At 74.6% G+C, this 57,671-nt stretch carries 38 protein-coding genes, 1 tRNA gene and 1 pseudogene (2 of these 40 running past the window's edge); 17 read left to right on the top strand and 23 right to left on the bottom strand.

The window, feature by feature from the left end; all coding sequences use genetic code 11:
• Window positions 1-420: pseudogene (locus ACIRQY_RS29425) on the top strand (ABC transporter ATP-binding protein); its annotated part reaches 375 nt to the left of the window's first position; the annotation flags it as partial.
• A 176-nt stretch (window positions 421-596) separates the two neighbouring features.
• Entirely contained in the window at window positions 597-3,128 is a 2,532-nt protein-coding gene (locus ACIRQY_RS29420; protein ID WP_403930794.1) for an ABC transporter permease, read from the top strand.
• Between the two features lie 192 nt (window positions 3,129-3,320).
• On the opposite strand, the gene ACIRQY_RS29415 is transcribed toward ACIRQY_RS29420, so the two are convergent.
• A complete protein-coding gene (locus tag ACIRQY_RS29415) occupies window positions 3,321-3,653 on the bottom strand; it encodes a glyoxalase superfamily protein (RefSeq protein ID WP_351796769.1) in 333 nt (110 codons plus the stop codon).
• 283 nt (window positions 3,654-3,936) lie between these two features.
• Between ACIRQY_RS29415 and ACIRQY_RS29410 the strand changes: the two genes are divergently transcribed.
• Window positions 3,937-6,102 carry an ATP-binding protein gene (locus ACIRQY_RS29410; RefSeq protein WP_403930792.1) on the top strand — a complete coding sequence of 722 codons (2,166 nt, stop codon included), beginning with the start codon at window positions 3,937-3,939 and terminating at the stop codon, window positions 6,100-6,102.
• A gap of 81 nt (window positions 6,103-6,183) precedes the next feature.
• Here the strand turns inward: ACIRQY_RS29410 and ACIRQY_RS29405 are convergent, their stop codons facing one another.
• A complete protein-coding gene (locus ACIRQY_RS29405; RefSeq protein WP_403930790.1) occupies window positions 6,184-8,097 on the bottom strand; it encodes a hypothetical protein in 1,914 nt (637 codons plus the stop codon).
• 108 nt (window positions 8,098-8,205) lie between these two features.
• Between ACIRQY_RS29405 and ACIRQY_RS29400 the strand changes: the two genes are divergently transcribed.
• Window positions 8,206-10,431 (top strand): hypothetical protein, encoded by a 2,226-nt coding sequence (locus ACIRQY_RS29400; protein ID WP_403930788.1) that lies wholly within the window; start codon window positions 8,206-8,208, stop codon window positions 10,429-10,431.
• Between the two features lie 405 nt (window positions 10,432-10,836).
• Here ACIRQY_RS29400 and ACIRQY_RS29395 read toward each other — a convergent pair whose 3' ends face one another.
• Window positions 10,837-11,685, bottom strand: coding sequence for a glyoxalase (locus tag ACIRQY_RS29395; RefSeq protein ID WP_403930787.1), 849 nt, complete (start codon window positions 11,683-11,685; stop codon window positions 10,837-10,839).
• A 345-nt stretch (window positions 11,686-12,030) separates the two neighbouring features.
• Here ACIRQY_RS29395 and ACIRQY_RS29390 point away from each other — a divergent pair, with 345 nt between their 5' ends.
• Together ACIRQY_RS29390 and ACIRQY_RS29385 are read left to right on the top strand one after the other, a co-directional pair.
• The gene (locus ACIRQY_RS29390) at window positions 12,031-12,699 is read left to right on the top strand and encodes a DUF998 domain-containing protein (protein WP_403930785.1); all 669 of its coding nucleotides are present in this window, start codon (window positions 12,031-12,033) and stop codon (window positions 12,697-12,699) included.
• 249 nt (window positions 12,700-12,948) lie between these two features.
• Complete coding sequence (locus tag ACIRQY_RS29385; protein ID WP_403930784.1) at window positions 12,949-13,161, top strand: DUF4287 domain-containing protein; 213 nt, start codon at window positions 12,949-12,951, stop codon at window positions 13,159-13,161.
• A 592-nt stretch (window positions 13,162-13,753) separates the two neighbouring features.
• On the opposite strand, the gene ACIRQY_RS29380 is transcribed toward ACIRQY_RS29385, so the two are convergent.
• Window positions 13,754-13,826: transfer RNA gene (locus tag ACIRQY_RS29380), tRNA-Arg, on the bottom strand.
• A gap of 302 nt (window positions 13,827-14,128) precedes the next feature.
• Between ACIRQY_RS29380 and ACIRQY_RS29375 the strand changes: the two genes are divergently transcribed.
• The 8 genes from ACIRQY_RS29375 (at window position 14,129) to ACIRQY_RS29340 (ending at window position 24,299) form a co-directional block, all read left to right on the top strand.
• Window positions 14,129-15,739 (top strand): dynamin family protein, encoded by a 1,611-nt coding sequence (locus ACIRQY_RS29375; RefSeq protein WP_351792085.1) that lies wholly within the window; start codon window positions 14,129-14,131, stop codon window positions 15,737-15,739.
• A 4-nt stretch (window positions 15,740-15,743) separates the two neighbouring features.
• Window positions 15,744-18,044 carry a GTPase gene (locus ACIRQY_RS29370; RefSeq protein WP_403930783.1) on the top strand — a complete coding sequence of 767 codons (2,301 nt, stop codon included), beginning with the start codon at window positions 15,744-15,746 and terminating at the stop codon, window positions 18,042-18,044.
• A 449-nt stretch (window positions 18,045-18,493) separates the two neighbouring features.
• Complete coding sequence (locus ACIRQY_RS29365) at window positions 18,494-18,997, top strand: single-stranded DNA-binding protein (RefSeq protein ID WP_351792080.1); 504 nt, start codon at window positions 18,494-18,496, stop codon at window positions 18,995-18,997.
• 222 nt (window positions 18,998-19,219) lie between these two features.
• Window positions 19,220-20,689, top strand: coding sequence for an LAETG motif-containing sortase-dependent surface protein (locus ACIRQY_RS29360; protein WP_403930781.1), 1,470 nt, complete (start codon window positions 19,220-19,222; stop codon window positions 20,687-20,689).
• A 307-nt stretch (window positions 20,690-20,996) separates the two neighbouring features.
• Window positions 20,997-22,661, top strand: coding sequence for an energy-dependent translational throttle protein EttA (gene ettA / locus ACIRQY_RS29355; RefSeq protein ID WP_351792037.1), 1,665 nt, complete (start codon window positions 20,997-20,999; stop codon window positions 22,659-22,661).
• A gap of 5 nt (window positions 22,662-22,666) precedes the next feature.
• On the top strand, window positions 22,667-23,092 hold the full coding sequence (locus ACIRQY_RS29350; protein ID WP_351792034.1) for a thioesterase family protein: 426 nt from the start codon (window positions 22,667-22,669) through the stop codon (window positions 23,090-23,092).
• Window positions 23,089-23,763: a hypothetical protein gene (locus ACIRQY_RS29345; RefSeq protein WP_403930779.1), complete on the top strand. Its 675-nt coding sequence runs from the start codon at window positions 23,089-23,091 to the stop codon at window positions 23,761-23,763. The genes ACIRQY_RS29350 and ACIRQY_RS29345 overlap by 4 nt, the downstream gene beginning before the upstream one ends.
• Before the next feature lie 140 nt (window positions 23,764-23,903).
• Window positions 23,904-24,299, top strand: coding sequence for a GNAT family N-acetyltransferase (locus tag ACIRQY_RS29340; RefSeq protein WP_403930778.1), 396 nt, complete (start codon window positions 23,904-23,906; stop codon window positions 24,297-24,299).
• Window positions 24,300-24,334: 35 nt separating this feature from the next.
• On the opposite strand, the gene ACIRQY_RS29335 is transcribed toward ACIRQY_RS29340, so the two are convergent.
• The 18 genes from ACIRQY_RS29335 to ACIRQY_RS29250 form a co-directional block, all read right to left on the bottom strand.
• Window positions 24,335-25,306, bottom strand: coding sequence for an ABC transporter ATP-binding protein (locus tag ACIRQY_RS29335; protein ID WP_403930776.1), 972 nt, complete (start codon window positions 25,304-25,306; stop codon window positions 24,335-24,337).
• Window positions 25,303-28,128 (bottom strand): FtsX-like permease family protein, encoded by a 2,826-nt coding sequence (locus tag ACIRQY_RS29330; protein ID WP_403930813.1) that lies wholly within the window; start codon window positions 28,126-28,128, stop codon window positions 25,303-25,305. Before ACIRQY_RS29330 ends, ACIRQY_RS29335 begins: the two co-directional genes overlap by 4 nt.
• Before the next feature lie 311 nt (window positions 28,129-28,439).
• Entirely contained in the window at window positions 28,440-31,787 is a 3,348-nt protein-coding gene (locus ACIRQY_RS29325; protein WP_403930774.1) for an FtsX-like permease family protein, read from the bottom strand.
• 226 nt (window positions 31,788-32,013) lie between these two features.
• Window positions 32,014-32,418 (bottom strand): globin, encoded by a 405-nt coding sequence (locus tag ACIRQY_RS29320; protein ID WP_351792017.1) that lies wholly within the window; start codon window positions 32,416-32,418, stop codon window positions 32,014-32,016.
• Between the two features lie 119 nt (window positions 32,419-32,537).
• Window positions 32,538-34,268: an FHA domain-containing protein gene (locus ACIRQY_RS29315; protein WP_403930772.1), complete on the bottom strand. Its 1,731-nt coding sequence runs from the start codon at window positions 34,266-34,268 to the stop codon at window positions 32,538-32,540.
• 41 nt (window positions 34,269-34,309) lie between these two features.
• Window positions 34,310-35,641: a VWA domain-containing protein gene (locus ACIRQY_RS29310; protein WP_403930770.1), complete on the bottom strand. Its 1,332-nt coding sequence runs from the start codon at window positions 35,639-35,641 to the stop codon at window positions 34,310-34,312.
• Window positions 35,642-35,703: 62 nt separating this feature from the next.
• Window positions 35,704-37,011, bottom strand: a complete 1,308-nt coding sequence (locus ACIRQY_RS29305; protein WP_403930769.1) for a PP2C family serine/threonine-protein phosphatase — start codon at window positions 37,009-37,011, stop codon at window positions 35,704-35,706.
• A gap of 2 nt (window positions 37,012-37,013) precedes the next feature.
• Window positions 37,014-39,545, bottom strand: coding sequence for a tetratricopeptide repeat protein (locus ACIRQY_RS29300; RefSeq protein ID WP_403930811.1), 2,532 nt, complete (start codon window positions 39,543-39,545; stop codon window positions 37,014-37,016).
• A gap of 62 nt (window positions 39,546-39,607) precedes the next feature.
• Window positions 39,608-40,882 (bottom strand): hypothetical protein, encoded by a 1,275-nt coding sequence (locus tag ACIRQY_RS29295; RefSeq protein WP_403930767.1) that lies wholly within the window; start codon window positions 40,880-40,882, stop codon window positions 39,608-39,610.
• A 70-nt stretch (window positions 40,883-40,952) separates the two neighbouring features.
• Entirely contained in the window at window positions 40,953-41,990 is a 1,038-nt protein-coding gene (locus ACIRQY_RS29290) for a glutamate ABC transporter substrate-binding protein (RefSeq protein WP_403930765.1), read from the bottom strand.
• Between the two features lie 11 nt (window positions 41,991-42,001).
• Entirely contained in the window at window positions 42,002-43,435 is a 1,434-nt protein-coding gene (locus tag ACIRQY_RS29285) for a hypothetical protein (RefSeq protein ID WP_351792000.1), read from the bottom strand.
• Between the two features lie 412 nt (window positions 43,436-43,847).
• Entirely contained in the window at window positions 43,848-44,831 is a 984-nt protein-coding gene (locus ACIRQY_RS29280) for an N-acetylglucosamine kinase (protein ID WP_403930810.1), read from the bottom strand.
• Window positions 44,828-46,093: a 6-phospho-beta-glucosidase gene (locus ACIRQY_RS29275; protein WP_351791997.1), complete on the bottom strand. Its 1,266-nt coding sequence runs from the start codon at window positions 46,091-46,093 to the stop codon at window positions 44,828-44,830. Before ACIRQY_RS29275 ends, ACIRQY_RS29280 begins: the two co-directional genes overlap by 4 nt.
• Window positions 46,094-46,101: 8 nt before the next feature.
• Window positions 46,102-46,989 carry a carbohydrate ABC transporter permease gene (locus ACIRQY_RS29270; protein WP_351791994.1) on the bottom strand — a complete coding sequence of 296 codons (888 nt, stop codon included), beginning with the start codon at window positions 46,987-46,989 and terminating at the stop codon, window positions 46,102-46,104.
• Between the two features lie 3 nt (window positions 46,990-46,992).
• Window positions 46,993-47,991: a carbohydrate ABC transporter permease gene (locus ACIRQY_RS29265; RefSeq protein WP_403930763.1), complete on the bottom strand. Its 999-nt coding sequence runs from the start codon at window positions 47,989-47,991 to the stop codon at window positions 46,993-46,995.
• A gap of 13 nt (window positions 47,992-48,004) precedes the next feature.
• Window positions 48,005-49,351, bottom strand: a complete 1,347-nt coding sequence (locus tag ACIRQY_RS29260) for an ABC transporter substrate-binding protein (RefSeq protein ID WP_351791992.1) — start codon at window positions 49,349-49,351, stop codon at window positions 48,005-48,007.
• 65 nt (window positions 49,352-49,416) lie between these two features.
• Window positions 49,417-50,631, bottom strand: a complete 1,215-nt coding sequence (locus tag ACIRQY_RS29255) for an ROK family transcriptional regulator (protein ID WP_403930761.1) — start codon at window positions 50,629-50,631, stop codon at window positions 49,417-49,419.
• A gap of 432 nt (window positions 50,632-51,063) precedes the next feature.
• Complete coding sequence (locus ACIRQY_RS29250; protein ID WP_403930759.1) at window positions 51,064-52,143, bottom strand: mechanosensitive ion channel family protein; 1,080 nt, start codon at window positions 52,141-52,143, stop codon at window positions 51,064-51,066.
• A gap of 240 nt (window positions 52,144-52,383) precedes the next feature.
• Here ACIRQY_RS29250 and ACIRQY_RS29245 point away from each other — a divergent pair, with 240 nt between their 5' ends.
• A complete protein-coding gene (locus tag ACIRQY_RS29245) occupies window positions 52,384-52,947 on the top strand; it encodes an HNH endonuclease (protein WP_351791984.1) in 564 nt (187 codons plus the stop codon).
• Window positions 52,948-53,133: 186 nt separating this feature from the next.
• Here the strand turns inward: ACIRQY_RS29245 and ACIRQY_RS29240 are convergent, their stop codons facing one another.
• On the bottom strand, window positions 53,134-56,400 hold the full coding sequence (locus ACIRQY_RS29240; protein WP_403930757.1) for a beta-N-acetylglucosaminidase domain-containing protein: 3,267 nt from the start codon (window positions 56,398-56,400) through the stop codon (window positions 53,134-53,136).
• Window positions 56,401-56,591: 191 nt separating this feature from the next.
• Here ACIRQY_RS29240 and ACIRQY_RS29235 point away from each other — a divergent pair, with 191 nt between their 5' ends.
• Together ACIRQY_RS29235 and malQ are read left to right on the top strand one after the other, a co-directional pair.
• Window positions 56,592-56,831: a hypothetical protein gene (locus ACIRQY_RS29235; RefSeq protein ID WP_403930756.1), complete on the top strand. Its 240-nt coding sequence runs from the start codon at window positions 56,592-56,594 to the stop codon at window positions 56,829-56,831.
• Between the two features lies 1 nt (window position 56,832).
• Window positions 56,833-57,671, top strand: the beginning of a protein-coding gene (gene malQ / locus ACIRQY_RS29230; RefSeq protein ID WP_403930754.1) for a 4-alpha-glucanotransferase. It continues 1,303 nt past the right edge of the window; 839 of the gene's 2,142 nt are visible here — the first part of the coding sequence; it begins with the start codon at window positions 56,833-56,835; the stop codon falls past the right edge of the window.

The following is a 57,671-nucleotide window of genomic DNA, read 5'->3' as shown; positions in this document are numbered from 1 at the left end:
CAGCGGCTCGCGGGCGTACGGCAGGACCGGCGGCGGGCCCAGCAGCTCCTCACCGAGGTGGGGCTCGCGGATCACGGCGGCAGGCGCCCCGGGCAGCTGTCGGGCGGTCAGCAGCAGCGGGTGGCCATCGCCCGCGCGCTGATCACGGACCCGGAGGTGGTGTTCGCGGACGAGCCGACCGGCGCCCTGGACACCCGGTCAGCCCGGGAGGTCCTGGGGCTGCTGCGGCGCGCGGTCGACACGATGGGCGCCACGGTCGTCATGGTCACCCACGACCCGGTGGCCGCGTCCCACGCGGACCGGGTGCTGTTCCTGGCCGACGGGACCCTGGTGGGCACCCTGTGGCGGCCCGACCCGCAGACGGTGGCCGAGCGGATGAACAGGCTGACGGGAGGGGCGGAAGACTTTGCTGGTGCGGCTGGCATAGGCGGCATAGATGGCATAGATGGCGTGCGTGGGGCGGCTGATGCGTGGTCCACCGTGCTCACGGGCGGCTCGGGCACCACGGCTGCGACGGGCACCACCGGCACCACCGGCATCACCAGCACCAGCACCATCGGCACCGACGCCGCTCAGGGCCGCGCGGGGGCCGTCGCGTGACGAACGGTCTCGCGCGGGCCTCCGTGCGCTTCAGGCCCGCGTCCTTCGTGGGCAGCCTCGTCGCCCTGTTCCTCGCGGCGGTCGTCATCACCGCCTGCGGCACCCTGCTCCAGACCGGGGTCACCGCCCACGCGCCGACCGTGCGCTACGCCGGGTCCCCGGTGGTCGTCTCCGGCGACCCGTACGTCCGGATCACGTTCCAGGAGGCCGGAGAGCACCAGGCGCAGCTGAGCCCGCTGCCCGAGCGCGCCCGGGTGGCCACGGCCCTCACCGCCGAGATCGCCGCTCGGCCCGGTGTCGCCGGGGCCGTACCCGACCTGTCCTTCCCCGTCCTGACGACGGGAGGTCCCGACGCGCCGCCCGCCCTCACCGGACGGAACTTCTCGGCCACCGCCCTCATCGCGGGGAACCCGCCCCCGGGCCGCGCCCCCGGAGCCGGGGAGGTCGTCCTCGAAGCGGGCGCCGCACGGTCGGCGGGTCTTGAGCCCGGCGACAAGGTGTCGCTGAACACCCCCGGTGGCAGCGGGAGTTACGTGGTCGCCGGGCTGCTTGCCGCACCGGCCGAAGGGCCCAGCGCCTGGTTCGCGGACCCGGTGGCCGAGAAGCTGTCCGGACACCCCGGGACGGTCGACGCCATCGCCGTGACCGCCCGGGACGGCGTGTCCACGGCCGCCCTCGCGGAGCAGGTGCGCCGGGCCGTGGACGGCCGCGCCGAGGTCGCCACCGGTGACGCGCGCGGCGCCGTGGAGGTGCCGGCGCTCGCCGGGGCCGAGGAGGTGCTGACCGGCCTCGGCGGCTCCTTCGGCGGCATCGCCGCCCTGACCGCCGTCTTCGTCGTCGTCGGCACGATCGCGCTGGCCACCGGACAGCGGGCCCGGGAGTTCGCCGTGCTGCGGGCGATCGGCGCGACGCCCCGGCAGATCCGCCGCACCATCGCCACCGAAGCGCTGTTCGTCGCCCCCGTCGCGGCTGCCCTGGGCGTCCTGCCCGGCGTGGCGCTGGCCCGCTGGTGGTTCGGCGAACTCGTCGACCGGGGGGCCGTACCTCCGCAGGTCTCCCTGGACGTCGGCGTCCTGCCGATGGCCGTCGCGGTGGGGGTCTGCGCGCTCGCCGCCCTCGCGGCCGGGTGGACGGCCGCCCGTCGCCCCGCCCGGCTGCGCCCCGGACAGGCCCTGGGGGAAGCCGTCGTGGAGCCCGCCCGGCCCGGCGCCGTACGGATTGTGCTGGGACTCGGAGCCCTCACGGGCGGCACCGCGCTCGCCGTACTGGCAGCCCGGCTCGGCGGCGCGGACGCGGCCAACACCGCCCTCGGCGTTATCATGTGCTTCCTGCTCGGCGTCGCCCTGCTCGGCCCGCTCCTCGCCCGGCTGTGCGCGAGCGTCCTCGGGCTGCCCCTGAAGGCGGGCGCCGCCGGGGCGTCCGGTTCGCTGGCCGCCGACAACACCCGCGCCCAGGCCCGCCGTCTGGCCTCGGCCATCACCCCGATCATCATGGTCACCGCCTTCTGCGGCACGCTGCTCCTCATCCAGAGCAGCCTCGACCACGCCTCGGCCGGGAACGTCCGGGACGCGGTCGTCGCCGACCACGTGCTCGGCTCGACCGGCCCCGGCCTGCCCACCGGCACCGCCGAACGGGCCGCCCGCACACCGGGCGTGGCCGCCGCGACCGGGGTGCTCCGCACCGGAGCGGTCTACCGCGCGGACGACACGCTCTCCTCCGTGACGGTCCTGGGCGTCTCCGGCGACCCGCGCGTCCTGCCGAGGGTGCTGGACCTCGGGGTGCGGAGCGGTTCGCTGAGCGGCCTGCGGGCGGCGGACACCGTCGCCCTCGACACCGTGGTCGCCGGGGACCTGGGGGTACGCACGGGGGACCGGGTCGCGCTGTGGCTGGGCGACGGCACCGAGGTCCGGCCCACCGTGGTCGCCACCTACGCGCGGGGCCTCGGCGTGGGCCAGGCCGTGATGCCCCGCGCCGCGCTCGCCGCGCATGTGACGACCGCCCTGGACAGCCAGGTGCTCGTCGCGGCGGCCCCCGGCGCCGACCCGGAGGAGACGGCCCGCAGGCTGGGCGCGCTCGCCCCGGGGGCGACCGTCACCGACGCGGCCGGATACGGGGCCCAGGCCGACCGCGCGCGGGAACTCAACGCCTGGGCCAACACGGTCATGGCCGCCGTGCTCGGCGGGTTCGCCGCCGTCGCCGCCGCCAACACCCTGGTGATGACGGTCCTCGACCGCCGCCGCGAGATCGGCCTCCTGCGCCTCTCCGGCACCACCCGGCGCCAGGTGCGGGACATGATGGGCTGGGAGGCGCTCCTCGTCGCCGTGTCCGGCCTCCTCGTCGGCGGAGCCATCGCCTGGACCACCCTCGTCCCCATCGCCCGGGGCGTCACGGGAGCCGCCCCGTACGTCCCGCCGACCACGGTGGTCCTCTTGGTCGTCGGCACTCTCCTCCTCACCCTCACCGCCACGGGCCTGCCCACCCTGTCCCTGCTCCGGGTCCGCCCGATCGAAGCGGGCAACGGCCGGTAGCCGAGAACGCACGCGGGGCCCGACGGGGCCGCGACGGGGGCCGTACGGCCAAGGCGGGGGCCGGAGCCCGTAGAACGCCCTGGGAGAGGCGGAGACGACCGTCCCGGCGGAGTGCCGGACGCCGAGCGGGGACGTGCGTCATGAAGAGGATGTGCGTCATGGAGGGGACGCGTGTCATGCCGGGGGCGTGCGTCACGCTGGAGGCGTGACGACCCGGAGCCGGTTCCCGTCCGGATCGCGCAGTTCTGTCTCCCTGCCCCAGGGGACCTCCTCCACCCGCGTCCCGAACTCGGCCGCGACGGCGTCCACATCGCGCAGCCGGAGGTGGACCAGGGTGTCGGGGCGGGCGTCGCCGGTGTGTTCCGAGAGGAACAGCCGCACCTCGCCCCGGGCCACCTCCACGAACGCGGGGAACCCCGGCTCGAAGCGGTGCACCCACTGCCGACGGAAGCCGAGCCGCTCGTACCAGGCGACGGCCGTCTCCGCGTCGCCGGTCCGGAGGACCGGGATGACTGCCTCGTCCATGGTCCGCATTCTCACAGACGCCGCTGACATCGGCCTGATGCCGGGAAACGGGGGCAACCAAGAAGCCGGGAGACGGGCGTACGGGAGGCCGGGTGCCGGGCTTCCGTACGGGCGAGGTGACGGAGTCGTCCCGCGCGGCCCGCTCTTCCGGCTGCGGCGGGCACGCGGGCCGCGTGGATCGCGCCGGACGGGGGAGCCGAAGAGACGCGAACGTCCCCGCGATCCGCCGACGCGGCGATACAGTCCGGCGGAACGGGTCCGGCGACCAGGGGGAGGGGCCGACGTGCTGGAGGTCGTGGCGCTCAGCGCGCTGACCACGTTCCTGCTGGGGGTGGGGAACGGAGCCGCCGGAGAGATCGGCAAGAACCTGTCCCTGTCGGCGGGAGCCCTGGTCAGACGGACCCTCGGGCGGGAGACCCCGCTCCCCGCCGACGCGGAGGAGCGCCGGGCGCTGGCCGGACGCCTGCACGCCCGCCTCGGGCAGGATCCGCGGCGGGCCGGTGAGTGGGCGCTGCTGCTGGAGAGCGACCCCGACGAGGCCCCGGAACCGTCCCGGGGCGCGATGCCCCCGGCGCCCTGGGCGTTCACGGACCGCCAGAAGGTGCTCAAGCAGCTGATGAAGGAGGCCGACCGCCCCTGGGAGGGACGGCCCCGGGTCGTCCTCCTCTCGGGCCCCTCGGGCAGCGGCTCCACCTCGGTCGCGCTCCGGCTCGGGGCACAGGGCCGCGACCGGTTCCCCGACGGGCGGTACTACGTCGACCTGCGCGACACCGCCGGGGAGACCGGGCCGGAACCGTCGGCCGTCCTGCTGCGGCTGCTGCGCGAGATGGACGTGGCGGCCGACCGCGTTCCCGCCACCGAGGCGGCCCGCGAGCGGCTCTACCGGACGCTCACCGAGGGCCGCAGGGCCCTCGTGGTGATCGACCACGCCACCTCGCCCGCGCAGGTCCGCGCCCTCGTACCGGCGACACCCGGGGTCCTGCTCGTGGTCGTCGTGTCCGGGCCGCCCCCGCTCCTGGAGGCCGAACGGGTCGCCGTACCGCCGCTGAGCGACCGCTACGCGAAGCAGCTCGTACGGAAGGTCGCCGGGCCGGAACACGCCGCACGGGTCAAGGCCGGGCTGCCCGGAGTGCTCGACCGCTGCCGGGGCAACGCGTTCGCCCTCCACACGGAGGCCCGGCTCCTCACCCGGGACGAGCCGGGGCCGGCGTCCCCGGCGGGGCAGGGGGCCGGGGACGCGCTCCCGGCCGCCGCCGGGCCCGACCATCCGCTACGGACGGCGGTGCGGCTCGCCTCGCTCCGGCTCGGGCCCGAGGCGGTGCGCCTGTGCCGGCTGACCGCGCTCGGCGGCTGGCCGTCCGTCAGCGCCCTGATCGCCGCGGCCGCCGCCGGTACCGACGAGGCGACGGCCGCCCGGCTGCTCGACGAGGCGGTGGCCGTCGGCCTCCTGGAGCCCCTCCCGGACCTGCGGTACCGCTTCCGGCCCGAGACCAGGAGGCAACTGGCCGAGACCGCCACCGCCGAGTACGGCCTCGGCGCCTGCGCGGACGCCGTGGACCGGATGCTCGAAGCGCTGCTCGGGCGCGTACTGCCCGCGTCCCGCGCCGCCCTGCCGGAGAGCTGGCGGACCGAACTCCCGGCGCGGTACCGGGACGGGGCCGAAGAGGTCCCGGACGGCATCGCCGTACTGGCGGCCGAAGTGGCCAACGTGGCCCGTGCGGTCGCCCTCGCCGAGGAGCACCGGCGGACCGGCACCGCCCTCTGGCTGGCCCGTGCCCTGTGGCCGCTCCAGCTGAAGGCCGGACACTGGGACGAGGTGCTCCCGGCGCTCCGGGACGCGGCGCGCCACGCCGAGGAGAGCCGGGCGGACGACCGGATGGCGGGCGCGCTCCACTTCCAACTGGCGCACTGTCTCGGGGAGACGGGCCGGACCGAGCAGGCGCGGCGGGCGGCGCGGGCGGCCGTGACGTACGAGCGGGCGGCCGGTCATCCGAGGGGTGAGGCCTCGGCCGTGGAGATGCTGGGCCTGTTGAGCCTGAACCGCTGGGAGTACGAGGAGGCCCACGAGAGGTTCACCGAGGCCGAGGCCGTCTACCGGAGGATCGGGGCGGGCGAGGAGGGCGCGGCCGATCTGCCGAGGGCCCTCGCGCTCGCCGAGCGCCACCGGGGCCGGGCCCTGCGCGGGATGGGCAGGACGGACGAGTCCCGCCGCTGCCTGGAGAACGCCGTGGACTTCTTCGCGGGCCGCACCGGGGCGCCCCCGGAGGCGTACAACCGGGCCCGTTCCCTCACGGACCTGGCGGAGACCCTGCACGAGGGCGGCGACGACCCGGCGGCCCTGGCGAGGATCGCCGAGGCGGAGACGCTGCTGCCGTCCTCCGCCGCCCCGCACCTCGCGTACCTCGCGGGTCTGCGACGGCGGTGCGTCGGCTCCGCGCCGGAGGAGTGAGCGGGCGGGGGCGGCGGTCCAGGGCCGCGGCCCGGCGCCGGGCGGTCCGGCCGGGGCGCCCGGCGGGCGCCGCACTCCGGCTCAGCCGGACGCCTCCACGCGGAACGGATGCGTACCGCCGCCGGTGTGCGCCCGGAGCACGACCCCCCGCGCGGGGACCTTCCCGCCGTACGCCAGCCAGGCGTGCAGGGCCGAGGCGTACGCGGCGGGATCGGCGTCGGCCCCGGCCCCCGCTCCCCTTTCGGCCTCGCCTCCGGCCCCGGCCCCGGCTCCTGTCTCGGCCCCGGCTCTCGTCTCGGCCGCCGCCCCTGCCTCGGCGGCCAGCCGGAACGTGCCGTGTGCCCGGCTTCGTACGAGACAGGTATCGGGTCCCGTCACGTACACCGCCGTCGCGCAGTGCGGATGCAGCCGCAGCACCTCCGCGGTCCACGCGCCGGGGCCGCCCAGACGCGGATCGTCGGCCCGCCCGTCGCGCGTGATCACGTCCGCCAGGTCGAGGTCCCCCGGACGACGGGTCTCCTCGTGCACGGCGAGATGGGCGTCGCCGAAGGCGCCGGGGGGATGCCCGGCGGACCGCTCGACCACGATGTCCGTCCCCTCCGCCCGGGTCCGTACGTGCAGCGGCGACGTCACCGTGCGCGGGGTGTACGGGGGGAGCGGGAGCGGTTCGAGGGACGCGGCAGCGGTCGGCTCGGGCAGGTCCATCAGGGCGTAGAAATGGCCGCGCAGCAGCTCGGCCGAGCGGCCCGGGGCCGAGGTGACGAACCCGGCGGGGGCGGGATCCGGCCGGTGCGCCTCGATCCCCCGCGTCACCTGGGGGAGCAGCGGGGCGTGCGGGTCCAGCCGGGGCGCGTGCCGGACGAAGTCCGCGAGGGGCGCCTCGGCGTCGAGCACGTCCGTTCCGTCGGCGGTCAGCAGCACGGGGGTGCCGAGGGCGGCGGCGTAGTAGGACACCGCCCCGAAGTCCCCGAGGACGAGGTCGGCGGCGAGCAGGGCCTGCCGCCACGCGTGGACCGGGTCGATCAGGGCCAGTCCGTCGCGCCGCGCGCGGTCGAGCCAGGCCCGGATCTGGCCGGGACCGTGCCCGTACCAGATGTTCGGGTGCAGGACGGCGGCCACGTGGTAATCGTCGAGGGGCAGTTCGGCGGCCAGCCGGGGGAGGAGGCCGGGCAGGACGTCCCGCCCGCCGCCGTTCCCGAAGAGCCCCTCGGGGTTCCACGTCGAGTTCAGGACGACGAGCCGTTGCCCCCTGCGGACTCCGAGCGCCCTCCGGAACCTGTCCCGGTACGGGCGCGCCGCGAGCATCCGGTCGTAACAGGGGTCACCCGCGAGGACGGCCGAGGGGACCGCCTCCGCGCAGACCCGGGCGAGCCGCTCCAACTGCTCGGGGTGGGAGAGGACGAGTCCGTCGACGAAGGGCCGTCCGTCGGGCAGCAGCCACTCCGGCGAAAGGCCGAACGTGGGCCCCGGGCCTTCGGCTTCCGTGTCCGGGGTGTGTCCACGGGCCCCGGGGCCCGCGCTTCCCGGGACCTGTGGGTCCTGGGCCCGTGTGCCTCGTGTGCCTCGCGTTCCCGGCTCCCGGCTCCCGGCTCCCGGCTCCCGGCTCCCGGCTCCCGGTTTGGCCAGTTTCTTAGTGTATCCAACGCCATGGGAGAGAACGGACAAGTTGCCCTGGAGCAGGTCGAGTTCACCGCCGAAGCTCGCCGAGATCGCCAGGTCCACCGGGGTGGACAGGGCCTGCTCCCACGGCAGTTCGGGCAGCTGCAGCTCATGGAGGAGGTCGCGGACGCCGTCCTGGAAGGCGGACGACCCCGTGGAGGTGACAAGGAGCTGGACGCGGAAGTCGTCGTGGAACAGCGGCACCAGGTCCAGCAGGCGGCCCGCCGAGGTGACATTGTGGACCACGAGGAGCACCCGGCGCCGGGTGCTCCGGCTCGTCCACCGGTGGGATCCCTCCCCGACCGGTACGCGAATGGCCAGGGGTTCGGGCCCCACGGGTGACCTCCTGAACGAGCGTGACGTCGTCGCGCCACCCTATCCGCGATCAGTGCCGCGACCGGTGGCCCGACGGAGTTGTCGGCGGAGACTGGCACGATGCCCCGCATGGATCTCGTACACCCGCTCGACGGCCTGGACGTCGTTCCCTGGGCCTCCTCCTCCCACGCGTACGGCGACGCGACGGACCTGCCCGAACTGCTGAGAGCGCTGACGCGCACGGACCCTGAGGCGGCGGGCCGGGCGCTGTCGGACCTCTACGGAAGCGTGCTGCACCAGGGAACGGTCTACGCGGCCAGCGCGGTGGCGGCGCCGTTCCTGGCCAGGATCGCGGCGGCCGGACACCGCACGGCCGAAGTCCTGGGGCTGCTCGGGGGCATGGCCGAGAGCGAGGACGAGTACGGGGTGGCGCGGGGCGCGGTCCGGACCGCCGTGGCCGGACAGGTGCCGCTGCTCCTGCCGCTGCTGGCCGACGCCGATCCCGACGTCCGCAGGACCGCCGCGTGGGCGGTCTCGCACACCCGGGTCACCGGGACCGTACTGCCCGCGCTGTGCGCCCGGTGGGAGGAGGAGTCCGCTCCGGCCGTCCGGTCGGAGCTCCTGGCGGGAATCGCCCGGCTCGACCTCGGCCGGGGAGCGGCCGAGGCGGCCGGGGTCCTGGACCCGTCCCAGCCCGCCGGGGTGCGGCTGGCCGCCGTCCACGTCCACCTCGACGCGGGCCTCCCGTGGACCGGGGCCCTGCACGACACGGTGCTGTCCCTCCTGCCCGCCGACTCCCTCCGCTCCGACCTCGACGACGAACGCGGCGAGCCGCTGGCCGCCGTCGTCGAGGCCCTTCTGCGCCGGGGCGGGGAGAAGGCGCGCGGGGCCGCGTTCGCCCTGGTCGACGCGGCCCTGCGGGACGACAGGGCCGAGGTCAGGGAGGAGGGCCTCTGGGCGGCGGAGTGTGCCTGTGCCGTCTCGCGCGCCGCCCCGCACCGGCTGTTGGAGGGCCTGCGGGCGGCGGCGGTCGACGAGACCTCCGTGGTCGCCGTGGCCCCGCTGCTCGGCCGGCTGGGCCCGGCCGCCGCACCCGTCGCGGACGTCCTCGCCCCGCTCGCCGGACGGAACCCGGACCAGGAGGACGACCAGGCCGACCGTGCCCTGGCGGCGCTCGTGCGGATCGCGCCCGACCGGGCGGCCCCGCTCCTCGCCGCCGGACTCGGGCGCCGCCCGCGCGCGCTGGGCGCCGCCGCCGGGCCGTGGCACGCGGAGAGCGCGGACTTCCCGTACGACAGCGGCCTCCTTGACGCCGTGCGCTCCTTGCTCTCCCGGCCCACGGAGCTGTGCCGGGACGAACCCGCGCGGCTGATGCGGCTGTTGGCGGGCTGGGGCGCCGATGCGGTGGCCGCACTGCCCGAACTGTGCGCGGCGCTCCCGTACTTCCCCGGCTCGGCCTCCCGGGCCCTCGCCGCCGTCGCGGCCGAGAGCGCGCCGGGGGGCCGGGCCACGGCCGTCGCCGCACTGGCGGAGGTGGCCGCGACGGCGGTCCTTCCCTCGGCGAAGGCCCTGTACGACCTCACCGGCGACCCCGTACCGCTGCTCCGGCGCCTCGAACAGGAACTCGGTGGCGCGGGAGCGGACATGGGGGACGCGGCTCGGGCAGCCGCCGCGCTCGGCCGGCGGGGAGCGGCACTGGAGCCCCTGCTGCGCGGTGCGCTCAGCGACCCCGAGGAGACGCTCTCCTCGGCCCTCGACACGGACACGGCCCTCGCGGAAGCCCTGTGGCGCGTCACGGGGGACCCGGCCCCCGCGGTCGCCGTCCTGGAGTCGGTCCTCACCCGCGCCGCGCACGGCCGCTGGTCGCGCTGGTCGGTGATACGGGCGGCCCGCACGGCCGCGCTCCTCGGCCCGGCGGGCCGCCCGCTCCTCCCCGCGCTGGAAGCGGCCCTCGACGACCCGACGCAGGTCCCGGCCGTGGTGCTCGCCCTGATCGCCGTGTCGGAACCCACGGGTCTCGACCGCGCCGCGCTCGCCGGGGCGGCGCTGACCTCGGCCGAGCTGGACGCCGACCCGACGGGAGCCTGCGAGGCCCTGGAGGCCCTGGAGGCCCTGGAGGCTCCGGGTGCTACGGCCCTGGACGACGAACTGCTGCGCCGACTCACCGCCCTCGCCGAAGGCGACGCCCGGGTGGTCCGCTCGGGCAAGGAGGACCTCGTCATCGAGCAGGACGAGACCTTCCGGCACCGCACGCGAGCGCTCCTCGCGGCCTTCACGGCGACGGCGGCGGCCACGACGGTCACGGCGGTCACGGCGGTCACGACAACGGGGCGGCGGGGCGCACCGAGCGTGTGACGGGAGGGAGTTGCGGGGGTGGGGCTGCCGGGGCCGTCGGGGCTTGAGTCGTTGGACCGCCGGACCGCCGGACCGCCGGACCGCCGGGGCTCGGCAGCCGGACCGTCGGGGCTGTCGGGTTTCGGGTGCCGGACTGTCGGGGCTGTGAGGTTTCGGGTGCCGGACCGTCGGGGCTTGAGTCGTCCGGGGCCGGGCGGTCCGGCGCCGGGCAGTGCCCTGGCACTGCCACGGCTCCGGTCACCGTCCGGCTCTCCGGGGCACGTCACCGACCCGGGTCCTCGGTGGCCAGGGTGCTCGGTGGCGCGGGGCCTCGGTGGCGCGAGTCTGGGTACTCGCCGACTCGGGTCCTCGGGCGCGGGCGCCCCCCGCTTCCGTCTGCCCGGGGTCCGGCGCCGGTGAGGGTCCCTACTCGGCCTGGTGGCGGTCGGCGTCGTGCGGGCCTTCCCCGGTCCGCTGGAGAGCGGCGTCACGGGCACTCTCCCCGGCCGCCGGGGAACGGTCGGCACCCCGGCTACCCTCCTCGGCCCGCCGACGTTCGGCGTCGGTGGCGTCGGTGGCGTCGGTGGCGTCGGTGGCGTCGGTGGCGTCGGTGGTGGTGAGCGTGGTGAGTCGGCGGCGCCATTCGTCGACGCCTTCGGTCTGCTCCAGGACGGCCGCCAGTTCGATCAGGGTGGTGAGGGTCTTGGCCACGTCCACGGGCGGGGCGGTGGACTCGTGCCGACACAGGGCCGTGGTGAGCACCCGGAGCGCGGTGCGGTCGTCGTTCTTGAACTCGGAGAGGATCCGGGCGTTGTCGAGGGCCTTCGCGAGGCCCGTGAGGCTCTTGGAGCCGCCGTACTCCAGCTCCTCGGGCTCGTCCCGCTGGATGAAGATGAGCGAGTTCCCGGACGGGTCGACCAGGGTGAACCGGCTCGCCCCGGGCCGGAACCGGGTGATCCTGGGCTGCCCCTTCGCCGGGACCCTGCCGTAGGCGGTGCGCAGTGCCCGGCTGAACTCGGCGTGGTAGGCGGCGACTTCGTCGACCAGGACCAGGCAGCAGCCGGATTCCTCCCGGCTCGGGTCGAAGTCCTTCGGCGGCATCCCGAAGTGCAGCGCGAACCCACTCCATTCCAGGGCCAGATAGAGATAGGGCCGGGTCTGCTGATACGTGACCGCGAAGCCCAGCGCCCGGTAGAACTCCAGGGTCTCCTCCACCGACGCGCATGGCAGCACCGGCACCGTCGTCTCGTTCGCCCGCGTGATCGCTTCCACCACAGCCTCCACCTCTCCGCTCCCGTCCCGGACCGGGACACCCCGAGGCTGACGCATCGCGGGGATTTCCGCCTATGGAGTCGCTCGGATGGTGCGGCTCCGTGCCGGGGCCGCAAGCTGGCGCCGGGGACTCCGTACGGGAGCGGGCACCGCGTATCGGCCCCTTCGCCACCCGGCAGGCGCGGGCTGTCCGGCCGGTCGCCCGAGAAGACCCCGGCCGGACGACGGACCCCCACCTCCGACCCGCACGACTCCACTGAGTGGCGCGGGTCACAGTCGCCCCGCCGATGACTTGGCCGCCCGACCCCGGTCATACGTACGACAGAAACCGAACGAGGAAGGCCCGACATGACGAGGACGCTCAGTGCCGGTTCCCACGCGGTTCTCACCCCGAGGGACGCGCGGCCGACGGTACGGGGGCCGGTGGCCGGTGCGGTCGTGGCGGGGCCGTTGTTCCTCGGGGCGGGTGTCGTCCAGGGGCTGACCCGCGACGGCTTCGACTTCGGCCGGAACGCGATCAGTCAGCTGGCCCTCGGTGAGGCGGGCTGGATCCAGACGGTGAACTTCCTGGTCGCCGGGGCCCTGTTGATCCTGGGCGCGGCCGGACTGCGCCGCACGCTGGGCGGGGGAGCGGGCGGAACGTGGGGTCCCGCGCTGACCGGGATCTTCGGCGCGTCGTTCTGGGCGGCGGCGGTGTTCCCGGCGGACGCCGGGGCGGGGTTCCCGGCCGGAGCACCGGACGCGACCACGATGAGCGGTCACGGAACCGCGCACATGGCCGCCGGGATGATCGGCTATCTCGCGCTGTGCGCCGCCCTGGTCGTCCTGGCCCGCCCGCTCGCCGCCCGGGGCCACCGCGGCTGGGCCGTCGCCTCCCGGCTCGTTCCCGTGGCGGTCCTCGCCGGATTCATGGCCTCGGCCGCCTCCGTCCTGGCCTTCACAGCGGGGGCGGGCCTGGGCCTGATGTGGCTGGCCGCGGTGGCCGCCCGCCTGGCGGTCATCCCGGCCGATCGCTAGGGCGTGTTTCGAAAGTCCCGCCTGCCTGGCGACGCCTGGCACGCACGCTCGCCGCGTTGTCGGGATCACCCCGATACATCCAGTATCGGGGCGACCCTCCGCCTTGCGATCGCACACACCAGACGCCGCCAGGCCTGCCCTCCGGGCAGACGGCGCTACTTTCGAAACACGCCCTAGACGGTCGCCGCTCCACCGCGCATCATCGACAGCGTCAAGATCAACGACATCGGATCGGAAACGGGGCATCTCATGACCGACGCAGTAAAGGGTCCTGCCAGCTACTTCCCCTCCATCGAGAAGAAGCACGGCCGCCCGATCGCGGAGTGGAAGGACCTCATCCGCGCCTCACCGCTCACCAAGCACATGGAACTCGTGAACTGGCTCAAGTCCGAACACGCCCTGGGCCACGGCCACGCCAACGCCCTCGTGGCCCACACCCTCGCCGAGGACGCTGCCGAGTAGTCCCACGAGCGGCCGCTCCCGGACGGGCCTCGGCACCGAGACCCGCCCCACCCGGCTCCGAAGCCCCGGGGCCGGACGGAGGCCGCCGCCCATCGTGAGATACGGCCCGACAGACCCCGCCGAGGGCGGAGCGGGCTGACGGCGTGCGACGTCCCGGCCGGTCTGCCCGCCGCGGCTCAACTCCCCCGGCCGCAACCGTCAGGGAGGCGGCCGTGCCGCAGCCGTCCGGGACCGCCGACGGGGCGCGGGCCGGAACGTCCGTGATCGACCTGACCGCGTCGACGCCACCGGCGTGCGCGCCGAGGATCCGACCACGGGTGTCCGGCCCACCACCGGCATAGAGGCATCCCGCACGGCCGAGGCGGCGCCGGACCGGGCCACGACTCTGGCCGGGCTTCCGCCCACCCGCCCCGCCCGAACTCCCGAACGGCCTCACGGCGGGCCACCGCTCCACGGGGTGGGACGCGTGTCCTGGCCGGTTCCAGCCGGACAGCCCCAGCGGCCGACCGCCCTCTCACCGACCCGCCCGTCTCCACCCCAGAACCACCCCCACCAGCAAAAAGACCCTCCCGAAGGAGGGTCTCGTGCTGTGCGCCCCCGGCAGGACTCGAACCTGCGGCCAAGTGCTTAGAAGGCACCTGCTCTATCCACTGAGCTACGGGGGCCGGGTGGTGACCGTGTGGCCAGGAGCCCCTTGTGGGTGGGGTGTGGCCTGCCGGGACAAGGATAGGGCTCCGATCACCTTGGCCTGGTTGCTTCACCTGCGTGGCACGATGTGGAGGTTCGGTGAAGCGGAACGATAATCGCAGGCAGGTGCGATTCGTGCACCGCTTTTTGCCATGCTCGGGGCGGGTGTTGTGCACTCGTTATGCCTGGGCTTCCGGTCACCGCCCCTCTCTTCGGCGCGCAGGGCCGTAATAGGCTTCAAAAACACTCATAAATTGGGCATTCTTCGCATGTGGTGACCTTGGACGAACGGCCTCAGCTGATCGACGCACTCTCCGCCCTCCGCGACCGTGTCGCCGCCGTGCGTCTTCCCCTCCCCCTTCCCGGTACGCCGCGCGCCCGGCAGACCAGGGCCGAGCTGCTCGCTCAGCTCGACGACTACCTCGTGCCCCGGCTGAAGGACCCCGAAGCCCCGCTCCTCGCCGTCGTCGGCGGCTCCACCGGCGCGGGCAAGTCCACCCTCGTCAACTCCCTTGTCGGCCGCCGCGTCAGCGAGTCCGGCGTCCTCCGGCCCACCACCCGCACCCCCGTGCTCGTCTGCCACCCCGAGGACCACCACTGGTTCGCCGGGATGCGCGTCCTCCCGCAGCTCACCCGCGTCTGGCTGCCACAGACCGACGTGGACCACCACGCCGACGACGCACCCCCTCAGGAGAACGCCCTGCGCGTCGAGACGGCCGCCTCCGTCCCCCGCGGCCTCGCCCTCCTCGACGCGCCCGACATCGACTCCCTCGTCGTGGAGAACCGTCTCCTCGCCGCCGAGTTGATCTGCGCCGCCGACATCTGGGTGATGGTCACCACCGCCTCGCGGTACGCCGACGCCGTGCCCTGGCACATGCTCCGTACCGCCAAGGAGTACGACGCCAGCCTCGTCACCGTCCTGGACCGCGTCCCGCACCAGATCATCGGCGAGGTCTCCCGCCAGTACGAGGCCCTGCTCGACCGGGCCGGACTCGGCGGCGTACCCCGCTTCACCATCCCCGAACTCCCCGAGTCCGCGGGCGGCGGCAGCGGCCTGCTGCCCGACAGCGCCGTCGCCCCCCTCCGCGCCTGGCTCGTCCACTGCGCCGAGGACCCCGCAGCCCGCCAGCAGGCCGCCTTCCGCACCGCCACCGGCATCATCGACTCCCTCGACGCCCGCCTCCCCGAACTGGCCGGAGCGGTCTCCGCCCAGTACGCGGCCGCCGGCCGTCTCGGCGGCGCCGTGGGAACCGCGTACGGCACCCAGGGCAGACGCGTCCGCGAGCAACTGGCCCGGGGCACGGTCCTCGCCGGGGACGCCCGCACCCGCTGGCGCGCCTACCCCCGTGACAGCACCGCCGACGAACTCCTCGACGCCCTGACCGAGTCCCTCGCCGCCCTCCTCCACTGCGCGGTCTCCGCCGCCGAGGAGCGCGTCCGCGACGCCTGGCGCCGCGAACCCGCCGCCGGAGCCCTCGGCCCCGCCCGCGCGGGTGGGGGCCGCGGCACCGTGGAGCGGATCGGCGTGGCGGTACGCCGCTGGCGCCGCGTCCTCGAAGAGCTGGCCGAGGAGGAGGTACGGGACGTGGAACGGCCCCCCTCCTCCCGTACCGCCCTGCCCGACGCCGAGACCGTCGCCGCCCTCCTCGCCGCCGCCCTCCTCGGCGGCCGCCGCGCACGGCCCGCCGGTGAACGCCTCGCCGAACTCCTCGGCGCCCAGACCGCCCTGCGACTGCGCGACAAGGGCGGCGCCCTCGTCCTCACCTACGTCGACCGGGTCCTGCACGCCGAACGCGACCTGCGCCTCGCGCCCCTCGAAGCACTCGACGTGACCCCCGAGCCGCAGGCGGAGCTGATCGCCGCGCTCTCCGTACTGCAGAAGGAGAAGTGACCTCGTGGACGCGGACGCCGATGTGGATGTGGAGGGGTACGTGGACCCGGAAACGGGCGGTGAGCAGCGCCGCGACCGGGACTCCGGCCGTGACCGTGACCAGCGGGAAGCCGAGGCCCGGCGAGAAGGGGCGGGCGGAGGCGGCGGCGAGGAGAGGGACGGGAGCAGGGACCGGAGCAGGGACCGGAGCAGGGACGGGGGCGGGGAGGGAGGAGCCGTGACGGGCCTCGGGAGCCCGGCTCCCCGAAGCCAGACCCCCGCCACCCCCGCACCCGCCACCCTGGCGCCCGCCACCCCCGACCCCACCGCCCGGACTCCCGCAGCCCAGGCCCGCCTCACCCGGACCCGCCTCACCCAGGCCCCCGACACCCAGCCCGCGACCACCCAGCCCCCCGACCGCGCAGGCCCCCCGGAGCGGAATTCGGGCGGGCGGGCCTCCCGTGACCCCGGCGCTCCGGGCGCTCACGGCGCCCCCGGCCGTGACGGCGTTCAGGACGGCGGCCGTGACGGCGGTCGCTGGGACGACGGGCTCATCGCCCGCCGCGCCGCCGACCGCGTCGCGGCCCCCGCCTCCTCCCACGCCCCCGCCTCCGGTGCGTCCGACGGTGCCGGGGACCCGCAGGAGCCCGACACCCTGCCGCCCCTCGGGGGCAGCTACGGCGGCCCCCTCCGTACCCGGCTCGACGCCCTCCACGAACTCGTCGGGCTCTCCCGTACGCGGGTCGACGGCGAGGCACTCGCCGAAGCCGGGCGGGTCCTCGACGAGGCCGCCGCACGTCAGCGCCTCTCCTCCCGGCACACCGTGATCGCCATCGCGGGTGCCACCGGCAGCGGCAAGTCCACGCTCTTCAACGCCTTCGCCGGGGTCTGCGTCTCCGAGACCGGACTGCGCCGTCCCACCACCTCCGCACCCATCGCGCTCAGCTGGTCCGAGGGCGCCGCCGGACTGCTCGACCGGCTCGCCGTCCCCGGCAGACTGCGGCGCCGCCCCCTCGCGGGCGGCGCCGCCGACACCGCGCTCCAGGGGCTCGTCCTCCTCGACCTGCCCGACCACGACTCGGCCGTCACCGCCCACCGCGACACGGTCGACCGGGTCCTCGGCCTCGTCGACGCCGTCATCTGGGTGGTCGATCCCGAGAAGTACGCGGACGCGGCCCTCCACGAGCGCTACCTCCGGCCGTTCGCCGGACACGCCGAGGTCACCTTCGTCGTCCTCAACCAGATCGACCGGCTCGGCACCGAGGCCACCGACCTCGTCCTCGACGACCTGCGCCGACTCCTCGACGAGGACGGCGTGGCCCTCGGCGAACACGGCGAACCCGGCGCCACCGTCCTCGCCGTCTCCGCCCTCACCGGCGACGGCATCGCCGAACTCCGCGAGCTGGTCGCCCGTTTCGTCCAGGAACGCACCGCCCCCGAACGCAGGCTCGCCGCCGACGTCGACGCCGCCGCCGCCCGGCTGCGCCCCTCCTACCTCGCCGACGGCCGTCCCGGCCTCGACGAACGCGCCCGGGACGCCTTCACCGACCGCCTCGCCGTCGCCGTCGGCGCGCAGGCGGCGGGCGAGGCTGCCGAACGCGTCTGGCGCCGGGGCGCCATCCGCGCCTGCGGCACCCCCTGGCTGCGCCTCTACCGCTGGTACGAGCGACTGCGCGCGCACGGCTCCGTGGACCCGCGTCCGGCACCCGCCGAGGACGAACTGACGGCACGCCAGCGCGTCGAACAGGCCGTGCGGAGCGTCGCCGACGAGGCCTCGCACGGGCTCCCGGCCGCCTGGGCGCAGGCCGTCCGTGAGGCCGCCGAGCGAGGGGCGGACGGACTGCCCGAGGCCCTGGACGAACTGACCGCCGATCTCGGGGATCCCGCGGCCCGGCCACCCCGGCCCGCCTGGTGGCCCGCTGCCGTCCTCGCCCAGGCGGTGATGACGCTCCTCCAGGTCTTCGGCGCGCTCTGGCTGGTGGGACAGATCGTCGGCGTGGTGGAACCGGGACTGCTGCCGCCCGTCCTTGTGATGCTGGCCGGGATCGTCGGCGGCCCGCTCGTCGAATGGGCCTGCGAGGGGGCCGTGAAGGGACCCGCCAGGCGATACGGGCAGGAGGCCGAGCGCCGCCTGCGGGAGGCGACCGCGTCCTGCGGCCGGGCCCGCGTACTCGACCCGGTGGCGGCGGAACTGATGCGCTACCGGGAGGTCCGGGAGCAGTACGCGACCGTGGTCGGCACCCGGCAGACGCCCAGGATCGTGGGCGGCGCACGCGGCGGCACGACCCGGCTGGGCGCCACAAGGGCGGGCACGCGCGCCCGATAGCCGGTGCCTGGTGCCGGGTCCCTGGTGCCCGGCGCTCGGCTGCCGATGGTGGAGGGCCGATGGCGAACGGCCAGGTGGCGGGCAGTCGGTGGGCAGGGGTCCGTATCCCTGCCTCCGTACGGGTACGGGTATGGGTACGGGGGCAGGGCGCGGGCCCTTACTCTCCGCCCTCCCCGCCCCAGGCGCGGCCGTACGGGAACGAGAGGCGCGCCCCCCGCGACCCCTTCGGCTGCTTCCCGCCCCACCTCCATCTCACCCAGCCCACCCCAGTCCACCCCAGCCCCTCCCCCTTCAGCCCCTCCCACCCCCTCCGTTTCCCCTCCCGGGTGACGGAGTTGTGCACAGTCGTCCGCTTGTCCACAGGTCTCAGCGGGTTTCTCCGCGCACCTCCAGGATGGAGGGGACCGGAGAAGAGACAGCAGGGTGAACGCGAGGGTGGGGGACGGACGATGAACGAGACGACCGTGACGCTGGTGGGCAATGTGGCGACGGCGGTGGAGTACCGGGACACCGTGAGGGGCGGGGTCGCCAGGTTCCGCTTCGCGGTGACCGGGCGGCGCTGGGACCGGGAGCAGGGGCTCTGGACCGACGGGCCCACCAGCTTCTACACGGTGTCCGCCTGGCGCTCCCTCGGGGCCAATCTCGCGGCCTCGGTCTCGGTGGGCGAACCGCTCGTGGTGCACGGCAGGTTGCGGGTGCGCGAGGACGAGCGGGACGGGCAGCGGAAGACCTTCGTGGACGTGGCCGCGCTGACGGTGGGCCACGACCTGAGCCGGGGCACGGCGGCCTTCCGGCGCCCGGCGCGGCCGGATTCGAAGGCGCCGCCGGAGCCTTCCCCGGCGCTCGCCCCGGCGTCCGGCGGGGACCCGTGGGCGGTGGCGGCGGAGGGCCCGGGAGAGGGCGGGGAAAGGGCCGGCGAGGAGGTGGGAACCCGTTTGGTGACGGCCTCCTGACCTTCTGTTGTGGAGATTTGTCGACCAACTCGCTTGCGCGATAACGATTCCGAGTCGGAATGGTTATCTGACCGTATGGCCGGGCACCGGGGGGTTCCGCATCCCTAGGATTCCCGGGTACTCATGTGGCACGTGAGCCCATCGGGTCTGTGATCTGCTGGCGTGCGCTCCCCCCACGCGAAACGACATGTTCGCGGAGCTGCGCGCCCGGAGGGGAATGCAATGTTTTCAGTTCGTGGGCGCGGTGTTGCCCGCCTTGCCGCCGCGACGCTGGTGTCCAGCCTTGTCGCGGTCGGAGCGATAGCGACCGCCGGTCCGGCGTTCGCCGACGACGCCGCCGGTACCGGCGGTGTGACGGCGAAGCTCGGCGGCATGACCGACCGTGACTCGGTCAAGATCTTCGAGAAGGACGGTTCGGACTGGGTCGTCCAGGGCGGCCTCTTCAAGATGCAGGTCGAGGGTGGGGGCACCCTCCAGACCTACTGCATCGACCTCCGCACGGAGGCCAAGCACGACTTCGACTACAAGGAAGTCGGCTGGGGCGAGTCCTCCCTGCACAACAACGAGAACGCGGGCAAGATCCTCTGGGTCCTGGAGAACGCGTACCCGAAGTTCTCCGCCGAGGCGCTCGGCACGAAGCTCGGCGGCGTCGACCTCTCGAAGAACGAGGCCGCCGCGGGCACCCAGGCCGCGATCTGGACCTTCTCGGACGACGTCAAGGCGGTCCCGCGCAGCGCGGACGCCAAGAAGCTGACCGAGTACCTCCTCAAGGAGGCCGTCAAGCTCGAAGAGCCGAAGGCCTCCCTCTCCCTCTCTCCCTCCTCCGTGGCGGGCAAGGCCGGTGACCGGCTCGGCCCGATCACGGTCAACACCAACGCGGAGACCGCTAAGATCACGCCCGCGCCCGGCACCCCCGCCGGGGTGAAGATCGTGGACGCCCAGGGCAACACGGTCACCGAGGCCAAGAACGGCGCCGAGCTCTTCTTCGACGTCGCCGCCGGCACCGCCGACGGCACCGCCGAGCTGAGCGCCTCCGCCACCACCAAGGTCTCCCTGGGCCGCGCCTTCGTCTCCATCGACGGCCCCTCGCAGACCCTGATCCTGGCCGGTTCCAGCGACTCCACCGTCACCGCCAAGGCGTCCGCCGCCTGGGCGAAGAAGGGTGCGGCCCCGGCCGTCACGGTCGCCAAGGACTGCGCCAAGGGCGGCCTGGAGGTCATCGCCTCCAACAAGGGCGACGACGCCTGGACCTTCGACCTGAAGGGCACCTCGTACACGGTCGCCCCCGGTGAGACGAAGACCATCGCGGTCCCGCTCGCCGAGGACGAGGCGTACAAGTTCACCATCACGGGCCCGAACGGCTTCGAGGAGACCTTCGAGGGCGTCCTGGACTGCAAGACGGCCCCTCCCGGCCCCAAGCCCTCCGAGACGCCCACCACGGAGCCCTCGACCCCGGCCCCGTCCCCGTCGACCCCGGGCACCACGACCGGTGACACCACGGGCGGCACCACCGGTTCGACCGGCACCACGGGCGGCACCGCCGGTGGCTCCACCACCACCGGTGGCGGCGACCTCGCCGAGACCGGTGGCTCCAGCGCCACCCCGATGATCGCGGGCATCGCCGCCGCGCTCGTCGTGATCGGTGGCGGCGCGGTGTTCGTCCTCCGCAAGAAGAAGGCCGCCGCTCACTGAGCCGCGACCCCCGGTACCGGTCCCGCGCCGGTACCGGGGAACCACACCCCGCGAGGTGATCCGCGTCACAGCGGAACCGCCCCGTGACCCCGCCCGACCCCGGACCGCGCCAGCGCCCGGGGTCGTCGCACGTCCGGAGCCCCGTTCCGACCCCTTACCGCCCGGTACGGCCCCGGTCACCGGCCGGTACGCCCCCGCCGCGCCCCCGCGCGGGCCCGCACCCCGCCCTCGCCGGTTTCCTCCCGGGGCTGGCGGTCAGGCAAGATGGGGTGTATCTGCCCACTCACTCTTCGCCGGACGGTTTCTCTTGGCTGAGTTCATCTACACCATGCGCAAGGCGCGTAAAGCGCACGGCGACAAGGTGATTCTCGACGACGTCTTCCTGAACTTCCTGCCCGGCGCCAAGATCGGTGTCGTGGGCCCGAACGGTGCCGGCAAGTCCACCGTTCTGAAGATCATGGCCGGGATCGAGCAGCCGTCCAACGGTGACGCCTTCCTCTCGCCCGGTTACAGCGTCGGCATCCTCATGCAGGAGCCGGAGCTCGACGAGTCGAAGACCGTCCTGGAGAACGTGCAGGACGGCGCCGCCGAGCAGATGGGCAAGCTCAAGCGCTTCAACGAGGTCGCCGAGCTCATGGCGACCGACTACTCGGACGCGCTCATGGAGGAGATGGGCAAGCTCCAGGAAGACCTGGACCACTCCAACGCCTGGGACCTCGACGCCCAGCTGGAGCAGGCCATGGACGCGCTGGGCTGCCCGCCCGGCGACTGGGCCGTCACCAACCTCTCCGGTGGCGAGAAGCGCCGCGTCGCGCTCTGCAAGCTGCTCATCGAGGCCCCGGACCTGCTCCTCCTCGACGAGCCCACCAACCACCTCGACGCCGAGTCGGTGAACTGGCTGGAGCAGCACCTCTCGAAGTACGCGGGCGCCGTGGTGGCCGTCACCCACGACCGGTACTTCCTGAACAACGTCGCCGAGTGGATCCTGGAGCTCGACCGCGGCCGCGCGATCCCCTACGAGGGCAACTACTCCACGTACCTCGACAAGAAGGCCACCCGCCTCAAGGTCGAGGGCAAGAAGGACGAGAAGCGCGCCAAGCGCCTCAAGGAAGAGCTGGAGTGGGTGCGGTCCAACGCCAAGGGGCGTCAGACCAAGTCCAAGGCCCGTCTCGCCCGCTACGAGGAGATGGCGGCCGAGGCCGACAAGATGCGGAAGCTGGACTTCGAGGAGATCCAGATCCCGCCGGGCCCGCGCCTGGGCTCCATCGTCGTCGAGGTCGAGAACCTCTCCAAGTCCTTCGGCGACAAGGTCCTCATCGACGACCTCAGCTTCACCCTGCCCCGCAACGGCATCGTCGGCGTGATCGGCCCGAACGGCGCCGGCAAGACCACGCTCTTCAAGATGATCCAGGGCCTGGAGACCCCCGACTCGGGCTCCATCAAGGTCGGCGACACGGTCAAGATCTCGTACGTCGACCAGAGCCGCGCCAACATCGACCCCAAGAAGACGCTGTGGGCCGTCGTCTCCGACGAACTGGACTACATCAACGTCGGCCAGGTCGAGATGCCGTCCCGCGCGTACGTCAGCGCCTTCGGCTTCAAGGGTCCGGACCAGCAGAAGCCCGCGGGCGTGCTGTCCGGCGGTGAGCGCAACCGCCTCAACCTGGCGCTCACCCTCAAGGAGGGCGGCAACCTGCTGCTCCTCGACGAGCCCACCAACGACCTCGACGTCGAGACCCTGTCGTCGCTGGAGAACGCCCTCTTGGAGTTCCCCGGCGCCGCGGTCGTGATCTCCCACGACCGGTGGTTCCTGGACCGGGTCGCCACCCACATCCTCGCCTACGAGGGCGAGTCCAAGTGGTACTGGTTCGAGGGCAACTTCGAGTCGTACGAGAAGAACAAGGTCGAGCGCCTCGGCGCGGACGCCGCCCGCCCGCACCGCGCCACGTACAAGAAGCTCACCCGAGGCTGAGGTCAGTGGCCAGACACCTCTACAGCTGCCCCCTGCGCTGGTCGGACATGGACGCCTTCGGGCACGTCAACAACGTCGTCTTCCTGCGGTACCTGGAAGAGGCGAGGATCGACTTCATGTTCCGGCTGGCGCCGGGGGACGGCTCCCCGTCGTTCTCCGGCGGGTCCGTCGTGGCCCGGCACGAGATCGACTACCTGAGGCCCCTGGTCCACCGCCACCGGCCGGTGACCGTGGAATCGTGGGTGACGAAGATCGGCGCGGCGTCGCTGACGATCGCGTACGAGATCAAGGACCCGGACGTCACCTACGTACGGGCCTCGACGGTCGTCGTGCCCTTCGACCTGGAGGCGCAGCGCCCCCGGCGGATCACCGCCGAGGAGCGGAGCTTCCTCCAGGAGTACGTAGACGACGGGATGACGTCCACCGCATGACCGTGCTCGCCCCGCTCCACTTCGACGACGCCAGGGAGGCGGCGGCCCTCGCCGCCTTCCTGACCCGGCTCGTCCACTACGACCGGGCCGCCGCCGTCCGTCTCCAGGCGGGCGGCGGGGCGCTCGCCGTCTTCGGCCGCCCCTCGTCCTTCGAGGTCCTCGCGGTCCGCACGGCCCGGCTCGCCGACGCCGTCGACCTGGACGTCACCGTCTCCGCCGGTGAACTCCTCGACGGCGTCGACGAGGCGGCGGGCAAGGCGGCCGTACCGGACGCCGTCACCGGACCGCCCTGGACCGGGGTGCTCCCGCCGCGCGCCGGATGGCGTCCGGTCGCCGGACTGCCCGGCACCGCCGAGATGCGCGGCGCCGTCGCCGCGGCCATCGCCGAGTTCCGTGCGCGGGACGAGGAACTGCCCGAGGAGCGGCGCACCCGGGCCGAGCGCGACCTCATCGGCCGCGCGATCTGGTCCCGCACCCTGGCCCCCACGGGCCTGCCGCTGCGGGCCGTGCACGCGGCCCAGTCGCTGGGGTTCCTGCCGCCCGCCGGGGCGGCGGAGACGGTCGCGCTGTTCGCCTCCGGCCCGTGGCTGCGGCTGCGGACCCCGTACGGCTCGATCGCCCTCCGTACCGTCCCCACCGGCCTGACCGTCACACCCGGCCTCTCCGGGTGACGGAGACGGGGCCGCCACCGGACCCGCCACCGCCACCGGTACCGGTACCGGTACCGGTCCCGGGGACCGCTACGGACCCCGGAACCGCTGCGGAACCGGACGCACGCCCCGCCGGTACGGCCCCGGGCGCGCCCGTCGGCGTGGAGGTCCTGGTCGACGGTGACCTCACCGGCCAGGAGCTCAACACGCTCTTCCATGCTGCCTGGCCCGGACACCGGGACACCGACTTCGGGCCCGTCCTCGCCCGCAGCCTGCTCCGGGTGACCGCCCGGCGCTCCGGACGGCTCGTCGGCTATGTCAACGTCATCGGCGACGGCGGGGCGCACGCGTTCCTGCTCGACACCACCGTCCACCCCGGAGTTCGCCGCACGGGCCTCGGCACCGCCCTCGTCCGGGCCGCCGCCGAAGCCGCCCGGCGGCGCGGTGCGCACTGGCTCCACGTGGACTTCGAGCCGCACCTCACCGGCTTCCACCAGCGGTGCGGCTTCCGTCCCACCGCCGCCGGACTCATCGACCTGACCGGCACCCCCGGCTGAGGCCCCGGGCCCCGGCCAGCGGTCAGAGTCAGAGGTCAGCGGTCCGTGTCGTCCGGCCACACCCCGATGTGGTCCTGCTCCAGTTCCAGCGCCACCCGGTGCTCCATGCCGAGGGCCTGGGTGTAGTCCGCCGGGAGCTGGAGACGGCCCGCGCGGTCCAGCATCGCGTACTCCCGTGCCACCAGGGACTCCTGGCCCTGCTCGTCCACCTCGGTGCGGCGCAGCACCTCGGAGGAGGTGCGGCCGTCGCGGATGGCGACCGTGCGGCGCACCTCGGTGGCGACGGTCTGGTCGTGCGTCACGATCACGATCGTGGTGCCCAGCTCCTCGTTGGCCCGGCGGAAGGCCGCGAAGATCTCCTCGCCGGTGGCCGAGTCCAGCTCGCCGGTGGGCTCGTCGGCGAGGAGCACGGAGGGGTTGTTCGACAGGGCGACCGCGATGGCCACCCGCTGCTGCTGCCCGCCGGAGAGCTGGTGCGGCCTGCGGTCGCGCAGGTCGGCGATGCCCAGCATCGACAGCAGCTCCTCGGCCCGCTCGGCCTTCTGCCCGGCCTTGCCGCGCAACTGCATCGGCAGCGCCACGTTCTGGGAGGCGGTCAGGTAGGGCAGGAGGTTGCGGGCGGTCTGCTGCCAGACGAAGCCGACGATCTCGCGGCGGTACCGCAGCCGCGCCTTGCCGTCCATGCCGAGCAGGTCGCAGCCCGCGACCCGGGCCGCGCCGGCGGTCGGCACGTCCAGGCCCGCGAGGATGTTCATCAGCGTCGACTTGCCCGAACCGGACGCGCCGACCAGGGCCATCAGCTCGCCCTCCTTCACCAGCAGGTCGAGCCCCTGGAGCGCCTGCACCTCCACCCCGTCGGTGGTGAAGATCCGGACCAGCCGGTCGCAGGAGATGAGGGAGTCATGGCCGTACGAGGGGCGGTCGCGGTGCGCGGTCGCCCGCCGCTCCAGCTCCTCCAGGGTGGTGTCCGCAGCGGTCCCCCGGCTCGACGTCTCGGTCTTCGTCATCGTGTGTCTCCTGCCCTGAGTTCCTTGATCGAGCTGCTGCGTCCCGCCCACCACGCCTGTGCGCCCGCTGCCGCCGCCGTGATCAGCACGACCGCCACGGCGGGCCCCGCGAGGGACCACGGATCCGCCCGCAGCGGTGCCGAGTCCAGTACGGCGAAGCCCGGGGTGGTGGCGAGCGCGAGGCGGAACAGGTCGATGCCGGGGGCGAGCAGCGGCACCGTCACCAGTCCGGCGAGGACCCCGCCGACCGCCGCGAGGACGGCCTGCGGCAGCGCTTCGAGGCCGAGGATCCGCCGTCCCTGCTTCCTGGTCAGGCCCATCGTGCGCAGCCGGGCAAGGAGGGTGGTCCGCTCCGGCGTGCCCTGCAGCAGGGAGAGCAGCACGGCCACCACGGCGAATCCGGCGCCCGCGCCGATCGCGGCGACGTACATCCGCTCGGCGCCCGACTGGAGCGGCGAGTCCACGTAGGCCGATCGCTTCTCGGAGCGCATCGACACCGGCAGGGGGATGTTCTCCTCCTTCGCCTTCACCACGGCCCGCAGCGCGGACCCGTCCACGGAGCCGGTGACCAGCAGGCCGGTGGTGGTCCGGTGGGTCAGGTCGGCGCCGTTGACCACGAGGAACTCGGTGCCGGGGAAGGCCGGGGTGACGGGCCGCACCGCGACCACCTTCACCCGGAACACGCCCGCCGCCGTCATGATCTTCTGCGGTGTGCGCCCGAGGCGTTCGGCGACCGAGGGCGAGGCGACCGCGGGGATCACCCGCTCGGTGTCCGCCGCGACCTCCTTGCCGCCCTTGCCGGTCGACGCGAGGAGCCCGGCGGGGAAGGGGCCGAACCCTGTCCTGGCGGTGAGCCGGGTGTACGAACCGGGCTCGACGCCCACCAGGGCCCCGCTCATCGGCCGCGCGTTGACGTCCTCGGCGGACGGGAGCAGCACGCCGTACTCGATCTGGAGGGGCGTCGCGTCCTGGACGCCCTTGGTGCCGCGCACGGACTCGACGAGGCCCTCGGGCAGCGGGGTCCACTCCACGGAGCCGTCGATGCGGGCGTCCGCGCCGATGGCCATGAGCGCCGCGCGGTCGCGGGCGTCGGCGACGCCCGCGAGGACGGAGCCGCCGAAGGCCGCCGTGGACAGTGCCAGGACCAGGGCGAGCAGCGGGAGCGTGCCCGCCGACGAGCCGCGTCCGGCGCGGGCCAGGGCCAGCGGGCCGACCGCCCCGCGCAGCCTGCGGGCCGGACGGCCCGCCCAGCGCAGCGGCAGCGGATAGATCCGGACCAGGAGCATCGCGGCGATCAGGCCGACCAGCACCGGGGCGGCGCTCACCAGGTGGTCGCCGGAGTCCTCGGTGCCGCGCAGCCGCAGGGAGGCGACCGCGCCGACGGCGAGGACCAGCACGGTCAGGTCGAGGACCGTGCGGCGGGTCGAGGGCCGCGCGTCCGCCAGGTCGTCCCGGCCGCCGTGCAGCCGGGGCCGCCGGTGCCGGACGACCGCCCGCAGCGGCAGCACCAGCACGGCGACCAGGGCGACGGCGGTCGCGGCGAGCAGCGACGGCAGCAGCGGTATGTCACCGGTGCCGGGCACCGCGCCGGGACCGGGGGCGGGCGGCCGTACGGTCAGCACGGCGAGGACCACGGCGAGCGCCGCGGCCGGCACGGCGACCGCCGAGGTCTCGCCGAGGAGCCGGATCCCGATGCCGGTGAGCGAGGCGCCCCGGGAGCGGATCAGGGCCAGTTCGCTGTCCCGGCGGACGACGAAGAGCCCTCCGGTCATGGCGAGGACGACGGCCGCGACGGCCCCGATGCCGAAGACGGCGACGGCGACGACGGGGGTGATGGCCTCCCGCATCGACCCGTAGGAGTCGATGATGCCGTCGAGTCCGGTGGCCAGCGCGCCGGTGGGGCCGACGACCTGGCGCAGCTTCACCAGGTCGGGTCCGCCCTTCGCCGAGTCGAGGGCGAGGGCGAGCGCGTCGGCGTCCCGGCCGGTGAGGTGGTCGGCGACCGGCAGGAAGCGGAAGAAGGTCTCGGGCTCGCCGGTGGTGGAGAGCAGCGCGGGCGCCGAGGCGGGGGAGACCAGCAGGGCCCCCTGCCAGTAGTACTTGACCTCCAGGCCGACGGTCGCGGCCAGCGCGGGCGTGCCGAACAGCGGCTCGACGCCCCAGTAGGCGCTCTGGGTGCCGCGCGGTTCGACGACGCCGGTGACGGTGAAGGCGATGGGCTCGGCGCTGACCCGGCCGGGGACGTGCACCACGGAGCCGGGCTTGAGGTGCAGCTCCTCGGCGGTCTTGGTGGTGACCACGGCTTCCGGGCGGGCGGGCGTGCCCTGGGGGAGACGGCCGGCGCGGAGGGTGGAGTGGTCGGCGAGACCGGACGGCGAGGCCAGGACGAACTGGGGGGCGAGGCCGTCGGGCCGGGGGAGCCAGGGGTCGAGGCCGTTGACGCGCTTGACGGTGCGGACCCCGTGGGCCGCCTGGCGCGGGTCGGTCCGCAGCGGGGCGGGCAGCAGGCCCAGCACCTCGTCGTGCTGCTTCTTCAGGACGCCGGGGGTCAGCATCTGCTCCCGGGTGGCCAGGGGGAGTTCCAGACCGGGCGTTTCGGCGGTCAGCTGGAGGGTGCTGACGGCGGCCTGGGCGGTGCCGATGTCGTGCCGCAGACCTTCGGTCTCGTACGCGTCCATGGCCCGGGGCAGCGCGGCGGCGAGGTAGGCGGTGACCAGGACGAGCAGGGCCAGCGAAGCGGCGGCCCAGGGCGCGGTCCGGAGCCGGGTCCGCACCCAGGGCGCCACCGCGCGGGCGGGCTTGTCGGTCCGGGACCGGGGCATGTCGGTGGCCTTCCTGGGTACGGAGGGGGTGCCGGGGGCGTCCGGGCGGTCCCCGACGGTCTTCGGAGCCGTCCCGGGGGACGAGCTCGGGATCTTTCCGGCGGGTGCGCCCGGGGCGCGGGGCCCGGCGGACTCACCGGGGGCGTCCCCGGAGGGCGGGCGCGAGGCCGTCCCCGGGGTGCGCCCGCCGGCGGTGTCGGGGGTGTCGGCGGTGTCGGGGGTTTCCCCGTCAGGAGTGCCGGGGCTCTTCCCCGTGGTCTCCGGGTCCTCCCCGGTGGTCCCGTCCGGGTTCTCCCCGGTGGTGGCGGACATCAGCCCGCCGCCTGGTGGCGCAGGGTCGCGACCGGGTCCGTACGCCGCAGGGCGATGCCCGCGACGATGGCGAGCGGCAGCGCCGCCACCCCGGCGATCAGCAGTGCCACCTGGCCGAGGGGTAGTTCGACCAGGACCGGGGGCACCGGCCGGGCGGCCTGGCCGGTCAGGACGACCAGCGGGACGACCGTACGGGCCAGGACGGCGCCGAGGCCGATGCCGACGAGCAGCCCGATGCCGATCAGCAGGCCCTGTTCGGCGGCGATCAGCCGGGCGAGGCGCCGTTGCGGCGTGCCCAGCGCCCGCAGGACGCCGAACTCGGCGGACCGCTCCCGCATGGCACCGGCCGAGCCGACCGCGAAGCCCACGGCGGCGAGCGCGGCGGCGGCCGCCGCGACCGCCATCAGGGCGGCGTTGGGGCCCGCGCCGAGCGGGTCGCCGAGGAGTTCCCCGGCGATCTCGTCGCGGACGACGACCTGGGCGGGGTCCGCGTTGGGCCGGGCGCGCAGGGCGGTGGCGACCTCGGCGGAGCGGCCGGGGTCGACGGCCAGCCACCATTCGGTCGCCGGGACGGTGGAGGCCGCTCCGTCGGACAGGTAGCGGTTGACCGCGGCGAGGTCGAGGAGGATCGCGCCTCCGTCGTCGGGAGTGACGGCCGTGCCGACCTGGGCCGGGCGGGCGGCCGCGCCGGTGGTGGGCAGCTCGTCCACGACCTGGTGGACGACGGCCTTCACGTCCCGCCCGCCGATGGCGACCTCGATGAGGTCGCCGGGGCGGGCCCCGGCGGCCGTCATGAAGGACGCGGTCGCCACGGCGGAGAGCCGCTCGGGGGACTTCGGCCCGGGGGCGTTCATCCGCAGGGTGTAGTCCTCGACCTGGGAGTAGCGGTCGGTCTCGTCGCCGCCGGTGAGGGAGAAGGCGATGGAGTACGGGGCGGGGCGCCCGCCGGTCGCGGTGCCCGCGACGCCCGAGGTGGGGACGCCCTCGCGGGGGTCGCCGTTCTCGGTCTGGTCGAAGGCGTACGACCAGCTCTCCAGCACCTTGCCGGGGGCCTCGACCCGCTCGGCGCCGTCCGCGCGGACCACGCCGAACCGCTCGACGCTCAGGGTCTGGGCGGTCTTCTCGCCCGGCTGGATCTCACCGGTGACCTCCAGGCCGACGAGGGTGAGCAGACCGGTGGAGCCCGTGCCCGTCTTCTCGCCGGGGGTCCGGGTGAGCGTCGCCAGGTCGAGGGAGAGCCGGTGGGTGCGGCGGTCGGCGGGCAGCGGGCCGAAGGACTGCCGGTACGCGACGCCGCTGGGGTCCTCCAGGACGGCGGTGACCTGGGCGGGGCCGACCGGCTCGGCGAGCCGCAGGTCGGCGGTGAGGGTCCGGGTGCCCGCGGGCAGCGGCAGCCCGGGGCGGCTCGTCGCCCGGGGGGCGAGCGGGGTGAGCATCGAGCGGACGGGGACGTCGGCGAGGTCGGCCCGGAGCATGAGGTCGTCGGCGGCGTGCCGGGTGTCCAGCGCGAGGATGGTCGCCGTCCGGCCGGAGAGGTCCATGCTGGTGCGGTGCACGGGGGCGACCGCGCGGACTCCGGGGACACGGCCGAGCTGCTCGGTCTGGGTCGGCTCGCCGGGACCGGCGCTGAGCACGCGGACGGCCGCGCCGACCCGGAAGTCGGCCTGGTCGCGCTGCGAGCGCTCCCAGGAGTTGCTCTGACCGATGGCCAGCATGCCCATGGCCACGGCGAGGACGAGGAGGAGGACGGGGCCCGCGCCACGCAGCGGACGGCGGCTGAACTGCCAGCCCGCCAGGGCGGCGGAGAGGCCGCGCCCGCCCGCCGCGCGCCGCTCCGCCAGCTTGGCGGCGGGCGGCAGCAGACGCAGGGTCAGGACGGTTCCGGCGAGCAGGGCGAGCGCGGGCGCGGCGACGAGCACCGGGTCGATGGAGCCGCCGCCCTGGGCGTCGGCGCCGAGGGTGCCGCCCGCCGCGTCGGGCCGCTGGAGCTGCCAGTAGGCGACGGCGGCGACGGCCAGCAGACCGAGGTCCGCCCCGGCGCGGACGGGGCCGGGCAGCGACGCCGAGCGGGCCTTGCGCAGGGAGACGGCGGAGCCGTCCCCGGCGGCGAGCGCGGGGGCGACGACGGCGGCGGCGCAGCACAGGGCCACGCCCGCGGCGACCAGCCACACGGCGGGGGAGGCCGTGGTGTCCAGCTCGACGCCGAGCGAGGCGAGCGCGGACCGGTCGGCGAAGAGCCGGGTCAGCGGGCCGGAGAGCAGCGGGGCGGCGATGGCGGCGGGCAGTGCGAGGAACAGTGCCTCGATGCCGGCGAGCCCGGCGATCCGGCGCCGCGAACCGCCCCGGGCGCGCAGCAGCGCGGTCTCGCCGGAGCGCTCGGTGCTCAGCAGCCGGGCGACGAGCAGCAGCGCGTACGCGGCGAGCAGGATCAGCTGGACGGCGACGATCAGCAGCGTCGAGCGGGAGACGAGCAGGGCCCGCTGGGTCTGGTCCAGCACGGTCGGCAGCGCGGTGCTGACCGAGAGGGTGGTGCCGAAGGCGCCGGTGTTCTCGGCCAGTTCCTTCGGGCCCTCGGTGGCGGCGGCGCGCAGGGCGGCGATGCGCTCGGTGGTGAGACCGGTGTAGTCGGCGGAGCCGAGCCAGGAGGTGTCGCCCGTGCTGACCGCCCGTGCGGTCAGGACGGTGGGGTCGACGAGCAGCGGCCCGTACGTCGTGAAGGCGACGGTGCGGACACCCCGCCCGCCGGCCGGGTCGAGCTGCCAGTACAGGTCCTTGGTGTCGACGGGCCGGTAGACGCCGGTGATCCGGGCCTTCACCGCCGGGCCGTCGAGCCGGTCGGAGAGGTCGAGGACGGTGCCGGGGCCGACCCGCAGCCTGCGGGCCGCTTCCTCGGGCAGGGCCGTCTCGACGACGCCCGGGGTGCGGGCGGCGGACGGCCAGGCGCCCTTGACGAGGGTGAGCCGTGAGCGGTCGAGCGCGGCGAAGTGGGTGAGGTCCGGGTCGCCGCCGCGGGCCGCGGGCTGCCGGAGCTCGCGGGGCAGCGCGTACGGACCGGAGCGTTCGAGGCGCCGGACGGTCACCGGCAGTCCGTCGAAGGTCGCGCGCACGGCCTCCTGGACGGCCGCCTCGGCCGAGGCGCGCTTGGCCTCCGGCACCTGTCCGCCGACGAGCAGCGAGGCCGCGGCGGCGGACCGCCCCCGCAGTCCGGCCTGGAGCGCCGCGTCACCGATCGCCCCGGAGAAGGAGGCGAGGGTGGCGAGCACCGAGGTGGTCAGGAGCACGGCGAGGAGCGCCGCGGCCAGCAACAGCCGGTGCGCCCTGACGCGCAGAAATACGAACCCCGTCACCCATCCCCCTGGCCACCCTGATCACGGTGCGCACGTCGGTCGTTCCGCACGCTCCCGAAACTTCTCTCGGATGCTTTCAGAATGCATGTGCGGCTGGAAACCGCTTACAGACCGACCTTGATGGGATCGTGACCGTTATCCGGGGTTCCGTTTCCGGAATGTGTTCATCCGTGACCAGAAGGGGAGTTCGTCAAGGGTGTGAAAAGTGAAAAAAGGAGAAAGTGGATCAGTCCGCCGAGTTGACCATCGAGGCCGCCGCGTAGGTCAGATAGCGCCACAGCTCGCTCTCGTGCTCGGGAGCCAGCTCCAGCTCGTCGAGGGCGGTCCGCATGTGCCGCAGCCAGGCGTCGTGGGCCGCCCGGTCGACGACGAACGGGGCGTGCCGCATCCGCAGCCGGGGATGTCCCCGGTGGTCGCTGTAGGTGCGGGGGCCGCCCCAGTACTGCATGAGGAAGAGCGCGAACCGCTCCTCGGCGGGGCCGAGGTCCTCCTCGGGGTACATCGGGCGCAGCAGCGGGTCCTCCGCGACGCCCTCGTAGAAGCGGTGGACCAGGCGGCGGAAGGTCTCCTCGCCGCCGACCTGCTCGTAGAAGGTCTGCTCCTGCGCTGTTTCCCCGGGAATCTCGTTCACCGTTCCATCGTCTCAGACGACCAGTCCTAGGACCGGGGAACCAGGACCGCCCCCGGGGCCCGGGCGGGCGGCCCCGGAGGACCGCGCGCCGGGCCCCGGGGGCGGGCGGTGGGACGGCGTCAGCCGAGCCGTACCGTGATCGTCGTCCAGGCGCCGACGTGCACCCGGTCGCCGTCCTGGAGCTGGACGGGGACGTACGGCTGGATCGGTTCCTCACCGCCGTTGACCGTGGTGCCGTTGGTGGAGTTCTGGTCCACCACCGCCCACGAGCCGTCCGGCTGCTGCACGAGCACCGCGTGCTGGTGCGAGACGCCCGGGTCCTCCGGCGGCACCGACAGGTCGATGTCGGGGGACTCGCCGGTGGAGTGCCTGCGGCGCCCGACGGAGATCTGGTTGCCCTGGAGCGGCAGCTGCTTGGCGGGCGAGTACGCGGGCAGGTTCAGGCCCGTCGCCTCGGGGCCGCTGCGCTGCATCATCGCCAGGAAGTAGTCGCGGTCGGGACCGATGTACGCCGTCCAGGTCCCCGGCTGCCGGGGTGGCTGGAACTGCTGCTGCGGCGGCCCCTGGTGCGCGGGAGGCGCCGGGGGCCCCTGGTGAGGGGGAGGCTGCGGCGGTTCGTGGCGCTGCGGCGGCTCGGAGTGCGACGGCGGCGACAGCACCCAGTCGTCGTCCCCGCGCGGCTGCGGCGGGGACTGGACGGGTGCGCCGGGCGGCGCGGCCGGGCCCTGGAGGTACGCGGGGGGCTGCCCGGGAGCGCCGGGCGGCTGCTGTGCCGGGGGCCGCCGCGGCGGTGCCTGGTGGTGGGTCGGCTCGGCGCCCAGGGGTTCGGCGGGCCGGTTGACCTGCGAGGGCCGCGAACCGTGGTAGCCGAACGGGTCCTGCTGCTGGCCCTGCGGGGGCGGCGAGGACGGGAAGCCCGGCGGCAGGCTCGGACCGGGCGGCGGACCGGGCTGCTGCGGCGGCGCGGAGTGCGGGGGAGCCGGGGCGTGCGGGGCCGGGGGCTGCGGCGCGGCGGAGTGCGGCGGCGCGGCGGCGCCGCGCTGCGCGTTCTGCGGGGCCAGCGGGGTGTACGAGGTGGCCGTGTGGGTGAGGAAGTTCCAGCGGCACTCCTCGCAGAACGGCGACATGTGCTCGCGCGGGGTCCGGCACTGCGGGCAGAGCTCCGCCTGCGCGGTCGCGTTCGAGTCACCGCCGGGGCCGAAACCGCCGTGACCGGGACCGTGGCCGCCGGGGCCGGGCCCGTTGCCGAAGCCGCCGGGGCCATCGGGGCCACCGGGTCCGGGGCCTCCCGGTCCGGGTCCGAAGCCGCCGGGCGCGGGCGGCGGGCCACCGCGGCCGGATCCCTGTCCGGGACCGTCCCCCGGGCCGAAACCGCCGTGACCGGGGCCGTCACCAGGACCGAAGCCGCCGTGACCGGGATTGTGACCGGGACCGTGGCCGGGTCCGTCACCGGGTCCGAAGCCGCCGTGTCCGGGACCGTCTCCCGGACCACCGAAGCCGCCGTGACCGGGACCGCCCTGTCCCGGCCCGTCACCGGGGCCGTAGCCGCCCGGCGGGGGCGGCGGGCCGCCGTGGCCACCGGGGCCGGGGTAGCCATAACCGCCCGGGGCGCCGGGGCGCTCGGGAGCGGGGTAGCCGTAGCCGCCCGGAGCACCGGGGCCGTCGGAGCCGGGGTAGCCGTAGCCGGCCGGGCCCTCGGGGGCGCCGGGTCCTGGGTGTCCGTAGGCGGGCGGCGGCGGGGGAGGCGGCGGTACGGCACCCGTCGGCGCACCCGCCCCGGCCATGCGATGGCCGCAGACCTCGCACCAGTCGTCGGAGACCGACTGGTGTCCGTTCGGGCAGGTCGGCATGTCGGTGCTTCCCCCTCTCGTCGTCCGGCCCGCTGGCCGGGCTACCTCTTGACGCGAACGGTCTTGGTGGAGCGGGTTTCGAGTGTCATCTCGTCCGCTTCCGCGACCTTCGCCTTCAAACGCACAGTACCGGTCGCCGCATCGACCACGTCGACCACCTTCGAAAGGAGTTTCGCGGTGTCCGCGTTGCCCGAGGCCGCCGCGAGCTGCACGGCCCGGCCCAGTTTCGCCGTCGCTCCGTCGTGATCGCCCGATTTGCGCGCGTCCAGGCCCTGCTGGATGACGTCCGCGAGTTCGGCCTGGCCCGTGTAGTGCGCGACCTGCGGGTTGATCGACGTCGACATGGCCAGGTCGTCCGTCCACACCGCCCGTACCAGCCCCTGGGACAGCGGGCGGAGCTCGCCGTCCAGCGGGTCGGGCGCGATCAGGGAGACCCGGGCGGCCAGCATCTCCTGGCCGACCGAGGCCAGGGGGACCCGTACGGTCACGTGGTAGTCGCGGGACTCGTCGCCCCAGGAACCCGTCGGGTAGTCCCCGGCGCGCGGCCCCGCCTCCGTACGCCGTCCGGTCAGGTCCTCGACGGTGGGCGCCACCTGCTTCACGAAGGCGATCTCCACCCCCACCGGGGTCCACAGGCGCAGGGCGACGTCGGCGACGCCCTTGCCCATCGCGTGCTCCATCATCGAGGTGAAGTCGGCGGCGAGGGCGGCCGGGTCGGCGACGATGTCGGCGGTGCCGAGCAGCGCCGAGGCGATCCCGGTGACCTCCTTGACCTTCCAGTCGGTGCCCACTCCGCGCGCGTCGCAGGTGAAGCGGCCCGCGCAGGAGTCGAGCGCGGCCGCCAGCTCCTCCGGCGACTCGTGCTCGTTGCGTCCGTCGGTGAGCAGGATGCCGTGCCGGATGGTGAGGTCGGCGGAGGACAGCAGCCGGTCCGCGAGCCGCAGCCAGGTGCCGATCGCGGTGCCGCCGCCCGCGGTCAGCCCGCGCAGCGCCTCCTTGGCCTGGGCCCGGGTGCGGGCGTCGGCGACGGCCAGGCGCCCGTTGCGCGGGTAGACCTCCGTCGCCCGGTGCGTCCCGGCGACGACCGCGAACGAGGTGCCGTCGCGCAGGGTGTCGATCGCGGCGGCGGTGGCCTCGCGGGCGCCCCGCATCTTGGTGTCGGGGTAGTCCATCGAGCCGGAGCAGTCGACCATGATCACGACACCGGCCGTGCCCGCGCCCGACGGGCCGTACAGCCGCTGGCCGGTGGTGCCGCCCCCGGTGGAGGTGACCGTGACGATCGCGCTGACGTCCCGGCCGCCCTCCGGCAGGAACTCGTTCTGGTAGACGTCCACCGAGAACTGCGGCACGGTCGACTTGGAGAAGTTGGCCATTCTTTACGGCTCCTCGGGCAACAACGGTTTCGGGGACGGGTACCGGCGGCCGTTCAGGCGGATCATGCCCCGGGTGAGGCGGCGGTGAACGGCACGAGCGCGACCGTGATGTTGTCGTGGCCGCCGCCGTCCAGGGCGTGGCCGACGAGCGTCCGGGCGCTGTGCAGCGGGCGGTCCGCCGCGTCGGCGGGCACGATCCGCGCCATGTCCCCCGCGCCCTCGGCGTAGTTCCACAGTCCGTCCGTGCAGACGACGACCACACCGGACCGGTCGGGCTTGAACGCGGCCGTGTGCGGCTCCAGCTCGTAGGAGTCCGCGCCCAGCCAGCCGGTGATGGCGTGGGCGCGCTCGTCCGCGTACGCCTCCGCCTCGTTCATCAGGCCCGACGAGACCATCTGCGCGGCCCACGAGTCGTCCTCGGTCAGCCGGGCGGGCGGGGCGGCCCGGTCGTCCGGCACCCAGTAGACGCGGCTGTCGCCGACCCAGCCCACGACGAGCAGTCCGCCCGTGACGACGGAGCCGACGATGGTGCAGGCCGGGGCGTTGCGGTGGCGGTGCGCCTCGGCCTCGGCCGGGCCCGTCCCTTCCGCGAGGGAGTCGACGGCGGCGGCGGCGGCCACGATCGCCTCGTGCATGGCCTGCTGCGGGTGGGTGCCCCGGGGCAGCGCGGCGAGCAGCGAGGCCCCGGCGGCCTCGGCGGCGGCGGCGGACGCCTCGTCGGGACGGGTCGCCGAGGACACGCCGTCGCAGACGATCGCGACGGTCGCGGGGGAGCCGTCCGGGAGGGTCGTCGTGGAGACGGCGAACGCGTCCTCGTTGCGGTGGTGGCGCAGCCCCCGGTCGCTGACGGCGGCGACACCGGTCAGCTCCCGCTCCATGTGGTCGCGCTCGCGCGGCTGGGCGTGCCCGCAGTTCTCGCAGTAGCCGTCGGTGTCCACCCGCCCGGCCCGGCAGGCCACGCACACGGAGGCGGAGGCGGAGGCGGCGGGCGGCGGCGCCGGATCGGCCCGTACCGCCGTACGCGGATCGGGGGCCGGCAGCGTGAAGTCCCCGTCGCCGGTGGCGGTCCGTCCGGCGGGCGCCGCCGGGGGCGGCCCGGCGGCCAGCTCCCGGCCGCCGGAGTCGGTGCCGGGCAGATCGCCCGGATGCTGGGTGGCGGCGGACAGCGAACCGGACTCCCGGTCCGGGGCGTCCGGCCAGGCCACCGGGGTGCCGATGGCCACGGTCGGGTGGTCCCGGCCGTCCCCGGCGGCGGGCACGGCCGTCAGGTCGTATCCGCACGCCCCGCAGAACCGGTCGCCCGCCTCCAGGGGTTCGGCGCACTCCGGGCACACGGTGAGTCCGTGCGACGGCTTCGGGTTCTGGGACATCCTCACACCCACGTCCGGGGGCGGAAGCGGTTGGCCCGCTCCACCAGTTCGATCCTCTCCTCGCCCCGCTGGGCGAGCCGGGCCAGCACCCGGTAGGAGCGTTCGAGGCCGAAGCGCAGTCCGCGCTCGTCCAGTTCACTGCCGAGCAGCAGCGCGCCGCCGCCCGGTTCCGCACCAGGACTCCCGGAGAGTACCCAGTCGAGGGCCGTTCCGTAGACCTCGGCCGACAACCGCTCCCGGCGCACCGCGTCCAGACCGAAGCCCCGCAGCGCGGACACCTGCGCGGCGGCGGCCGTCAGATCGGGCCCGAGCGGCTCAGCCGCCGGACGCCGCCGCAGCCGCGCCCGCACGGCCGCCACCCGGGCCGCCGTGTAGTGGATCGACGACTCCGGTACGGACTCCAGGGTCGCCACGGCCCCGGCGCGGTCGCCCGCCGCGAGCCGCACCCGGGCGAGACCGAAGGCCGCGCTGACGAAACCCTGGTCGGTGGCCCACACCAGGCGGTAGTACTCGGCCGCGTTGTCCAGCTGGCCGAGGACCTCGGCGCAGATCCCGAGGGCCAGCTTCGGCGACGGCTCGCCGGGGAAGGCGTCGTACACCGCGTCGAAGGCGAGCGCCGCGTGCTCGTGGTCCCCGGTCACCAGCGAGGTCACCCCCCGGTACCAGACGATCCGCCAGTCGTCCGGGGTCTTCTCCTCCAGGGCCGCCAGGGTCCCCGCGGCCGACGGCAGGTCGCCCAGCTCCAACTGGGCGCGCAGGGTGCGCAGCCGCAGCTCGGCGGAGGGCGTGGCCGCCGCCGCGAGCGCGGCGAGCAGCTCGGCCGGGGCGGCGGCGGCGAGCCCGGCGAGCAGCCCGGCGTGCGGGTCGGAGACGTCGACGTGCGGCACGGGCAGCGCGAGCGCGGTCGCGGGCGCGTCGAGCGGCGCGAGCAGCGGGCCGAGCCCCGCCCCGGCGGGCAGGGCGACGGGCGCCGGACCGGTGGGACCGGACCGCTTCCGGGCCCGGCGTCCGCCCAGCAGCGACACGTCCTGCGCCAGTTCGGCGAACAGGCTCGTGTCGGTGACCCGCACCTCGGTGCCGAAGAGCGTCGAAAGGGCCGGGCGCGGGCGGCCCGACTGGAGCGCCACCACCTCGCGCAGCACCCCGGTCAGCTGCTCCGCCATCTCCTGCGCGGAGCCGAACCGGCGGGCCGGGTCCGGGTCGGTGGCCCGGACCAGGAAGCGGTAGAACGACTCGTAGGTCCGCAGGACCTCGATGTGCTCCGGCTCGGGCAGCGAGTCCACGAAGACGTTCGTGTAGCCCTGGAAGTCGAAGGTCATCACCGCGAGCGTGCGGGCCACCGTGTACAGGTCGCTGGCGACCGAGGGACCGACCTCGGCCACCTCGGGCGCCTGGTAGCCGACCGTGCCGTAGATCGCGGACTCGTCGTCGTCCATCCGCCGGACCGCGCCCATGTCGATGAGCTTCAGCTGGTCCTCGGTCTGGATGGCGTTGTCCACCTTGAAGTCGCAGTACAGCAGGTGCCTGCTGTGCAGGTGCCCGAGCGCCTCCAGGGCCTCGATCCCGTACGCGCAGGCCTGTTCGACCGGCAGCGGGTCGCGGCGGCCGTCGGGGGCGCGCCGCTCGTTGGCGATCTCCTTGAGCGACTTGCCGCCGACGTACTCCATGACGATGTAGCCGTCGAGGGAGCCGGTGCGCTGGTCGAGGTGCTCGACGAAGTTGTAGATGCGGACGATGTTGGAGTGCTCGATCTCGGCGAGGAAGCGGCGCTCGGAGATCGCGGCGGCCATCGCGTCCTGGTCGCCGGTGTCGAGCAGGCCCTTGAGCACCACCCAGCGGTCGGACACGGCCCGGTCGACGGCGAGGTAGACCCAGCCGAGACCGCCGTGCGCCAGACAGCCCGCGACCTCGTACTGCCCGTGGACGACGTCCCCGCCGCGCAGCTTCGGCACGAAGGAGTACGGGTGCCCGCACTTCGTGCAGAAGCCCTCGGTACGGCCCGGCCGGGCGCCCCGCGAACGGCCCACCGGCGCCCCGCAGTCGGAGCGGGAGCAGAAACGCTTCCGCTCGGGTACCTCGGGGTTGTCCATCACCGCGCCCCGGGGGTCGGGACGCGGCACCTCGGGTATCGCCACCAGACCCGCGCCCAGCCGGTTGCGGGCGGACTGCCCGGACGAGGTGCCCGAGCTGCGCACCGACACCGAGGGCGCGGTGGAGGCGCCGGAGAGCGAGCGGGACAGCCGCCCGGAGACCGAGCGGCGCGAGGTCGAGGAGCGCGACGACGCCCGGGACGAGGCCCGCGAGCCGCTCCGCGCGGACGCCGGGTCGGTCCCGGCGGAACCGGCCCCCCCGACGGAGGCCGAACCGGGACCCGGACCCCGCCCCGACGGCCCGCCCCGGCCCGTGCCCCTGCCGGGGACGGCCACGCCCGTCGCCGCCGAGACGACGAGCCCCGCCTCGGCGGCCGGGGACCCCGGGGGCGCGACCACCGGGGCGAGCCCACAGGTGTCGCAGTACAGCTCACCGCCCCCCATGTCCTCGTACGAACCCCCGCACGAAGGACGCTGACAGCTCGCCACGCCCGTCTCCCCGTTCCTCACTCGCGTCCTCCCGCGTCCCTCGGGCCGGACAGTACGTCCGCCGCCGCCTGCTGGTAGCGCAGCACGGCCTGTTCCGCGACCCGCAGATCGCAGGGCGCGCTCCACAGCATCCGGCGGGCCGCGTCGTACCGCTCCGTGAGCAGCGGGTCCTCCGCCGCGCCCAGCCGTGTCACCTTCGCCCGGTAGGCGTCCAGTCTGCCCCGCAGCTCCGCCCGCACCGCGAGCGGCGCCGTGACCGACGTCAACGACTCGCGGGCCCGCAGCAGTTCGTCCTCCGCCTCCCGCTCCAGGGCGTCCAGGAGCGGGGAGAGCCGGTGCCACCGGGCGTGCCTGCGGTACTCGGCGGCGGCGGCCAGCCGCTCCTGGAGCACGATCGGCGGCCCGCCGACGACCGGTACCTCGGAGGCGGCGATCTTCGCCAGGACCTCGCCGCGCGCGGCCCGCGCCTCCGCCAGCGTCCGGTCCGCCCGGGACAGCACGTCCCGCAGGCGCAGCAGCCGGTCCTCGGAGTCCTGCCGGACCGCGAGCACCGCCTCCGTCTCCCGCCGCACGTCCTCCAGGGCCAGGGCCGCCCGGTCGTACCGGGCGGTGTCGGGGCGGCCCCCGCCGGGCGCCGAACTCCCGGCCGCCCGGCGCCAGAAGGCCAGCGGGTCGGTCACCACCTGGGAGCGCAGCGCGGTCAGCTCGTCGGTGATCGCCGCCAGTTCGTCCCCGGCCGGGTGCTCTCCCGGGCGCACGCCGACCGAGTGCGCCAGCGAACGCGTCCGGCCCAGCTCGGCGGCGAGCAGGTCGATCCGGGCGGGCAGCGCCGACCAGACCGCGTCGGCGGTGACCACCACGTCCAGCGAGGACGCGTACAGCTCGTTCATCCGGCGGACCAGGCCCTCCAGGGTGAACCGCTCCGACAGCAGCCCCCGCTCGCCCGCCCCGCCCGCCACGACCACGCTCTCGCCGCGCAGCCGCTCGGTCAGTTCCACCAGTTCGTCCCGGCCGGGCCAGCGGCGCCTGGCCCGTACCCCACGGGCCTCCCGCAGCGCACCCGTGTACACGTCGAAACAGGTCCAGAGCAGGGTGATGTCCCGCTCGGCCGCCGCCCACCGGTCCCGGGTCGTGCCGGTCAGCTCCGCCCCTTCGAGCAGTCTGCGGCCCGCGTGGTCCTGGAGCGCGAGGAGCGAGTCCTCGACCGCCTTGTGCTCGGCGGCGAGGCGCGCCAGCACACGGTCCGCCTCGTCCCGGTCCATCACCGGCCCAGCGGGTCCCGTGACTCCCATCGGTCACCTCTTCCTCTCCGTGTACGGGCCGCCGCTACGGCGCCGCCCCCGGCACTGCCGGGGCGCGGCGCTACTTGTACAGCGGAGCGGGCGGGCCCGGTATCCCGGGCAGGTCCTTCTCCAGCCAGTCCTTGTACGCCTTCTGCCAGGGGCCCTGCCGGTATCCCACGAGCACCTGGTTGACCCGGCGCACCAGGTCGTCGTTGCCCAGCTTGGCCGCCACCCCGTAGTACTCCTTCGTGAACGGCTCGCCCTTCAGCTCGACCGCCGGGTCCTGCGCCGCCTGGCCCGCCGCGAGGGCGTTGTCGGTGACGACGGCGTCGACCTCGCCGAGCTGGAGCCGGGCCAGACAGTCCAGCTGGTTGGGGACCGTCAGCAGGTCCCTGTCGTCCTTGGTGCCGTCGCCCGCGTCCTTGAAGACCGCGCCGAAGGAGTTGTCCACGAGGGCGTCGTAGGCGGTGGAGCCCTCGGCGGTGCAGACCCGCTTGCCGCGCAGCGAGGAGTCGTACCCCGTGATGTCCCGGGCCGCCCTGGGCGCCAGGACCTGCTGCCCCGCCTGGAAGTAGGCGGTGGAGAAGGCGACCTCCCCGATCCGCTTGCAGTTGATCGTCATGGTCCGCACGACCAGGTCGATCGTGCCGCTGTTCAGCAGCTCGGTCCGCTGGTTGGTGGGGATCGCGCGGAGGATGACCGCGTCCCGGTCGCCGAGCAGGTCCGCCGCGATCGCCCGCGCCAGATCGATGTCGAAACCCTCCAGGACACCCTTCTCCGGGTTCCGGTAGCCCCAGCGGTAGCTGGACTGGTCGACGCCGACGACCAGCTTCCCGCGCTTCTTGATCGCCTCGACCGCCGGGCCGTCCGCCGACGACGGGGTCAGCGAGGCCTCCGGGCGCTCACAGCTCTCGGCCCTGACCTGGACGCCGGTGCCGATCCCCGGTCCCGGACCGTACGCCTCCGGGGCCGCCGCCGCGCCGCTCCCGGCGTGCGTCAGCGGCAGCAGGGTCAGGGAGGCGGTGAGTCCGCAGGCCACGGCCATCGCGGCCACCCCGCCCCAGCCCCGGAAGCGCCGCACGGTCCGCCGCGCCAGCGGGTACGCGCCGTTCGTCATCCCGCCCCCTCTCACCGGTACTCCGACAGTCTGCGGTTGACGCCGAGGACCGCGCCCGCCGCGCCCAGGACACCGAGGAGAGCGGCGCCGAACGGCAGCAGGGCCAGCGCTCCACCGGCGGCCGAGGCGGCCCGGGTGAACTCGTTCCCCTCGTGCGCGAGGGCCTTCTCCAGGGCCGCGTCGACCTGGTCGAAGGCCTGCTCCGTGGAGTCCTCCGGTCCGATGATCCGGGTGAGGGCGGCCTCGTAGTCACCGGCCTCGTCCCGCGCACGGGCGTCCTTGTGGCGCTGCTGCCACTCGCCGACGCGGGCGACCGCCTCCTGGACCGGGGTGCGGCCCTCGCTGTCGTCGGCCCGCTCGCCCGCCGTGGCGAGCGCCCGCGTCAGCGTGTCCATGCTGGCCGTGTAGTCCGTCTCGTACTTGTCCTTCCGCTTCGCCGGGTCGGGGTCCTCGGTGAGGACCGCGCCCCGGGCGACCAGCGTCAGGTTCTCGTTGGCGCGGGCGGTGAGCGAGCCGATCCGGGCGGTGTTGAGCGCCTGGAGGGACTCCTGGCCCCGGGTCCGCGCCTCGCTCAGATCGGCGCGGGCCAGGGAGTGCGCGGCGACCAGCCAGAGCAGGGCGGCCACCGTGGCGGCGGTGGCAGCGAGCAGCCCCTGGTTGAACACCCGGTGGGTGTGCAGGTAGTTGCGGCGCTGGGCCCAGGCGAGCACGGCGAGGACGGCCAGACCGAGGGCGACCGACGCCCAGGGCCAGGCACGGGCCGAGGAGTCGTCCTGCCGCAGCCGCTCCGTCTCGGCCTCGTACAGCCGCTCGGCGGCCGGGAGCAGGATGGTGGTCATCTGCTGGTTGGCGTACCGCAGATAGGCCCCGCCCAGCGGCAGCCCCTGCCGGTTGGCGGCCCTGGCCCGCTCGATCAGCCCGGTGTAGCGGGGGAGCTGCTCGTTCAGGACGGCTATCTGCTCGGCCGACTCGCCGGAACCGGAGCCGCCCGCCGAGGCCTCGACGAGGAGCCGGGCGGCTCCGGCTATGTCCCGGTCGTACTGCTCGCGGGACTCCTTCGGTTCGAGGGTGCCCGCGAGGAAGCCGCTGGCGGCGGTGGTGTCGGCGTCGGCGAGGTAGCGGTAGATCGAGGCGGCGTCGGCGGAGAGCGGACGGCTGCGGTGCACGACGTCGTCGACGGCGCCCGCCCGGTCGTCGACCTGGAGGGCGGTGACCGCGCCGAACGCGACGAGGAGCAGCGCGAGTACGGCCCCGAGGATCTGGAGCCTGCCGGGCTCGCTCGTCGCGACGGCCCGCAGCCGCTCGCGGCCCACGGCCAGGGCACCGCGCCCCGGGGCCGGGGGACCGCCGGGCGCGGGCGACGGCTGCGCGGGCACGCCTGCCGGGCGCGCGGGCGCCGTGCTCCGCGCCGCCGGGACGGCGGGCGCGTTCGGCGGGTGTGTCACTTGACCTCCCCCTCGGTCGCTGACGTCGGCCGTCCGGCCGGGTCCCGGTGCGGGCCGGTCACGGTGGACGACCACCCGGCCAGCAGTATGGCCGCAGGGGGCCTTCCGCACACCGGGATTGACTCGATCTTGTTCTTATCGTGCCGCACGCCCGTGGCACCGCCCCGGGCGAACCCCTCACCTTGAATACGTCGACGGGCCCGCACCGGTTCCGTATCCGCCGTCGCTCGAACAGGTGAACGTGTACCGGCGGGGTCCCTCCCGGACCGCCGCCGAGCCCCCGCGCGAGCGGCCCCGGCGCGCCCGCGCCCCGGCGCACTCGCGCGTCCCCGCCCGACGGCCGGAGACCACCCCGCGCACGCCCGAGGGGCGCCCCTCCACCAGGAAGGGGCGCCCCTCGGGCCGGGCCGGGTCAGGCCCCGTAGTGCTTCCGCAGCCGGTCCGCCGCCTCCGGACCCGCCCCCGACTCGTCCAGCGCGAGCAGCCCCGCGCCCAGCACCGGCGGCGCCGTCACGAATCCGACGACGGCCTTCGGCGCCCGCTCCGCGAGGAGTTCCCCGATCCGGTCGTCCAACTGCGGGTGCCGCGCGGCCAGGACGCTGCCGCCCAGCATCACCGGCGCCTCCTCGTCGAGCAGTCCGAGCCGCCCGAGGGCGACCGCCGACATCGCCACGACCTCCTCGGCGAGCCGGTGCACCAGCGACAGCGCCACCGGATCGCCCTCCGCGCTCACCCGGAACAGCACCGGGGTCAGCTCGTGCCGCCGCTCGAACGGCACCAGACCCAGGTGCAGCGCCTCGATCAGCGCGTACATCGTCTCCAGGCCGAAGTGCGCGGGCAGCGCGACGGCCAGCGCGGACGGTTCGCCGCGCCCGTCCTCGGCCCGCGCGGCGCACCACAGCGCCTCCTCGGCCATGCCGCTGCCGCCGCCCCAGTCCCCGGAGATCTTCCCGATCGCGGGGAAGCGGGCGGTCCGCCCGTCGGGGGTCATCCCGACGCAGTTGATGCCCGCGCCGCAGACCACGGCGACCCCGCGCGGCTCGTCGAGCCCGGCACGCAGTATCGCGAAGGTGTCGTTGTGTACCCGCACCGACCGGCTCCAGCCCCGGCCCAGGATCTCGGCCTGGAGCGCGACCTCCTCGACGGGCAGGTCGGCATTGGCCAGACACGCGCTGACGTGCGCGAACGTGGGCGGGAGCGTGTCCCCGCCCGCCTCCGCCCAGGCCCGCCCGACGATCTCCGCCAGACTGTCGACGGCCGTCGACACGCCCACCACCGGCGGCTGGAACCCGCCGCCGCGCGCCGAGCCGAGGACGGTGCCGCCCGGCCCGACGACCGCGACGTCGGTCTTGCTGTTCCCCGCGTCGACCGCGAGGAGCGCCCCGTTCAGGTTCACGCCCACGCGAGGTGCTCCCGGTTGTGCGCGATCAGCCGGTCGGTGAGTCCCTCGGCGTACTCGTACTGGCCCACCAGCGGGTGCCCGAGGAGGGCCTTGAACACCCGGTCCCGGCCGCCGCGCAGCGCCGCTTCGAGCGCCAGGTCCTCATAGGCGGTCACATGGGCCATGAGCCCGGCGTACAGCGGGTCCACCGGGGCGACCGGCAGCGGCGTGGCCCCGTGGCCGCCGACGGACGCCTGCGTCTCGATGACGGCGTCGTCCGGCAGGAACGGCAGCGTGCCCCTGTTGTACGTGTTCACCACCTGGTACGGCGACCCGCCGCCGCCGAGCAGCGCGGCGGCGAGGTCCACGGCCGCCTCCGAGTAGAAGGCGCCGCCGCGCTTGGCGAGCAGGGCGGGCTTCTCGTCGAGCGCCGGGTCCCCGTACATCTCCAGGAGTTCCTTCTCCATCGCGGCGACCTCGGCCGCCCGCGAGGGCTTGGTGCCGAGCTCCCGGACGACCTCGTCGTGCGCGTAGAAGTAGCGCAGGTAGTACGAGGGGACGACGCCGAGCCGGTCCAGGACCTGGCGCGGCAGCCGCAGGTCGTCGGCGACGGTGTCGCCGTGCTCGGCGAGCAGCCGGGGCAGCACGTTCTCGCCCTCGGGCCCGCCCAGGCGCACCGCGCGCTCCCAGGTCAGGTGGTTGAGCCCGATGTGCTCCAGGTGCACGTCGGAGGGGGCCACGCCGAGGAGCCCGGCGAACTTGCGCTGGAAGCCGATGGCCACGTTGCACAGGCCGACGGCCTTGTGCCCGGCCTGGAGCAGCGCGCGGGTGACGATGCCGACGGGGTTGGTGAAGTCGATGATCCAGGCGTCGGGGTTGGTGCGCCGGACCCGCTCCGCGATGTCGAGGACGACGGGGACCGTGCGCAGCGCCTTGGCGAGGCCGCCGGCGCCGGTGGTCTCCTGGCCGACGCAGCCGCACTCCAGCGGCCAGGTCTCGTCCTGGAGCCGGGCGGCCTGTCCGCCGATCCGCAGCTGGAGCAGGACGGCGTCGGCGCCCTCGACCCCGGCGTCCAGGTCGGAGGTGGTGACGATCTTCCCCGGGTGGTCCTGCTTGGCGAAGATGCGCCGGGCGAGGCCGCCGACCAGTTCGAGCCGCTCGGCGGCCGGGTCGACGAGGACGAGTTCGGTGATGGGCAGGGTGTCGCGCAGGCGCGCGAATCCGTCGATCAGTTCGGGGGTGTAGGTGGAACCGCCCCCCACGACAGTGAGCTTCATGGTGTGCTTCAGCCCTTCACTCCGGTCAGTGTGACTCCCTCGACGAACGCCTTCTGGGCGAAGAAGAAGACGAGGATCACAGGGGCCATGACCAGGACGGTCGCGGCCATGGTCAGATTCCAGTCGGTCTGGTGCGCGCCCTTGAAGGACTCCAGGCCGTAGCTGAGGGTCCAGGCGGCGGGGTTCTCGGAGGCGTAGATCTGCGGCCCGAAGTAGTCGTTCCAGCAGTAGAAGAACTGGAAGAGGGCGACGGCGGCGATGCCGGGCTTCGCCATCGGGAGCACGATCCGGATCAGGGTGCGGAACTCTCCGCAGCCGTCGATCCTGGCCGCCTCGACGTACTCGTCGGGGATGGTCAGCAGGAACTGGCGCAGCAGGAAGATGGCGAAGGCGTCACCGAAGGCCATCGGGATCATCAGCGGCCACAGGGAGCCGGAGAGGTCCATCTGCTTGGCCCAGAAGAGGTACATGGGGATGATCACGACCTGCGGCGGCAGCATCATCATCGAGATGACGAGCAGCAGCGACAGGTGCCGGCCGCGGAAGCGGAACTTGGCCAGCGCGTACGCCACCGGGACCGAGGACACCACGACGAGGGCGGTGCCGAGTCCCGCGTAGAGCAGGGAGTTCTTCCACCAGGTGAGGAAGCCGGGGGTCTCGAAGACCTTGACGTAGTTCTCGAAGTGCCAGGTGTTCGGCGTCAGGTCGCGGGTGAGCGCCTGCTGGTCGCTCATCACGGACGTCAGGAGGACGAAGACGAACGGGAGCACGAAGAACAGGGCCGCGGCGATGCCGAGCGAGTGCACGGCGATCCAGTGCAGCACTGCCTTGCGGCGGGCCCGGCGCAGCGCGGGGCTCGCGGACGCGGTCCGGTCGGGGAGGGTCGTGGTCGTCATGGTTCAGTCACCCGAGCCGATCAGGCCGCCGCGCTTGCGCATGAGGAGCGCGGTGAAGGCCATGGAGAAGGCGAAGAGCACCAGCGCCACCACACAGGCCGCGCCGTAGTTGAACTGGCTGAAGCCGAGGCTGTAGACCAGCTGGGGGAGGGTCAGGGTCGAGTCGTCCGGGTGGCCGGGGACGAAGGTGACGCCGGAACCGCCCATCACACCCGAGGCGACCTTCGCGGCCACCATCGGCTGGGTGTAGTACTGCATCGCGCCGATGATCCCGGTGACGACCGCGAAGAGCACGATCGGCGAGATGTTCGGCAGGGTGATGAATCGGAACCGCTGCCACCCGGAGGCGCCGTCGAGTTCGGCGGCCTCGTACTGCTCCTTGGGCACGTCGAGCAGTGCGGCCATGAAGATGACCATGAGGTCGCCGATGCCCCACACGGCGAGGACCGTCAGGGCGGGCTTGGACCAGCTGGCGTCGTTGAACCAGGAGGGGGCGGGGATGCCGATGGCCTCCAGGAGCGAGTTGACCGGTCCGGTGCCGGGGTTGAGCAGGAAGACGAAGGCGAGCGTGGCGGCCACCGGCGGGGCCAGGTACGGCAGGTAGAAGAGGGTGCGGAAGACCCCGGCGCCCGTCTTGATCCTGGTGATGAGCATCCCGATGCCGAGGCCGAAGAGGACCCGGCAGCTCACCATGACGACACAGAGCCAGAGGGTGTTCTGCAGGGCGGGCCAGAACTGCGGGAAGTCGGTGAAGACGTACGACCAGTTGTCGAAGCCCCGCCAGGCGGGCGGGTTGAGCCCGTCGTACCGCATGAACGAGAAGTACAGGGTGGAGAGGAGCGGGTAGGCGAAGAAGAAGCCGAAGCCGATCAGCCACGGCGACATGAACGCCAGGGTGCGCAGGGCGTTGCGGCGGCGCTTGGAGCGCAGCGTGTTGCGTCCTCCGGGAACGGCGGCGGCCGGGGCGGCCGCCGCCTTCGCGGGCAGGGTGTCCGTGCTCATGGGGTGCGGGCCGTCACTTCGCCGCGGCGATGTCGCGGTCGATCTGGGCCGCGGTGTCGGCGAGGCCCTTCTGCAGGTCGGTGACCTGGCCCTTCTCGTACCTCTGGGCGAACTTCTGGAGGGTGTCCTGGTAGGCGGAGCCGTTGATGGCGCCGTCGGAGGTGCTGGACTTCGGGTGGCGGGCGATGTCCAGGAAGACCTTGAAGCGCGCGTCCAGCTTCAGGTCCGGGGACTTCAGGGCCTCCAGGGTGGAGGGCACGTTGCCGATGTCGTTGGCGAACTTGACCACGGCCTCGGTGTCCGTGGTCATGAACTTGACCAGCTGCCAGGCCGCGTTCTGCTTCTTGCTCTGCGGCGCGATGCCCATGATCGTGCCGGAGAGGTAGCCCTTGCCGTACTCGGCGATCTCGTCGTCGGCGACCGGCAGCGGCGCGACGCCGACCTCGAAGGGCACCTTGGCGTTCTTGGCGAAGTTCAGCCGCCACTCGCCGTCGAGCTGCATGGCGACCTGGCCGGTGTGGAAGGGGTGCTGGGCGCCCCACTCGTCACCGAAGGTGGTGCGGTACTTGTCGAGCTTCTGGAAGCCGCCGAGGGCGTCCACCAGGGACTTCTGGTACGTCATCATCTTGGCGAAGCCCGGGTCGGTGGCGACGATGGACTTGCCGTCCTTGCCGAAGTAACCCTCGTGCTTCCACTGGGACATGTAGTGCGAGACGACGGTCTCGTAGCCGAGGTAGTTCGGCATGAAGCCGAGCTGCTCGTACGAGTCGCCCTTGGCCTTGGTGAGCTTCTTGGCGACCTCGGTGAACTGCGACCAGGTCTTCGGCGGGGCCTCGGGGTCGAGCCCGGCCTTCTTGTAGGCGTCCTTGTTGTAGAAGAGGCCGTAGGCGTCGGAGAGCAGCGGCAGGCTGCACCGCTTGCCCTCGAACTGGGTGTACTGCTGGAGGACCTTCGGGAAGGTCTTGTCGAGGTCCAGCTTGTCCTTCTCGATGAACGGCTTGAGGTCGGCGAGGGCGCCGGAGGCGCAGAACTTGCCGACGTTGGCCGTGGTGAAGGAGGACACGACGTCCGGCCCGTTGGAGCCGCCCGCGCGCAGCGCCTGGCCCAGCTTGTCGTCGTTGATGCTGCCGACGACCTTCACCTTGATGTTCGGGTGGGCCTTCGTGAAGCGGTCGACGCTGGCCGTGATCGCCGCGACCTCGGCCGGGGCCGCCCAGCCGTGCCAGAAGGTGATGGTGGTCTCGGCTTTGGGGTCGTCGCTCGCCGCGTTGTCCGCGGAGCCCGTACAGGCCGAGGCGAAGAGGGCGATCGAGGCGGTGGCGGCGAGCGCGGCGGCTGCCTTGCGCGGGCGTCCGGGCATGACGGTGTCTCCCTGTGGCGGAGGGGTTACGGGGGAAGGGTGGGGAATCTGGGGCGGGCGGTGGGTCAGCGCGAGGTGTCGAAGACCTCGTCGCGCGTGGTGGCGAGGGCGCTTTCGAGGGCGCCCCGGACCACGGGGCGCACGGGAACGGCGGTGAGGACCAGGCGCGGCCGGGAGGCGGCGAGGTCGGCGAGTTCGGACTGCACGCGGGCGCGCAGGGGTTCGCCGCCGGCGACGAGGACCTCGCCGGACAGCACGATCAGTTCGGGGTCGAGGACCGCGACCAGGGACGCGAGACCGGTGGCGAGGCGTTCGGCGTAGCGGTCGAGCAGTTCGGCGTACCGGGGGTCCTCGCCGTGCGTCTCGGCGGCGTGCGCGAGCAGTCCGCTCGCCACCGGGACGTACGGCTGTTCCGGGGTGTCGATGCCGAGGGACCGGGCGATCCGGGGGACGGCCTGCACCCCCGCGAGCTCCTGGAACCCGCCGGAGTTGGCTTTGGTGACCTGCCGGACGAGCGGGGTGCCGGGCACCGGCAGGAAACCGACCTCGCCCGCGCCGCCGGTGAAGCCCCGGTGCAGCCGCCCGCCGAGGACGAGGGCGGCGCCGAGGCCCTCCTCGTTCCACAGCAGGGCGAAGTCCGTGTGGCCCCGGGCGGCGCCGACGCGCTGTTCGGCGACGGCGACGAGGTTGACGTCGTTCTCGTACTCGAACGGCATGGGCAGTGCGGCGGCCAGCTCCTCCAGGAGGGTGGGGGAGTGCCAGCCGGGCAGATGGGAGGCGTACCGCAGCCGTCCGGTGGCCGGGTCGAAGGCGCCGGGGGTGCCGATGACCAGGCGCCGGACGTCCTCGCGGGTGATCCCGGCCGCCTTGACGGCCCCGTCGAGGGCGTCGGTGACCTGACGGACCACGCCGGAGGCGGCGCGGCCGGGGGTGCGCAGTTCGTACTCGCCGACGATGCGGCCGGTGACGTCGGCGACGGCGGCGTGGATGCGGGCCTGGTTGACGTCGAGTCCCGCGGCGTACGCGGCCCGCGGGTTGACCGCGTAGAGCTGGGCGTTCGGTCCGGGACGGCCCTCGGTGGTGCCGGTGGCGACGACCAGGCCCGCCGCTTCGAGGCGGGCGAGCAGCTGGGAGGCGGTCGGCTTGGACAGGCCGGTGAGCTTGCCGATCCGGGTGCGGGAGAGCGGGCCGTGCTCCAGGAGCAGATCGAGGGCGGCGCGGTCGTTCATGGCGCGCAGGACGCGCGGTGTGCCGGGGGTTCCCGGGGTCGTACCGGCCATGAGGTCGCACCTGCCCTTCGACGCTTTCGGGCCATTCTGCTGCCTGAGCGCTGCCCGGCGGCGGAACCGTTCACCCACTGCACTGTTAGGAAAGTTTCCTATTCGGTGGGAGGAAGGTAAGGCGGACGTCACGGGGCCGTCAATACCCGGGGACGACAAACGCCCCCGAAGGCAACCGAAGCGTTACCCGAGGGGGCGTTTCCGGAGCCCGGCGGGAGGGGCGCTCCCCGCCGGGCGAGGACGGTACGGACCGTCCGGCGGGACGGGTGCGAAGTGGCCGGTACGGGTTCCTCTTCCGGGGGCCGGTGGCGGTACTTCGGCGCGGACGGGTGCCGACGGTGGCTCCTCCGTGCGGCCGGTGGTCCCCCGTCGGCAGTGCGGCCCGTGCCGCCTCCCGTCCCGCCTCCCGTCCCGCCTCCCGTCCCGCCGGGCCTACTTGGTGAGGTCCGTCCTGGGCAGCGGGGTCGCCGCCGCCGACTGGGGGGAGGTCGCCGAGGCGAACGCCGACGGCGCCGCCATGCCCGCGGTCGGATCGGCCGCCGCCTCCTCGGCCTGCGCCGGGAGCCCGCCCACGATCCGGATGCCGGCCTCGTCCAGCCCCCGCTTGATCCGCCAGCGCAGCTCGCGCTCCACGCCGAGCGCCTTCCCCGGCATCGTCTTCGCCGAGACCCGGACGGTCATCGAGTCCATCAGCACCTCGACCAGACCGAGCACTTCCACCGGGCCCCACAGGCGCTCGTTCCACGGCTCCTCCTTCGCCATGGACTCCGCCGCCTGCGTGATGACGGCCCGCACCTCCTCCAGGTCCTCCGTCGGCCGGACGGTCACGTCGACCGCCGCCGTCGCCCAGCCCTGGCTGAGGTTCCCTATCCGCTTGATCTCGCCGTTGCGCACGTACCAGATCTCGCCGTCCACCCCGCGCAGCTTCGTCACCCGCAGACCCACCTCGACGACCTCGCCGGAGGCGACGCCCGCGTCGACCGAGTCACCGACCCCGTACTGGTCCTCCAGGATCATGAAGACACCGGAGAGGAAGTCCGTCACCAGGTTCCGGGCGCCGAAGCCGATCGCCACACCGGCCACACCGGCCGAGGCGAGCAGCGGCGCCAGATCGATCTTGAAGGCGCCGAGGATCATCAGCCCCGCGGTGCCCAGGATCAGGAACGACGCCACCGAACGCAGCACCGAACCGATCGCCTCCGAGCGCTGCCGCCGCCGCTCGGTGTTCACCAGGAGACCGCCCAGGGCCGTCCCCTCCACCGCCTGCGCCGACCGGTTCATCCGGTCGATCAGCTTCGTCAGGGCGCGCCGTATGACCATGCGCAGCAGCAGCGCCACGACCAGGATCAGCAGGATGCGCAGCCCGGTGTTCAGCCAGGTGGACCAGTTCTGCTCCACCCAGCTCGCCGCGTTCGTCGCCGTCTCCGCGGCTTCGTCCAGGGTCACCGGAATGGGCTCGGGTTCGGTGGCAGCCGCCAGGGCGGACCAGGACACGGGAGAACCTCCAGGCATTGCGGACGAGGATCCTCCACAGTAACGGGGCCTCTCGCGTGGTCTCGTTGCCGTGTTCGAGGGAGAGACCGACCTCACCCGGGCAGAGAAGAGGGAAGACATGCCGGTGTGGTCGAGAACACGCCCGGCCCGTCCACCCCGTGCGCGGTACGTGGTGGCGTTCCGACCAGGCATGAGGAGAGACTGAGAGCAGTTCGTCCCGGCGCGAGCCACGCGCCGCCGGCGTCATAGGAGGCATCCGTGCCGCACGTCCTGGTCCTCAACGCGTCGTACGAGCCGCTCGGCGTCGTACCGCTCCGCCGCGCGCTCGTCCTCGTCCTGGAGAACAAGGCCCTCTGTCTTGAGGAGTCCGGCGCCTTCCTGCACAGCGAGACCCAAGTCGTCTCCGCGCCCAGCGTGGTGCGGCTGAAACGCTTCGTGCGGGTCCCCTACCGGGGGCCCGTTCCCTTGACCCGCAGGGCGCTCTTCGCCCGTGACGGCGGGCGCTGCATGTACTGCGGGGCGGTGGCGACCAGCGTCGACCACGTCGTCCCGCGCAGCCGTGGGGGCACCCACGCCTGGGACAACGTGGTGGCGGCCTGCCGCCGCTGCAACCACGTCAAGGCCGACAGACACCTGCGGGAGATCGGCTGGCGGCTGAGCCACCAACCGGCCCCGCCGACCGGTCTGGCCTGGCGGATCATCGGGACCGGACACCGGGACCCCCGCTGGCTGCCGTACCTCCAGCCGTACGGAGCCGAGGACGTGATGGCCCGGATCGACTCCGTCGCCGACGCCCCCGTGAGGGCGCTGACGACGGGTTGAGCCGGGCCTTTCGCGTACGCGGGGCCTTCGCGCGTACGCGGGGGCCGGGCGCACGGGAGCGGCCCGCCCTCAGGGGGCGGGCCGCTCCTCAGCCGTGCCCCCTGGCCGGGCCACCCCCGGCCGTGTCTCCCCCGGCTGTGACCCCCGGTCGGGCCGCCGGGAGCGCCTCCAGCGGCCCCACCGGAGTCATGACCGTTCCCCGCCCCGGCGGTCCGCCCGTTCCCCGCCGGTTCCCGCCGTCCTCCCGGTCTCCCCGGCGGCGCCCTCCGGGGCCGCCACCGCGTACGCCTCCACCGACCAGAGCGAGTAGCCGTACCGGGTCGCGCGGGCCTCGCCCCGCACCCGCAGGAACCGGGTGCCCGGGGCGTCCGTACGGACCGGCTCCCGCCCGCCCCGGCCGTCCCTCACCGTCGCCGCCGTCCGCCAGGACCGCCCGTCCGCCGAGACCTCGATCCGGTACCGGGAGGCGTACGCGTCCTGCCAGCGCAGCACCACCTGCCCCAGCCGCACCGGCCGGGGGAGTTCGAGCAGCAGCCAGGCGTCGTCCTCGGCGGGGGAGGACCAGCGGGTCGCCGGGTCGCCGTCCACCGAAGCGGCGGCGGGGAAGCCCGGCGTCTCGTCGCCCGAGGAGGACGCCGTCGCCGCCCGTGCCAGATCCCCGCCCGACGTACGGGGGAACGCCCGCACCGTCAGCACCCGCTCCTGGCCCGCGAACGACACCGGCACCCGGTAGGCGCCCACTGGCGTCCCCGGCGCCACCGACACCTCCAGCGGGACCGTCGTCCGCGCGCCCCGCTCCACCACGGCCCGCTCCGGCAGCCGTACGGTCAGGCCCGCCGGGGCCCTCGCCGTCAGCGGCCCCCGCACCTCTCGCGCGCGCCGCCCCGACAGCTCCACGTCCACCCGCAGCGCCGGACCGCCGATCACCGCGTCCGTCTCCGTCCTGGCCAGGTCGAGCCCCGCACGCGGCCCGTCCGCGAACCAGGGCACGAGCGCCCGCACCCGGGGCAGCCCGCCCCCGCCGTCCCACACCACCCGCAGCGCGTCCGCCCGCAGCCCGGGGGCCCCGGTCTGCGTCCACCCGGACGCCGACAGCGGGCCGAGCGCCCGCCAGCCGCCGCCCGGCACCCGCGCCTCCACACGGGCGCGGCCCCCGTCCGCCGCGCCCGGCTCCGCCATCACCGTCAGGGCCTCCAGGGGCCGCGTCCGGCCGAACCGCACGGTGTACGAGCCCGGCGCCCGCTCCGCACCGGCCGCCGGGGCCCGGTCCGCGCCGGTCCAGGCCGCCGCCCGCTCCACCACGCGTACGAGGAACGGGTCGAGGACCCCCGCGCCGACCGTCACCCGGCTCGCCGCCAGGTCCTTCCGCAGCGCTTCGAGACGCGACTGCGCCCGCCAGGCGGCGGCGCCGTCGCCGCGCGTCTGGGCCAGCAGCAGATCGACGGCGGTCTCGCCCGCGCGGCCGTACCGGGAGAGCCGGTCGAGCCAGGGCCCGGTCTCCTCGCCGAGGGCGCCGCCCGCCGTGTCCGCGAGCCGCCCGGGGGTCTCCCGCATCACGGTGAACGCGGCCCGCAGCGCCCGCGCCGCCTCCGCCCGCCGGTCGTCCGCCCCGGACCCCGGGGCCCGGGGCGATCCGCCGCGCGGGTCCACCCGGATCTCACCGTCCCAGGCGGCGCCCGGCCCGCCCGGCCCCTCCGGGCGCTCGCGGGACGCCCAGAACGCCGTCAGGAGCGGTTTCAGGAAGGCCGATTCGCCCGTCGGGTCGAGGACCGAGGAGGCGGCGTTCCCGGCGAGGGCCGCCAGCGCCTCGCGGGCGGCGGGCGCCGGGCCCGCGAGGTCGTGCACGGCCGCCCGCCAGGACTCCGGGGGCCGGTAGCCGCGCGGGTTCCAGGCGTAGTCGGCGGCGGTGAACAGCGGTACCCGGGAGGCCACGGGCTGCTCCATGGCGTACGCGAGGAACGCGGCCGAACCGACGGCCACTCCCGGCTCGCGGCCGGTGACGGGGCCGAGGAACAGCCGGTCCTGCGCGTAGTCGTTGACCGGGTAGTTGTCCATGGTGACCAGCGGATGGCGCAGCGCGTCCCGGGCCGCCGCCAGCTCACCTCCGGTGATCGCGCGCGGTACGACGCCGACGCCGGTCCACGCCACCCGCACCTCCGCGCCGAGCGCCTCCGCCAGCTCCGCGCGGTACTCCGTCGCCCCGTCCTGGTAGTACTCCGTCGGCAGCACCGTCAGCGGCTCGCTCCCCGGGTGCCGTACGGCGAGGTGCCGGGCGACGGCACCCGCCACGCGCGCGTGGGCGGCGGCTGCGGCCCCGGGACCGCGCCCGAAGACCTCGGCGTCCCGCTCGCAGTGCCACTCGTCGTACGAGGCGTCCTGGAACTGGAGCTGGAAGAAACGGAATCCGAGGTCCCACATCGCGTCGATCTTGCGGGTCAGCGCCGCCCTGTCCCGCTCCGAGGACAGGCACATGGACTGGGCGGGCGCCACGGCCCAGCCGGGCAGCACGTGCCGGGCGCGCGCCCGCTCGGCCAGGGCCCGGAAACCGGCCCGCTGCTCCGCCGGATAGGGTTCGCGCCACTGGACACCCCGGTAGGGGTCGTCGCCGGGCGCGTACAGATAGCGGTTCTGCTTGGTCCTGCCGAGGAAGTCCAGCTGGGCCAGGCGCTGCTCCGTCGTCCAGGGACGCCCGTAGAAGCCCTCGGTGACCCCGCGTCCTGCCGTGCCCGGCCAGTCGCGGACGACGGCCCCGGGGACCTCCCGGCCGCTCCCCAGGAGCTGGCGCAGCGTCTGGACCGCGTGGAACAGGCCGTCCTCGCCCACCCCGTCCAGGACCACGGTGTCCCGCCCCCGGAAGCGGCCGGTGGCGAGCCGGTAGCCGCCGTCCGGCAGGCCGAGCCGGCCGGGCACCCGCAGGGCGGCCAGCGCCTCCCGGGCGGCCCCGCCGCCGGGCCCGGCGGCCACCAGCACCGGCCCCCGGCCCGGGAGCCCCTCGTGGACGGCCCGAACCCCGGCGGCCACCAGCAGCGCGCGCAGGGTGGCGAGCGCGTACGGATCGGCGTCCCTGTCCGCCACCAGCGTCACCTCGTCCCCGAGCCGTACGGAGGGCCCGGCGGCGGCCAGGGACTGCGGCCGGGGCCACACGTCGGGCAGCGCGGCCGGGGCGGGCGAAGAGGGCGCGGAAGACGGGGGAGGAAGGGAATGGGCGGAGGAAGGGGAGGACAGGGAGGAAGGGGAGCGGGGAGACGCGGTGAGTTCGGACAGTGCGCGGGGAGCGTCCGCCGGGGAGGGTGCCGGTGCCTCCGGGAACGCCCCCGCCGCGAACCCCCGCGCCGGAACGGCCCGCGCCGGGACCGCCGCCGTTCCGCCGAGCAGAGCGCCGAGGACGGCGACGGCCACCACCGTCGCGGCGCGTCTCCCGCGCCGGGGGCGCACGAGGTGCACGGGGCGCACGAGGTCTCCCTTCGGCGGGACCGGCCGCTCCGCCGGTTCGGTCACGAGCAGGTAACGAGCCCATCACCCGGCGCACGGAGGTGTCAACGAGAGACGACCTCGTGTCGGCTTCGCCCGGTTCGTTCCGGCGAGGTGACGTCACTTCGTCACGTTCCGCCGGTAGAACGAGGAGCGGTGGGTAGGGCTCAGTCGTGACCCAGGTCCCACCTGTCGAGACGAATCGGGAGACCCCCGTGACCACGACCGCCCACCACCTCGGACGGATACGGATTCCGCAGCAGGCACGCACCGGCGAACCGCTCACCAGCGAGCCCCCGCTCCCCGACGCGGCTCCCCTCACCAGCGAACCGCCGCTCACCACGGCGGCCCCCCTCACCAGCGAAGCCGCCGCCCCCGGCAGCGCGGGCGGCGCGGAGTCCCCCGGAGTGTGAAGTGACCCTGGCCCGTCTCGCCGCCCGTCACGGCGTCGCCACCGCCCACAGCCCGTCCGAAGGCGTCACCGTGCCGGTGCCGGAGGCGACCGTCGTCGCCGTCCTCGGCGCCCTCGGCGTGGACGCGGCCACCCCGGAGGAGGTCGCCGCCGCCCTCGAAGCGGTGGAACGGGCCGACCGGGAGCGCCTGCTGCCCCCGACCCTGGTCCGGTGGCGGGACACGGAGCCGGTCCACCCCCCGGCCGACCTGCCGCCCGGCACCCGGCTCCGGGTCACCACCGAGGACGGCACCGTCGTCACCGGCCGGGACTGGCAGCGGCTCCCCCTCGGCGTCCACACCGTCGAGGCGCGGACCCCCGACGGGCGGACGGCCACCGCCACCCTGATCGTGAGCCCCGCGCGCGTGCCCGCCCCCGGCCACCGCTCGTACGGGCTCCTCGTCCAGCTCTACTCGCTGCTCTCCACCCGCTCCTGGGGCATGGGCGACCTCGGGGACCTGCGCGAACTCGCCACCTGGGCGGGCCGCGTCCACGGCGCCGGGTTCATCCAGGTCAACCCCCTGCACGCGGGCGTGCCCGGGGCGCCGAGCGACCCCTCCCCGTACCGCCCCTCCTCCCGCCGCTTCCCCGACCCCGTACACCTGCGGATCGAGGAGGTCCCCGAGTACGCGCTGGTCGGCCCCGAGCGCCGGGAGGAACTCGACGGCATCCTCACCGAGGCCGCCGAACTGCGCGAACGGGTCCTCACCAAGGGCGCGCCCGTCGACCGGGACGCGGTGTGGGAGGTCAAGCGGCGGGCCCTGGAACTCGTCGTCGCGGACGTGGACCTCGGCCCCGGCAG

It is taken from the genome of Streptomyces sp. NPDC101490 (genome assembly GCF_044767145.1).
Classification (GTDB): Bacteria; Actinomycetota; Actinomycetes; order Streptomycetales; family Streptomycetaceae; genus Streptomyces.
This window is presented reverse-complemented; position numbering and strand designations above follow the sequence as displayed.

Coding starts and splice junctions, on each gene's coding strand:
- ACIRQY_RS29310 (WP_403930770.1), bottom strand. CDS start 35,641: ATGGCCAACTTCTCCAAGTCGACCGTGCCGCAGTTCTCGGTGGACGTC.
- ACIRQY_RS29415 (WP_351796769.1), bottom strand. CDS start 3,653: ATGGACGAGGCAGTCATCCCGGTCCTCCGGACCGGCGACGCGGAGACG.
- ACIRQY_RS29290 (WP_403930765.1), bottom strand. CDS start 41,990: ATGACGAACGGCGCGTACCCGCTGGCGCGGCGGACCGTGCGGCGCTTC.
- ACIRQY_RS29330 (WP_403930813.1), bottom strand. CDS start 28,128: ATGCCCCGGTCCCGGACCGACAAGCCCGCCCGCGCGGTGGCGCCCTGG.
- ACIRQY_RS29365 (WP_351792080.1), top strand. CDS start 18,494: ATGAACGAGACGACCGTGACGCTGGTGGGCAATGTGGCGACGGCGGTG.
- ACIRQY_RS29345 (WP_403930779.1), top strand. CDS start 23,089: ATGACCGTGCTCGCCCCGCTCCACTTCGACGACGCCAGGGAGGCGGCG.
- ACIRQY_RS29315 (WP_403930772.1), bottom strand. CDS start 34,268: ATGCCGACCTGCCCGAACGGACACCAGTCGGTCTCCGACGACTGGTGC.
- ACIRQY_RS29250 (WP_403930759.1), bottom strand. CDS start 52,143: ATGCCTGGAGGTTCTCCCGTGTCCTGGTCCGCCCTGGCGGCTGCCACC.
- ACIRQY_RS29305 (WP_403930769.1), bottom strand. CDS start 37,011: ATGTCCCAGAACCCGAAGCCGTCGCACGGACTCACCGTGTGCCCGGAG.
- ACIRQY_RS29385 (WP_403930784.1), top strand. CDS start 12,949: ATGACCGACGCAGTAAAGGGTCCTGCCAGCTACTTCCCCTCCATCGAG.
- ACIRQY_RS29270 (WP_351791994.1), bottom strand. CDS start 46,989: ATGACGACCACGACCCTCCCCGACCGGACCGCGTCCGCGAGCCCCGCG.
- ACIRQY_RS29400 (WP_403930788.1), top strand. CDS start 8,206: ATGGATCTCGTACACCCGCTCGACGGCCTGGACGTCGTTCCCTGGGCC.
- ACIRQY_RS29335 (WP_403930776.1), bottom strand. CDS start 25,306: ATGACGAAGACCGAGACGTCGAGCCGGGGGACCGCTGCGGACACCACC.
- ACIRQY_RS29390 (WP_403930785.1), top strand. CDS start 12,031: ATGACGAGGACGCTCAGTGCCGGTTCCCACGCGGTTCTCACCCCGAGG.
- ACIRQY_RS29300 (WP_403930811.1), bottom strand. CDS start 39,545: ATGGGGGGCGGTGAGCTGTACTGCGACACCTGTGGGCTCGCCCCGGTG.
- ACIRQY_RS29260 (WP_351791992.1), bottom strand. CDS start 49,351: ATGCCCGGACGCCCGCGCAAGGCAGCCGCCGCGCTCGCCGCCACCGCC.
- ACIRQY_RS29360 (WP_403930781.1), top strand. CDS start 19,220: ATGTTTTCAGTTCGTGGGCGCGGTGTTGCCCGCCTTGCCGCCGCGACG.
- ACIRQY_RS29265 (WP_403930763.1), bottom strand. CDS start 47,991: ATGAGCACGGACACCCTGCCCGCGAAGGCGGCGGCCGCCCCGGCCGCC.
- ACIRQY_RS29275 (WP_351791997.1), bottom strand. CDS start 46,093: ATGAAGCTCACTGTCGTGGGGGGCGGTTCCACCTACACCCCCGAACTG.
- ACIRQY_RS29255 (WP_403930761.1), bottom strand. CDS start 50,631: ATGGCCGGTACGACCCCGGGAACCCCCGGCACACCGCGCGTCCTGCGC.
- ACIRQY_RS29295 (WP_403930767.1), bottom strand. CDS start 40,882: ATGGGAGTCACGGGACCCGCTGGGCCGGTGATGGACCGGGACGAGGCG.